We start from the raw sequence: 56924 nt of genomic DNA on the forward strand, positions 1-56924 counted from the left end.
CGAGAGGTTGTTCCGGCGGCTCAAGGGCTACCGCCGAATCTTCTCCCGGTTCGAAAAGCTTGATGCGATGTTTCTCGGCTTTCTCAGCTTCGTGCTCGTGGTCGATGGGCTTCGCAGTTTGTGTTAACAGGCCCTAATCCGCAAGGGGCCCGTCTGTGACGGGCCTTCTTGCTTTGGCGTGTGCATTTCTTTCATTTCGCTGCCGACAATCCCTTCAGGTCGACTTCGGAGGACCCCATGACCCCGACCCGCCTGACTCGTTGGCGCCGCCGTGTGCTGCGCCGTGGTGCCTTGGTGATCGCTGCGCTGGCGGGGCTGTCGCCCTGGTCGGTGATGGCCCAGGTCACGACACCTTCTGTGGCGGCCAGCCCAGCGCAAGCGGTGTACGCGGTGTCCGTGGTGCCCCAATTTCCGGCGGCCGACATCGCCCGGACCTGGGTGCCCATCCTGGAGCGGCTGGGCCAGCAGGTGGGCGCGCGCTTTGAGCTCAAGGTGCCGCGCGACATCCCCAGCTTCGAAGCGGATGTGAAGGCGGGTGCACCGGACTTCGCTTACATGAACCCCTTTCACCAGGTGCGCGCCAAGCGCGCGCAGGGCTACGTGCCACTGGTGCGGGACACCGAGTTGCTCACGGGCATCCTGGTGGTCAGGAAAGACGATCCGATCCGCGAGCTCAAGCAGCTGCAGGGTCAGACGCTGGCGTTCCCGGCGCCCAATGCCTTCGGTGCTTCCCTGCTGATCCGGGCGCAGCTCGACGAGGTCGAGCGGGTGCGCATCACGCCGTTTTACGCGCGCACCCACACCAATGCCTACCGACAGACGCTGGCGGGCAAAGCCGCCGCCACGGGTGGTTTGAGGGCCACGCTGGAGCGCGAGCCCCCCGAGGTGCAGGCGGGGTTGCGCATCCTGTTCGAAACGCCGGGTGCGGCGCCGCACCCGCTGAGCGCTCACCCGCGTGTGCCGACGGCGGTGCAGCAGGCCGTGCAGGCGGCCTGGCTCAAGCTGGCGCAAGACAGCAGCCTGCAAACGAGCTTCCAGGGCGTGCCCATGTCGCGCCCGGTGAAGGCCGATCATGCGCGTGATTACGCGCCGCTGGAGCGCCTCAAGCTCGACCGCTACGCGGAGTGAGGCCGCAGCCTGCCATGGCCGCGATGCCGATCCACTTGCTGCAATGTCTGTGGCCGCGTCGGCTGCACTTGCAGCTCATCGTCATGGTGTCGGCCTTGCTGGTGCTGGCTTTGTCGCTGCTGGGGGGCTACACCGTGCACGAGCAGGGTCGCCTGCAGCAGCGCGCGGCCGAGGGCCATGCGGCCACCCTGGCGCGCAACGTGGCGGTGGCCAGCACCAACCTGATCCTCACCGACAGCCTCGATGGGCTGGAGGAGCTGGCCACGCACTCGGCGGAAGTGGGTGACACCTTGTCCCTGTTGGTGCTGGGCAAGCAGTCCGAAGTGCTGGCCCATGTTCAGAGGCAGCCCGGCTCGGCACCTCGCGTGATCCACGATCACCGCCTGCCGACTGGGGTGCAAGCACCGGCTCAGGCGGGGGCAACGCCTTTTCCGGTGCTGGTCACCCACCCCGGGCGCATCGAGGCCTGGCACCCGGTGGTGGCGGCAGGGCTCATCGGTTGGGTGCGCGTCGAGCACGACACCCATGCCAGCGCACTGGACCGCACCCGCATCTGGCGCAACACCCTGGTGGTGGCGGTGGTGGCGGTGGTGGTGTGCGTGGCCTTGTTGAGCGCCTTCCTGCGCCGGCCGATGCGGTCGCTGGCCACGGCGCGTCGGTTTGCCCGTCAGATCGTCGATGCCAAGGGCGCCTTGTTGCCGCAGGAGTCGGGGCCGCTGGAGGTCACGGAGTTGCGGGAATCGCTCAACGAGGCATCGATGCTGATGTGCCAGCAGATGATCATGCTGGAGCACAACATGCGCGAGTTGCGGGCCCACGAGGCGCAGCTGGCGGAGCAGAACGACCAGCTGGGTGCGATCTCCCGCCTCAGCCAGGACGGCCTGGTGACCTTCGATCGAGAGGGCCGTGTGCGCTTTGTCAACAGCGCCTTCCTGCAGCAAACGGGGTTGAGCGAGCCGATGGTGCTGTCGTGTGACCTGGCTGGCCTGTCGGGTGCTTTGGCTGAGTTGACGCCGCCAAACAAGCCGTTTGCGGGCCTGGATGCCGTGTTCCAGGGCTCGGGGGGCGCCAGTGGCGAAGACGTGGTGCTGGAGCTGGCTGGCGAGCGACGCAAGCTGCTGTCGCTCAGCGGGCAGTGCAGCCAGCAAGGCAGCGTCAGTCGGGTGCTGTACGTGTGCGATGTGACGCGGCAGCACACCCTCGACGAGATGAAATCGGAGTTCCTCTCGATGGCGGCTCACGAGTTGCGCACGCCGATGGTCAGCATCTTCGGGTTCACCGAGCTCATGCTCAAGCGCGAGATGTCGGCCGAGCAGCGGCAGGACCTGTTGGGCCGCATCTACCGACAAAGCCAGGCCATGGTGGCCATCCTCAACGAGCTGCTGGACCTGGCTCGCATCGAAGCGCGGCGGGGTCAGGACTTCCTCATGGAAGAGTTGGACCTGGGCGAGGTGGTGCAGGCGGTGCTGGCCGATCACCGGCCGCCAGAAGGCAGGGCAGCGCCGGTGGTGGTGCCACTTGCGCAGCCCATGCCGGTGCGCGCCGATCGCAGCAAGCTGCGCCAGGCGGTGCTCAACATCCTGTCCAACGCTTACAAGTATTCGCCCGAGGGTGGGGAGGTGGTGGTGCGCTTCTTGGCCGAAGCCAGCCCGCACGAAACGGGCGCGCCTAGCTTTGGCGTGGCCGTCGAGGACCATGGCATCGGCTTGAGCCCGGACCACGTGGCCCGGCTGGGCGAGCGCTTTTTCCGCGCGGACAAGTCCGGCAACATCCCGGGCACGGGCCTGGGGGTGAGCATCGTCAAGGAGCTGATGGACCTGATGGGCGGCCGCATGCAGGTGGTCAGCAACTTGGGGCGTGGCACCACGGTCACGCTGTGGTGGTGAAAGCGTTCAGGCCAGGCTGAAGGTTGCGACCCCGTTGGCCAGGACCTGGGCCTGATCGCGCATGGCCGCGGCAGCAGCTGCTGTTTGCTCGACCAGCGCCGCGTTTTGCTGCGTCGACTCGTCCATGGCCTGCACGGCCTGAGTGGTCTGCTGAACGTCCTGGGCTTCGCTGCGGGCGCTCTCGGCGATGCGGGCCAGCAGCTCGTTGATGTGCAGCGTTTGTTTGACGATGTCGTCCACGGCAGAGCCGGCCTGGCCCACGACCTCGGTGCCGGACTCGATGCGCCGCACGCTGTCGGAGACCAGGTGATTGATCTCTCGGGCGGCGGTGGCCGCGCGTTGCGCCAGCCCGCGCACCTCGGCGGCGACCACCGCGAAGCCGCGACCTTGTTCGCCGGCCCTGGCGGCTTCCACCGCCGCGTTGAGGGCCAGCAGGTTGGTCTGAAAGGCGATGCCGTCGATGGTGGACGTGATGTCGCCGATGCGGCGCGAGGACTGTCTGATCTCGTCCATGGTCGCGATCATGGTGTGGATGACCTGGCCACCGTGGCGCGCCGCCTCGGCGTTGTGCGTGGCCAGTGACGAGGCCTCTGCGGCCACGTCGGCGGTGCTGCGCACGGTCTGCGAGATGTGCGCCATGGCAGAGGCCGATTGCTGCAGGCCGCTGGCCGAGGCCTCGGTGCGCCGAGCCAGGTCGTCGGAGCCGGCGGCGATCTCCTGGCTGGCGTGCACGATGTGGTCGGCCGAGTCGCGGATCTGGGTGACGATGCGCCGCAGCGACTGCTGCAGGTCGGCGATGGTGCGCATCAGGCCGGCGGCTTCGTCAGCGCCCCAGGCTCGGGGCTGGGTGGCGAGGTTGCCGTCGCGCATGGCGTCGATGTGGAAAACGACTTCGCGCAGGCCACCTTCGAGCACCTTCCTGAACGAGATGAACAGGTAGGACGACAAGAGCAAGCTGAGCACCAGCACCACCGCGGTCAGGTCGCGGGCATGGGTGAGGTGGGCTTCACGCTGCTCGAGCAGTTGGTCCAGCAGGGGCAGGTGGTGGTCGTACAGGCCGGACAGGGCCGCCAGCGTTTCGCGGCCTTGGCGGTAGAACTCGGCGGGTTGGGGGCCATGGGCATCGAACACCGCCAGGTGCCCCAGCTTGCGCAAGGCCAGGGCCTGGTCCAGGGCACTGGTGTCGATCTTGGCGGCGATGTCCGAGTTGGCGGTGGCCACGCGCTCGAAGTAGCGGCGCATGTCTTCGGCGCCGCTTTGTGTGCGGGCGGTCCAGATGGCCCAGTTGGCTTCCTGCTCCGAGCCGATGCTGCCGCGCGAGGCGGCGTAGGTGCCCCAGCCCCAGATCTGACCGGTGCTCTCGAGCATCTGCGGCAGCGTCAGCACCAGCGCATTCATCAGGTAGTAGCTGTCGAGGTCGGGGTCGAGCACCAGGTTGGAGTTGTCGCCCACGGCGTAGAGCAGGGCGACGACCGCAGCGGTGACCGGACCGAAGACGGTGCGCCCCTTGCCGTCGGTGCCGTCTTTGGAGCCAGCCGTGGCTTGCCAGCTTTCCTGCAGGCGCTGCACGTTGGCGCTGATCTTCAAGGGATCGCCTTGCTGCTTCACGTGTTGCGCGAACGCAGCCAGGGCTTGATCCGTGGCCTGGTGCGCGGCCTGGTAGTCGGCCTGAACCGCGTGCCCTCCCAGCATGGCGCGGGTGGCGTTGCGGGTGTCGATCACACCCTTCATCACGGGCAACAGGCGCTGCATGGTGCTCACGCCCACGCGCTCGGCGCGGGTGAACTCGATGGTCGCGGCCTTGTCCTTGAAGTACTGCCAGGACAGCAGCACGATGGGCACGAGGAAGACCGCCGTCAGGATGCTGGCCTTGGCCTGAAAGCCGATGCGCCGAAACAGCCGCACGCCGGGGGCCCAGGGTCCGTGGTAGCGGAAGAAGTCGCGCAGGCGCCGGCGCCTGGCTTCGGCGTCGTGGACTCGGCGCGAATGGGGCGAGTGCGGTGGCTGGGGCGTTGGGGCGGGAACCTGCACGGTGGGGGTGCGGGTGCCGGCGATGGGTGCTGTGTGCATGGTGGCCTCTGAGGTGTCTGGACACAAGGGCTCGCGACGCCTCGTCGGCAAGACGTCGCAAGAGACATTGTGGGAATCGGACACCGGCGTGAAGCGTCAAACAGCTTCGATTTTCCGGACAGATGCCTGCTGGTGGCGTCCGATCGCCCTGCGGTCCCCAAGTCGGTGCAAACTGCGGCCCATGAAGTCCTTGCCCGACACCCTGCAGGTCATCGAGCGCGGTTGGCTCTCGTCCAACCACGTGGTCTTTGCCGACGACGACGTGCCCACCGTGGTCGACACGGGTTACGTCACCGAGGGCGAGGGCACGCGGCGCCTGGTGGGGCAGGCGCTGCGAGGGCGGCGTTTGGGTCGCATCGTCAACACGCACCTGCATTCCGACCACGCGGGCGGCAACGCCTTGCTGCAGGCCGAGCACGGCTGCGAGATCTGGATCCCGCCTGGCGAAGCCGACCTGGTCGAGGCCTGGGACGAGGAGCGCCTGAGCTACCGGCGCACCAGCCAGCTTTGTCCACGATTTCGGCACGACCGGCTGCTGACGGTGGGTGAACTCATCGAGCTCGGCGGCGAAGGCTGGCGCGTGTTGCCCGCCGGCGGACACGACCACGCCATGGTGATGCTGTGGTGCGAGCGGCTGGGCATCCTGATGTCGGCCGATGCGCTGTGGCAAAAGGGCTTTGGCGTGATCTTTCCGGAGCTGGCGGGCATCCCCGGTTTCGCCGAGCAGGCTGCCACGCTGGAGCTGATCAGACAGTTGCAGCCGCGTGTGGTGATCCCCGGGCATGGGGCGCCGTTCAGCGAAGAAGACGGCGCCGTGAGCGCGGCCTTGCAGGCGGCGCGCTCGCGCATCCGTTGGTTGGCCGAAGAGCCCCGGCGCAACGCCGACAACGCGCTCAAGGTGCTGCTGGCCTTCAAGCTGCTCGAAGCCAAGCGCCTGAGCCTGGCCGAGTTGGCGCAGATGGTGGCGGTGACCTTCGAGGGCAACGAGGCCATGCGCGGGCTCTACCCGCTCGAGCCCGAGGCCATCGCGGCCTTCATGGCGCAGGAGCTGGAGCGGGTGGGGGCGGCCAGCCTGGTTGACGGGGTGCTGGTGGCTCGGGCCAGTGCCGGCGCCGACACCGGAGCCGACACCGGCACCAGCACCTGAGCCGCAGCCCCGCAGGCCCCTTGTGGCAACTCACCGCACGGTGAACTCCCGCGTCTGCCCGCTGAAGGCGCTGACCTGACCCAGCAGGTTCCGGGCGTTGCCCAGGTGAACGATGCGGTGACGACCCGGCGCCGCGCCGGCCGGGATGGCCCAGTCGATGTCGGCCACCGATTCCGCCCCCAGCGTGCGGCGCCAGCGGTAGCGCGTGGCCCAGTCGCTGTCGTCGGCGATGGTCTGCCAGGCCTGGCCGTCCCAGCGTTGCACCAGCAAGAAGCTGCCATTGCGGCGCAGGTGGTTTTTCGGGTGACCGGTCTGAAAGCGCACGCTGACCGTCTGGCCCGGCGTGTAGCTGGCTTGTGGTTCGGTGAGCACCTGACCGAAGCGCTTGCCCAGTGCCGGCAGGTCCAGCACCACGCCGGTCTGAAAGTTGAGCTGACTCTGGCTGAGGTCGCGCGGGGTCAGGGTGTTGGCGCTGGGGCGGCCTTGGGCCAAGTCCTGCGCCAGCTTGTCCAGCTCTTGTGTGTAGGCCGGTTGGGTGGCGGGGCCGAACAAGGTGCTGCCGCCCTCGTAGTCCTGCAGGCTGTATTCCTCCGGCGTGGTGACGTACTGCGTGTAGGCGTTGCTGTAGCCGACCACGATGACGCGGCTGGTGTCCATGCCAAGCGTGCGCGCGAGCTGTTTGCGGATGCGCCAGCCCGACATCATGGTGGGCTCGGCCGGCAGGCCCGCGAAGACGATGGAGCCGAGCTTGAGCACTTGCAGGGGCAGCACCTCGGGTGACCAGGGGTGGGGCTTCATGTCGCCCACGGGGATGACGACCTCCTTGACACCGTGGCACTCGCGCAGCGTGGCCGAGGGCCAGAACACCAGGCCGCCGACGGCGGTGAGAAAGGGGTTGGGCTGGCCTTCTTTCGCGATGCCCGGGCCGGGGCCGTCTTCGGTGCTGCCGGCGGCGAAGCTGCTGCCCAAAGCGGCGGGGCAGGTCTTCATCGGCTTGCCATCGGGGGTGTAGGCGCCGCTGACCAGCACGCGGCTCATGTCCACGTAGCGCATGCGCGAATCGATGTCGCCGCCCAGGGCTTCGCTGGCCTTCTGAGACAGCGCCACGGCCTTGTCCGCCTGGCGCAGGCCGATGATGCGCGTGTTCTCGAACTCGTCTTCGCTGGGGCCGCTGCCGGGTTTGGCGTTCAGGTTGGGCGTGAGGTCGCCGGGGTTGGTCTGCGCGAAGCCGGCCACGAAGGGCTGCGTGTCGTGAAGGTGCTGCACGCCGGCGATGTCGTGCTCCCAGTGCCAGGCCGCGTAGCCCTTGTTGTCACCGCTGATGAGGGTGTTGCGGTTGGTCATGCTGGTGCCGTGCGTCGGGAAAAAGCTCAGGGCACCGATGTCCTTGCCAGCCTGGCGAAAGCTCAGCACGGTCATCAAAGGGTCGATCTCTTGTGGGAAGTGGGCGCGGTCTTCGGCGGCGTTCAGGCGAAAGGCCAGCGGCGAGCGGTTGCGGCTGGCGTTGGTGAGCTCGCCCTGGTTGAGCTTGACCTCGCCCGGAGCGAGCCTTGCATGCGCGCGCTCGACGGCTTCGACGATGCCATCGACGATGGCTTGGAAGGTGCGCTGCTGAAAGCCCAGGATGGTGATGTTGTAGAGCGCGTAGTGCGAGTAGCCACCCGGGCCCGCGTGGGTGTGCGTGGCCGTGAGCATGACGTTGCGCTCGGTGTAGCGGTCGCCGAACCTGGCGGCCAGGCGCTTCATCACGGCCTGGTGAACGGCTTGTGTCACCAGGCCCGTGTCGGTGACCACGATGACGGCCGAGCGCTGCGTGCGCGGGTCTTCGGCGATGAAGGCGCGGGCGCGCAGGCGCTGGTGGATGCCGCTGGTCTTTTGCGTGAGCTCGGCGTAACCCATCATGCCGACCTCGGCGGCCTCGCCGGTGACGTCGCTCATGCCCACGCCCACGCGCCAGCTTTGCGCGTGAGCGGGTGTGGCGGTGAGCGCGCTCAGGCTGGCCAGGCCGAGCAAGGCGATCTGGCAAGCGCGGGACACGCGCCCCCTTGTCACGTCAGGCTTGAAGCGGTCTCGCAGTTTGGCGAGGCTGGTTGACGGGGGCAGCGTTGAGGTGGTTGAGGTGGGCATGAGGGGCTCCTGGCACTCAGAACTTGCGGGCCACGCTCAGCACGAGCGCGGGGCGGTCCATGCGGCGGATGCGTTCGCCGTTGTCGCTGACGGTCTGGCCGTAGAAGTCGTTGCGCATCACGCCGCCGACGACTTCGGCCGAGAAGTGGTAGCCCCAGCGCTGGTGGATCAGGCCCAGGCGATAGTCCCAGGTGTTGAGGAAGTCGAAGCCCTTGACGCGCGTGTAGCCGACGTGGATGAGCGCCTGGAGGTTGTCGGCGACAGGCAGCTTGGTTTCGACCTGCAGCAGTTGCGAGCCGCGGCTGTGGCGCTCGCCCCGGTCGTAGCACTTCATCGCTTCGCTGAAATCGCCACCGCTGACCTGGTCGATGAGCGCGGCGCTGCCGCACACCGTGGCGGTGTTGTTGCCACGGAAGTCGCGGCTGAGCACGTGCAGGTACCTCGCCTCGATGATCCCGTAACCGAATTCGAGCAGACCGAAGGTGGTGTCGAAGCGTGTCTTGACCTGGTCATCGGGGTCGACGAAGGGGTTGCGAGGTGCGCTCACCTGCGCGTTGGGAAACAGCTCCTGCGCGGCGCCCACGCCGAAGTGCCAGCCGTCGGAGCGCCCCCAGCGGTAGCCCGTGGCGGCCACGGCGGTCCAACGGTCGCCGTTGGGGAAGTTGTCGCGGGCCACGCTGCCCAGCTGCAGGTAGCCGATCCAGCCAGACTCGTGCGCAGCGCTGACGGTCAGCTCGGCACCCGGTCGGCGGTAGGTGTCCGACAGGCCGTTGGTGCGGCGGTCGGTGGTGAGCTTGGCCTCGATGTCGACGGCGTAGGACTGCAGCTGGGGCTCGGCGGCGCCGGCACTGGCACCACTGCCGCCATGGCCATCGGCGGCTTGCACGCGGGGGGCGCACACGAGCTGGGCCGCAGCGGCCAGCATGATCACGGACAGGTTGAGCTTGAGTTTTTTCATGGGGTCTCCTCTTTCGTGGGCTCGGGGTGGTTCAAGGTGGGGTGGGGCAGCCCGCCGGCAACGCGCTGGCCCGTTTCATCTCTTCGGTTTCACCCAGCAGCTCGGTGCCGATGAAGGCGCGCAGCTTCAGGGTGTCGCCCTGGGTGCGCAGCACGGCCTTGTAGGTCTTCTTGCTGCGCGGGTCGTGGGCCCAGCCGTCGCGCCAGGCGTCGTCCTCGAAGCGCTTGAGGCGGGCGATGACCACGCCACAGGTGTCGGCGGGCGTGCCGACGTCGGCGTCCCAGGCGATGGTTCCGCACAGGTGGGCCGGGTTGTCTCGGCAAGGCGCGAAGGCGATGACGGCGCGCTGATCGGCGCTGTGCCACAGGCCTTGCGCGTCCTGCGGTGTCGCGGCCCGTGCGGGGGCGATGGCGCCCAGGATGGCGAGCGCACCCGACAGCGCGGCGCATGTCGCTCGGTGCCTGCGCGGTGTTTCCGCGGGCATGGCTGTGGAAGGTGTTGGAGCAGAAGGTGGCGAAAGCAGGCGAAACAACACGGGCGAGACTCCGGTCGGTGGTTGGATGGCGGACAAGGTCGAACACGGGCGAGCAGGCGAGCGCCAGCCCGGTGGGGCCCAGGCCCACCGGAGCGCTTGATCGGCTCGGGAACACAGCGGGCGGCGTCAGCCGCGCGCGGGAAAGGCGGGCCACATCGCCACGACGCGGTCGCCTTCGACCACGGCGATGTCGCCGAATTGCTGGAGCACCGCCTCGCTCTGTGTCGGGCGGAAAAAGACGAGGTCGTCGGGTTGCAGGCCCTGTCGGCCCGAGCCGAGGAACAGCTGCTGATTCGACGAGGGCCCGATCAGGCCACTGGCCTGCAAACCTTCGGGCGATTCGGGCAGGGCCAGCCAGTGGCCGCCATGGATGAAGTGCGCCGTGCGCTGGTTCGGGTCCCAGCCCTGCGCGAGCCGGCCCAGCGCCTGTACGCCATCGGGCGCGCGAAAGCCTTGCACCTTGAGCACCGGCGTGGCGATCCAGGCGGCGGGCTGCAGGTCGGCCAGCAGGGGCGTGTCGAAGTCGGTGGGTTTGACCAGGGCCGAGCCCACCGCCACCTCGTTGGCGGGGCCGCTGGCGCGGTGCAGGCGGTAGGTGGGCGAGCCACCGGTGTTGAGCGTGAGGGCGCCGTCCACCGGGCTCAGGCCGCTGCCTTGCAGGGCTGTGAGCCGTGCGCGGTAGGTGCTCAGCACGTGCTCGTGGGCGCGCGCCCGTGAGCCGGCGAGGTCAGGGATCTTCTGCGTGTGGGCGTCGTAGCCCATCAAGCCCGACCAGTGCAGCAAGGGCTCTTCGCGCAGCAGGGTGATCACCTGTTGCAGCGTGGCTTCGTCTGGCACGCCACCTCGATGCAGCCCCACGTCGATCTCCAGGTTGATGCGCAACGCCACGCGCTGGCCGCGCGCCAGGTCGCGGTACTGCGCCAGCCGCGCGGGCGAGTCCACCAGCCATTGCACCTGCCTGGACACGTCGAAGCCGCTGCGAGGTGGCTCGGTCAGCAACTGGGCCGCGGCCGCCACGGGGAAGGGCTTGCCCAGCAACACATCGCTGTCGGGCCGGTGTTCGGCCAACAAACGCAGGTAAGGCAGGTTGAAGACCATCTGCCGGCGCGTGCCAGTCAGGCCCGCGACCTCGTCGAGCAAGGGCAGGCTGGGCAAGGACTTGTTGACCAGGCGCAGGCCCAGCCCGGGCTCGAGGTTGGCGCGCACCTGGCGGGCGTTGGCATGCAGGCGCTCGCGGTCGATGACGAGCGTGGGCTGGCTCAGGCCGGCATGGCGCAAGGCCTGGCTCAGCCTCGCGAAGAAGGCGCCGTGGGGCGCGCCGGTTTCGGCCGGCTTGAGCGCCAAAGCAGCGGCCCCACCCGCGAGCGCGGTGAGCCCCAGCCACTGGCGTCGGGTCAGGTGGGCCATGGCGTGCGTCCTCAGGCCTGGCCGAACACCTGGCGCAGGTGGGCGTTGAGCAGGCGGCCCTGCGGATCGAAGCGGCGGCGCAGGGCCTGGAAGTCAGCCCAACGCGGGTACACCTTCGACAGTTCGGCCTCGGTCAGCCGGTGCAGCTTGCCCCAGTGCGGACGCCCCTGGTGGGCGCGGAAGATCGGCGCGAAGTCGTCGATGAGGTACTGCCAGGCCTCGTCCGCCGCCGCGTGCACGGCGATCGAGCAGCAGTCGCGGTTGTGAAAGGGGCTGAGCCAGGCCTCGTCGCGGCGGATGAAGCGGAACTCCAGCGGGAAGAACACCTCATTGCGTGACTCCAGCTTGGCCACCACCTCGCGCAGGCAGGTCAGGGCGCGCTCGCGAGGCAGGTGCCACTCGGTTTCGTTGAAGCGCGTGGGGCGCACCGATGAAAGCAGCCTGAAGGAGCGGTGACGAGCCTCTTCCGTCATGTTGGGGTCGATGGCTTGTTGTGCGGCCCAGCGGCGCAGCTTCGGGAAGCGCCCCAGCCAGTCGCGCAGCATCTTCAGGTCGCCCAGCACGTCCTCGTCGCCGGGCTTGGGCAGCATCAGGTCCTGGCCGGTGTAGACGTCGTGGCGGATGCCGGCGGCGTAGCCGGTGTGCGGCAGCACGTAGAACTCGAAGTGCCGATGCTGGGACGCCAGCTTGGGCGCCTCGCTGATCAGGCTGTCCAGCGGCTGCAGCCAGACGTGGCGAGCGAGGTTGAACGCGGGCACCACGCGCAGCGTGACCTGCGTGATGAAACCCAGCGAGCCCAAGGACACGCGGGCCGCCGCCATCAGGTCGGGGTCCTGGTCGGCGTGGACCTCGACCACCTCGCCATCGACCTTGACCAGGCGCAGCGCGATGACGTCGTCGTGCAGTGCGGGCAACTGCGCGCCGGTGCCGTGCGTGCCGGTGGAGATGGCGCCGGCCAAGGTCTGCACATCGACATCGGGCTGGTTGCGCAGGGCCAGGCCCTGGGCGTCGAGGGCGCGCGCGAGGGCGCCGATGCGCATGCCGGCCTGGGCGGTCACCGTCATGGCGGCCTTGTCGATGCGGACCACGTTGGCCAGGCGGTCCAGCGAGACCAGCGTGGCGTTCGTGGGCACCAGGGCCGTGAACGAGTGGCCCGAGCCTGCCGGGCGCACCTCGCCCTGGGTGCGGCGCAGCAGTTGCTGCAACTCGGCCTCGTTGGCGGGGGTGGCCCAGTTCGCGGGCGTGGCCTGCTGCAGGCCCGACCAGTTCTGCCAGCGACGCGGGGCCGATGGCACCGAGGCCTGGGCCTGCGCCTGGGGCAGCATCAGCTGGGCCAGCGTGCCGCCGCGCAGGGCGTCGAACAAAGCGACGGCGGCGGTGCCCGTCAGCAGCTGACGGCGGCTGGTGGACGCACAAGCGGTGTGGGTGTCGCGGCTCATCTGGGCGTGCTCATGAAGGTGATCAGCTCGCTGAAATCCTGCTCGCTGCAGTCGGGACACAGGCCCATGGCCGGCATGCCGCGCAGGCCCTCGCGGGTGTGTTTCAGCAGGGTGTCCATGCCTTGCGCCAGGCGGGGGCGCCACGATTCGGCGTGACCCGTCAGGGGTGCGGCGCTGCGCACGCCATGGCAGGCCATGCAGCTGCGCTCGTAGGTGGCGGCCAGCTCGGGACGGGCGGGGCGCAGGGCCTCGGCGGCGAGCACGTCGGCGTCGGTGGGGGGCGTGGGGGCGCTGCCTTGGCAGGCGGCCAGCGCGCCCAGGGCGGCCACCAGGCTCACCCGGGCGATCAGGCGTGAAAGTCGAGACAAGGGCATTTACTGAAACACCGACATGAAAAATAACAGTGTTATTACGATACGCTCATCCCAAGCCCGTGCCGACCCTGGCAAACCCTGTCCCCGGAGACCCGGTCCGTGACCCTCACCCCCACCGAGCAACGCAAGGCCCGCGAGGCCGAGCAGCGTCGCAAGGCCATCATCAAGATCGTTCGCAAGCTCATCCGCAAGGGCGGCATGGGCGAGATCTCGCTGCGCAAGGTGGCCGAGCTGGCGGGCTACTCCACCACCGTCGTCTACACGCTGTTTGGCGACAAGGCCGCGCTCATCACGCAGGCCATGGACGAAGACCTGCTCGAGCTCACCCGCACCATCACCCACGCGGTGCAACAGGCCGAGCCCGGCTGGCCGCGCCTGCGCGCCATGGGCCGCGCCTACGTGAAGTTCGGCATCCAGCACCCCGACGAATACGCCTTCGTCTTCATGACGCGGCGCCCGCACGCGCCCAACGAAGCGGCACGGGTGCAGCATGGCAACCCGGCGCAAGACCCCTATGCCGCCGGGCGGCTGCTGGTCAGCGAGGCCGCTCAGATGGGCCTGATCTCCGACCGACCCGAGGACATCGAGCTGGTGGTGCAGATCCTGTGGGAGGGCATCCATGGCCTGACCGCCCGCCTGCTGGTCATGGGCGACGACGACAACTGGGTGCCCAGCATGCCGACCGAGCTGCACCTCGATGCCATGCTCGACGTGCTGTGCGCGGGCATCGCCCACCGCTTCCCGCCACGCCGCAAGTGAGCGGCGAGCGCCGCCTTTCACGCCCCGACAAGCCCCCACGCAGCCAGGGGTCGTGACCACGCCCCCCGGGCGCGGCACAATCGCGCCCATGCTCCGCACCCCTGAACTGCTTTTGCCCGCCGGCTCGCTCGAAAAGATGCGCGCCGCCTACGACTTCGGCGCCGACGCCGTCTACGCCGGCCAGCCGCGCTATTCCCTGCGCGCGCGCAACAACGAATTCAAGATCGAGCAACTGGCCCAGGGCATCGCCGAGGCCAAGCAGCGCGGCAAGAAGCTGTACGTGACCAGCAACCTGATCGCGCACAACGACAAGATCCGCACCTACCTGCGCGACATCGAGCCCATCATCGAGATGAAGCCCGACGGCATCATCATGGCCGACCCGGGCCTGATCATGATGGTGCGCGAGAAGTGGCCGGAGGTGCCGATTCACCTCTCGGTGCAGGCCAACACCACCAACTACGCCACCGTGAAGTTCTGGCAGAAGATGGGCGTGCAACGCATCATCCTCTCGCGCGAACTCAGCCTCGACGAGATCGAGCGCATCCGCCAGGAATGCCCCGACATGGAGCTCGAGGTCTTCGTGCACGGCGCGCTGTGCATCGCCTACTCGGGCCGCTGCCTGCTGTCGGGCTACTTCAACCGCCGCGACCCCAACCAGGGCACCTGCACCAACGCCTGCCGCTGGAACTACAAGACGCAAGGCGCCACCGAGCAGTCCGATAGCGGCGAGGCCATTCCCATCAGGCTCGAAGGCGTCTTCAACTTCGAGCAGGAGCAGGCCGACGCACAAGCTGCCTCGTTCGCCCCTTCTGCATGTGGCGATGGCAAACGCCACCCCGCCGCCGACAACGTCTACCTGATCGAAGAGGCCGAGCGCCCGGGCGAGCTCATGCCCATCATGGAAGACGAGCACGGCACCTACATCATGAATTCGAAGGACCTGCGTGCCGTCGAGCACGTCGAGCGCCTGGCCCAGATCGGTGTCGACTCGCTCAAGGTCGAAGGCCGCACCAAGTCGCTTTACTACGTGGCGCGCGTGGCCCAGGTCTACCGCCACGCCATCGACGACGCCGTGGCCGGTCGCCCCTTCAACCGCGACCTGCTGATCCAGCTCGAAGGCCTGGCCAGCCGCGGCTACACCGGTGGCTTCCTGGAGCGCCGCCCCGCGCAGGACTACCAGAACTACATCACCGGCCACTCCGAGTTCAACCGCAGCCAGTTCTGCGGCGAGGTCAAGGGCGTGGCCGACGGCTGGGCCGAGGTGGTGGTGAAAAACCGCTTCGACGTGGGCGACACCATCGAGGTCATCCACCCCTTCGGCAACCAGCTGATCAAGCTGGAGAACATGCGCAACCTCGACGGCGAGCCGATCACGGCCGCGCCCGGCAGCCCGCTGCACGTGCGCATCCCGCTGGAGGCTCGTTACGAAGGCGCGCTGCTGGCGCGCATGTTCTGAGGCCTGCGTCGAAGGTCAGGCCCGGCGCGCCGTCGCGCGAGAAGGGGCTTGCTGCGCGGTCCGCTCCTCGACCCAGTCGGGGTGCTTCCACAGGATGCGCAGGTCCTTGTGCGTCCAGACGTCGCGCCACATCGCGAACCACTCGTCGAGGTTCAGGCGCAGCGGGTTGAGCGTGGTCGGCTGGCGGTGGCTGATGCCGTAGACGATTTCCCCCGCGTCGCGCTCGTCGACGAAGGTGTCGAACAGTCGGTCCCAGATGATCAGCACACCACCGAAGTTGGTGTCGATCTGGGCCGGGTTGCGGCCGTGGTGCACGCGGTGGTGAGAGGGCGTGTTGAAGACGGCCTCGAACCACTTCGGCAGGCGGCCCACCACCTCGGTGTGCAGGAAGAACTGGTAGAACAGGTTGAGCTCGACGGCGACGATCACCGAGACCTTGTCGAAGCCGATCAGCGCCAGCGGCACCCACCACAGCAAGGCCAGGCCGCTGAGGTCGAACAGGAAGTTCTGGCGCAGCGCGGTCGACAGGTTGTAGCGCGTCGAGCTGTGGTGCGTGATGTGCGAGCACCAGCCGTAGCGCAGCTTGTGCATCACGAAGTGGGCCACGTAGAACAGGAAGTCCGTGGCCAGGAAAAGCACCAGCCAGCCGACCCAGGGCTGACTCGGGCTGAACTGCAAGCCCCAGGCGCGCACGTCGTCGAAGAACACGGCGATGACGCCGGCCACGAACAGGCCGTCGAACATCTTGTAGATGAAGCCGGTGCCGACGTTGGCGAGGGACTCGCGCAGGTCGTAGGCGTTGGGCCGGTTGCGGCGGATCCAGAAGGCGCGTTCGGCGGCGATCAGCGCCAGGAACACGGCGCCGGCCACCAGCACGAAGCCGAGGGCGTGGAGGATGTCTTGCATGGTCGAGCTCCTTGAAGGTGCATGCCAGGGTGGGATGGAGGGACTTTAGGCAGCACCGCCGCGATCGCATTGACAAACGGCGCCCATGTTTGAACAATCCATGCCACAACCGAAGGCGCGATGGGACCTTTGATGCGCGTCAACGGCGCCTGGCTGCGCCTGCTGTCCGACTGGCTCGACCGAGAAAACCTGCCGGCGCCAGCCCTGCGCGCCCGCGTGCTCGCCCACGCCCCCGACGACGCGGTACCCCTGCCGGTGTGGAATGGCCTGCTGGTCGACGCAGCGGCCCTGCGCCCGACGGACGCTGGCCTGGGCCTGGCGATCGGCTCAGGCGTGCAGCCCCGCCACGTCGGCGTGCTGGGCTACCTGGCCCTGGCCAGTGACAACCTCGGCGAGGCCCTGGCCACTTACCAGCGCTGCGAGCGCCTCTTCTATGGGCTGGACCTCGCTGAGGTGGCGCTGTGCGGCAACGAGGTGGAGATCCGCTGGCCACGTGGCACCGACTCCGCGCCCATGGCCGACGAGGTCGCCATCGCGGCGCTGGTGAGCTTCATGCGCCGCCAGATCGACGACCCGCCGCCGCCCAGCCACATCGGCTTCCTGCACGCCGAGCCGGCGGCGGGGCGGGCGCAGCACGAAGCCTTCTTCGGTTGCACCGTGGGCTTTGGCGACAGCCACACCCGGGTGCGCTTCCTGACCAGCCACCTGGCCATCCCCATGCCGCACCGCGACCCGGGTCTGCGCGCCTTGCTCGACCAGCAGGCGCGTGCACTGTTGGTGGCCCTGCCCCAGCCCGGTGACTTCGACCGCGCGGTGCAGCAGATGCTGGTGCGCCTGCTGCCCGATGGCGAGGTGTCGGTCGACAAGGTGGCGCAGGGCCTGCACCAGTCCACCCGCACCCTGCAGCGCCGCCTGGCCGAGCGCGGCCTGACCTGGCAGCAGCTGCTCGACCGCACCCGCGAGCAACTGGCGCGCGAGTACCTGCGCGACCCTGCCTTGTCGCTGGCCGAAATCGGCCTGCTGCTGGGCTACAGCGAGCAAAGCGCCTTCACGCGTTCCTTCCGGCGTTGGACGGGGCAGACGCCGATGGTGTGGCGGCGGGCGGCGCGCTGAGGGACGCGGGCCAGCGCCCAGGCCAGCACGCGAGCCCGAAGCGCGCGACAATGGCGGTTTCGACCTTTTTGCGCGCACCCATGTCTGCCACCCCCGAGAACCAGCCCGACGAACAACTGCCCGCCGCCGGCGACACGCCGCCTGCGGACGGTGAAACCGGGGCAAGCGGTGCAGCCGTGGCCTCCCAGGCTGACCAGGGCGCCCAGCCTGATCAGCCCACCGTGGCCGACACCAAGGCCCGCCTGGCCGAGCTGTTCCCGGCGCTGTTCCGCGGCGAGCCCAAGCCGCTGAAGCTGCGCATCCAGGCCGACATCCAGGAGCGCGCGCCCGGCGAATTCACCAAACAGGTGCTGTCGGCCTTCTTGCGCCGCCACACCGGCACGACTTCCTACCTGATCGCCGCCTCCAAAGCCAAGCAGCGCTTCGACCTCGACGGACAGCCCGCGGGCGAGTTCTCCGAAGAACACCGCCAGGTGGCTCTGGAAGAGCTGGCCCGCCGCCGTGGCAACCAGCAGGCCAAGCGCGAGCAGGAAGAGGCCGGTCGTCGCGAGCGCGCTGCGCTGCTGCGCGGCTTCGAGACCACCAAGCTGACGGTCGCCAACTTCTGCGCGCTCAAGGGCATCGCGCCCGAGCAGCTCGACGCTGTGTTGGCTCAGGCCCGCGCTGAAGCGGCAGAAGACGCGGCGCGCCCGCGCCCGACCGGTCGCCCGGATCACCGTGGCGGCCCGCGTGGCGAAGGTCGTGGTGACGGCCGCGGTGACGGCCGTGGCGAGCGCCGAGCCGACGGTGGCCGGCGTGACGACCGTGGTGGACGCGGCCAGGGCAAGGGTCCGCGTGGCCAGGGTGCCCCGGGAGGCCCGCGCCGCGATGGCGCGCAAGGCAAGCCGGGTGAGCGCCGTGGTGGCCCCCGCCGCGAGGGCGCTGCCCAAGCCTCAGCTGCCGCTTCGGCGCCGGCGCCTGAGCCCAAGCCCCAGGACGGTGGCGCCGACCAGGCCTGATGCATGGCTGACCCGGCCGACATCGCGGGTGCGAACGCACCTCACCTTGATCGCTTTGCCACGCTCACACGCGAAGCCCTGGCGCAAGGCACCTGCCAGCAACTGCTGTGGGTGGCTTACCAAGGCGGCGTGCCCGCCATCGAAGAACAAGGCCAGGGCCTGCAGCGCGTCATGGTGCGACCCATCGAGCTGCGCGGCCAGCCTCACCTGAGCTTCCTGCTGCGCTTTCCCACCAAGGACATCACCAAGAACCTGCCGACGCGAGAGGGTTTGGCCCTGATCGGCGATTGGTTGCAAGCGGGCGCCTTCCTCAACGCCCACCTGTTCACGGCCACCGAGGAGGTGCAGCTGGCGATCAGCAAGAAGGGCAAGGCGACGGTGCGCATTGGCAAGCTCGAGGGCGCGCCTGCGGCCAACCAGGCGACGGCGTCGGGGGCAGCTGCAGGCGACGGCGGCAAAACTGCGCCCACCCAGTCCCACAACCGAGAAAAGCACCGCTTGCTCGAACTCTCGCGCCCCTTCCTGCGCGAGCTCGGCGTCACCGATGCACACGGCCAGCTCATCCCGGCCATGTCGCGCAAGTGGAAGCAGATCAACAAGTTCCTGGAGGTGTTCTCCTCGGCCGTGGCCAAGTCTTCGCTGGCCGAGCGCGAAGCCTTGCACGTGGTGGACTTCGGCTCCGGCAAGGGCTACCTGACGTTTGCCGTGCACGACTGGTTGCGCCACACCATGGAGCGCGACGCCCGCGTCACCGGTGTCGAGCTGCGCGACGACCTGGTCCAGCTGTGCCAGCGCGTCATCGGCAAGCTCAGGCTGCAGGGCATGGACTATGAACAAGGCGATGTGCGCGACTACCACCCGAGCGACCTCGACGTCGTCATCGCGCTGCACGCCTGCGACATCGCCACCGACCACGCCATCCACCTGGGCATCCGCGCGGGCGCTGAAATCATCCTGTGCTCGCCCTGCTGCCACAAGGAGGTGCGCCCGCAGCTGCTCAGCCCGCACCCGCTGCGGCCCATCCTGCAGCACGGCATCCACCAAGCGCAAGAGGCCGAGATGCTCACCGACGGCCTGCGCGCCCTGCTGCTGGACGCGGCCGGCTACGACACCCAGGTCTTCGAGTTCATCTCGCTGGAGCACACCAACAAGAACAAGATGATCCTGGCCGTCAAGCGCCGCCAGCCGCAGGACAACGCCGAGGTCGTCGGTCAGATCCGCGACATCAAGGCCTTCTACGGCCTGCAGCGCCAGTGCCTGGAAGAGCTGCTCAAGGCCGACGGGCTGCTGCCGGCCTGAACCCCGGGCCTGCTTCACCACACCATGGCCACGCCCCTGCTCCTGCTCGAAGACGACCCGGCCATCGCCGAGACGGTGGTCTACGCGCTGGGGCGTGAAGGCTTCGAGGTCGAGCACGTGATGCTGGTGTGCGAAGCCGAGCGCCGTTTGCGTGACGCCACCTTGGCCCCACCGGCTGCGGCCATCCTGGACGTCGGCTTGCCCGATGGCAGCGGGCTGGACCTGTGCCGCAGCCTGCGCCAGGCTGGCGGAGCGCTCGCTGCCTTGCCGGTGCTGATGCTGACCGCGCGCGCCGAGGAAATCGACCGCGTGCTGGGCCTCGAGCTCGGCGCCGACGACTACCTCACCAAGCCCTTCAGCCCGCGCGAGTTGTGTGCCCGCGTGCGCGCGCTGATTCGCCGCTCTCAGGTGAGCCAGGCCGCGCCGGTGGCGGCTGCGGCCGACGCCCCACGCAAGCCGCTGCTCGTTTGCGATGAGTCCGGCCAGCGCATCCGCTGCGGCGAGCACTGGCTGCCCCTGACCCGCCGCGAGCTGGGCCTGCTGACGCTGCTGCTGCGCCACCCGGGGCGCATCTGGCCGCGCGAGGCCTTGCTCGATGCCGTCTGGGGCCAGGACGCCGACAGCACCGACCGCACGGTGGACACACACGTCAAGACGCTGCGCGGCAAGCTGCGCGACGCCGGCGCCCCGGCCGACCTGATCGTGACCCACCGCGGCCTGGGTTACGCCATCGACCCCAAACTGCTGTGAGGCGCGCATGAAGCTGGGCTTGCGACTGCTGCTGGGCTTCTTCCTGATCACCGGCATCGCGGCCTTCTTCGTGATGCGCGTGTTCGTGCAACAGGTCCAGCCCAGCGTGCGCGAGGTCATGGAAGACATGCTGGTGGACACGGCCAACATCCTGGCCGAGCTGGCACAGGACGACCTGGCCGCCATGCCGCCCCAAGCCGACCTGCGCGACAGCCGTTTCGCCCGCCGCGTGCTCGACTACGCCGCCCGCCCGGTCGACGCGCAGATCTGGGGCCTGAGCAAGCGCACGCTGGACTACCGCGTCTACGTCACCGACGCGACCGGCCGCGTGGTCTTCGACACCGGCCTGCCCGATGGGGGCAACGCGGTGGGCCAGGACTACTCGCGCTGGCGCGACGTCTCGCTCACCCTGTCGGGCCAGTACGGCGCGCGCGCCACCCGTTACGTGGTCGCCGACGACGACAGCTCGGTCATGCACGTGGCCGCCCCGGTCATGCAAGGCCAGCAGATCATCGGCGTGCTCACGGTGGCCAAGCCCATGCGCTCGGTGGCCAAGTTCGTCGAGCGGGCGCAGCAGGAGATCCTCGTCAAGGGCCTGTGGTTGCTCGGCCTGTCGCTGGTGGTGGGCGCGGCGGTGACGGCCTGGGTGATCTGGTCGGTGCGGCGGCTGCGGCATTACGCCCAGCGCGTGCAGTGGGGGCAGCGCGAGCCCCCACCCGAGCTGTCGGGCGAGCTGGGTGAGTTGGCCCACGCCATGGCCGCCATGCGCGACCGGCTCGATGGCCACGAGCACGTCGAGCAGCTGGTGCGCGCCATGACGCACGAGCTCAAGAGCCCGCTGGCGGCCATCGGGGGGGCGGCCGAGCTGCTGCAAGACGAGTTGCCGGCCGCCGACCGCGAGCGCTTCGCCCGCCAGATCAGCGAGCAGACCCAGCGCCTGCAAAGCCTGGTCGACCGCCTGCTGGAGCTCTCCAAGCTGGAGCAGCGCCACAGCCTGGACCACCAGCAACGCCTGGACCCGGCCGGCCTGGTCGAGCGACTGCTGCGCAGCCACGCGCCGCGCCTGCAGCAAGCCGGCTTGAGCGTGCGAACCGAGGTCACCGAAGGCCTGAGCGTGCAGGGCGAAGCCGAGCTGTTGGAGCTGGCCCTGAGCAACCTGCTGGACAACGCGATCGAGTTTTCACCGCCGGGTGCGGTGATCGAGCTGAGCGTGAAGGCCGACGCCGAAAACGTGTGCATCGCGGTGCGCGACCACGGCGTGGGGGTGCCCGATTACGCCTGGCCGCGCCTGGGTGAGCGCTTCTACTCCACGGCTCGCCCCGAGCGGGCCGGCCAGGTGCCGCGCAAGGGCTCGGGCCTGGGGCTGGCCATCGTGCGCCAGGTCATGGCCCTGCACGGGGGCGAATTGCGCCTGACGCCCGCGCAGCCGGGCCTGCGCGCGGCGCTGTGCCTGCCAGCGGCCTGAAGCAGACTTCACACCCGCTTCACACAGCTCATCGTCTGCTCACCATCGGTGCGCACCATCGCGCCTGTCATCACACCGACAGGACACGACATGAGATTCCCCTTGATCAGCAAGATGGGCGCCGTGGGCGCCGTCACCCTGGGCCTGCTGTGGTCCCTCTGGAGCGTGCAAGGCATCGTGCACGAGCGCCAGGGGCGTCAGCAGGAAGCCGAGCAGAGCGTGGCCAACAGCCTGGCCGGCAGCCAGACCTTGCTGGGACCGGTGCTCACGCGCACCTGCATCGAAACCTGGGTCACCTTGCAAGAAGACGACAAGGGCCACCGCCGCGCCACCTCCGAAACCGAAACGCACGTGCTGCGCCTGCCGGCCACGCAGGTGCAGGTCGATGCGGAGGTCGGGGTGAGCCCCCGCCATCGGGGCATGTTCAAGGTCAATGGCTACGGCGTGAAGGCCGGCGTGCAGGCCCGGTGGGCCGACCTGGGCGGGCTGAACGTGCTGCCGCGCCAGCCTGGCGGCGAAGTCCGCTGCGAGGCCCCGGTGCTGGCGGTCTCGGTCAGCGATGCGCGCGGCATCCGCGTGGCCGAGTTGCGCGTCAACGACCAGCGGGTGACGGTGCAGGCGGGCAGCGAGCAGGCGCACCATGCGCGCGGCTTTCACGCGCCACTGGAGGGCGTCCAACCGGCGGCGGGCACGGGCCTGTCGGTGCGCCTGAACCTGGAGCTGGCGGGCACGCGCGGCTTCTCGATGGCGCCGGTGGCCGACACCACGCTGGTGCGCCTGCGTGGCGACTGGCCTCACCCCTCGTTCGGCGGGCGCTTCCTGCCCAGCGAGCGCGTGGTGCGCGCCGATGGCTTTGACGCCACCTGGAAGGTCAGCTCCCTGGCGAGCACCGCTTCGCAGTCGTGGCGCGGTGGTGAGCGCCTGTGCGCCCCGTTCGGCGGGGCATGGGGTCCCGGCGCGCGCTTCAACCCCTACGCGACGGCCGAGGGCGCCGACGAGGCCGCATCGGCCGAAAGTGGCTGCATCGAGACCTTCGGGGTGTCCTTCATCGACCCGGTCAATGTGCATTCGCTCAGCGACCGCGCCACCAAGTACGGCCTGCTGTTCATCGTGCTGACCTTCGTGGGCGTGGGCCTGATGGAGGTGCTGCGTCGCCTGCGCGTGCACCCCATCCAGTACCTGCTGGTGGGCGCGGCGCTCAGCCTGTTCTTCCTGCTGCTGGTGAGCCTGTCCGAGCACCTGGCGTTCGGTTGGGCCTACCTGGCCGCCAGCGCGGCCTGCACGCTGCTGCTGACCTTCTACGGCAGCTTCGTGTTGCGCGGCTGGGGCGCGGGCCTGGGCTTCGGGGTGGCCATCGGTGGTTTGTACGGGGTGCTTTACGCCTTGTTGCAGATGGAGCAGAACGCGCTGGTGCTGGGCTCGCTCCTGCTGTTTGCCGTGCTGAGCGCCGTCATGGTCGCCACCCGCCAGCTGGATTGGTACGAGTTGTTCGGCCAGGGGGCTTCACGCCCGTGATTTGAGGCACGATGCTGCCCGGCGCACCCTGCGTGGCTCATCCGAGCCCGCAGGGTGCCTTCATCAAAACAACATCAAACCAGTGAGGCTGTGACCATGCTGTCGCGCATCAACCAGGGCATCGGCGCCTTTTTCGGCTCCGTGGGGCAACGTCTGAGCAGCGTGGGGCAACCGCTGCTGGCCATCTTCAGTGGGCTGCTCGGCCTTTTGCTGGGCAGCTGGCAAGCGCCTGGCTGGCTGCGCGGCCTGGGGCGCCTGGGCGCCTCGGCGCTGAACTGGTGCCGCTGGCACATGCTGCACGTCCTCGTGGTGGCGGCGGTGGCCGCGGCGGGCCTCTCGAACCTGCCGCTGCTCAAGCGCTGGTGGCAAGGCCTGATCCCCGATGCCGGCAGCCAGAGCGAGCTCACCTACCAGGTCGAGGCGCCCGGCCGCACCGTCATAGAAGACAAGCAGCCGCCCAACCCGCTGGTGGTGCAGTTCTCGGGCGTGGCCGTGCCCGTTGTGAAGGTGGGCAAGCCCGCCACCGAGATCACCATGGAGCCGACCGCCGCCGGCCAGTGGACCTGGGCCGCCGCCGACCAGCTCGTCTTCCAGCCCAAGGCCGATTGGCCCGTGGGGCAGCGCTACAAGGTCAGCATCGGGCGCAAGGCCCTGGCCCCCAACGTGACGCTGAAGTCGCGTGAGTTCGAGTTCCAGGCCCCGGCTTTCACCATCGACGTCGACAGCGCCGAGTTCTATCAAGATCCGGTGCAGGTCAACCTGCGCCGCGTGGTCTACCAGCTGCGCTTCAGCCACCCGGTCAACACCAAGTCGCTCGAAGGCGCCATCCGCCTGGACGAAGGCGACCCCGAAGAATCGCTGTTCGGCCTGAACGCGGGCGCCAGCCGCAAGTTCACCGTCACCTACGACGTGCACAAGCTGCTGGCCACGGTCATGTCCGAGCCGCTGCCCATCCCCGCGCAGACCCAGTCGATGCGCCTGAGCGTGGCCGCTGGCGTCACCGCCCAGCAAGGGGGTGAAGGCTCTGCGGACAAGCTGCAGCGCTCGGTCGAGGTACCCGGTCTCTACAGCCTGGCCATCAACGACATCAGCGCCTCGGTGGTGAGCAACCAAGCCGGTGACCCCGAGCACGTGTTGCACGTCGGCACCAGCATGCCCGTGCACGAGCGCGAGCTGGCCAAGGCCGTGCAGGCCTGGGTGCTGCCCGAGTCCGACAAGGAGGGTGGCGAGCCCACCGTCTGGAGCGACCCCACCGAGGTGACGCCGGCCGTGCTCAAGCGCGCCAAGCGCGTCAAGCTCGAGCCGATCAGCGGCGAGCGCGAGGTCAACGACGGGCTGTCGTTCCGCATGCCATCGGCCGAAGGCGGCCAGTTCATCTATGTGCAGGTGGCCAAGGGCCTGCGCACGCCGGGCGGTTACCTGCTGGCCGACGTGCGCACCGGTGTCATGCAGCTCAAGGCCTTCGCGCCCGAGCTGAGCATCGTCAGCCAGGGCTCGCTGCTGGCGCTCTCGGGCGACAAGAAGCTGCCCATCCTCGTGCGCGACCTGCCCGGTGTGAAGATCGAGATCGCGCGCATGCTGCCGCAGCAGCTGCACATGCTCATCAGCCAATCGTCGGGTGAGTTCGGCAAGCCGGGCTTCTACCGCGGCGTCACGCCAGATCACCTCTCCGAGCGTTTCGAGCGCGAAGTGCCGCTCAAGCTCAAGCCTGGCCGCAGCCACTACGAAACGGTCGACTTCGCCGAGTACCTCAAGGGCCCCAACGGCGAGCGACGCGGCATCTTCCTGCTCAGCGTCAAGGGATACGACCCCAAGCGCACGGCCAACGGCGCCAACGTGGATGCCACCGAGGCGCCCGACGAAAGCGGCTACGAAGGGGAAGAAGGCGGCTACGAAGGCGAGTATGGCGACCAGGGCGGCGACATCGACCCCGAGTCGATGGAAGACAAGCGCCTGGTGCTGGTCACCGACCTGGGCCTGGTCGCCAAGCGCACCATCGACGGCTCGCGCGATGTCTTCGTTCAGTCCATCGCCAACGGCCTGCCCGTGGGCGGTGCCACCGTCGAGGTCTGGGGCCGCAACGGCCTGGTCCTCGTCAGCCAGGTGACGGACGCCAGCGGCCACACCCGCTTGCCCAACCTCGCCGCTTTCCAGCGCGAGAAAACGCCGGTGCTGATGGTGGTGCGCAAGGACGGCGACCTCAGCTTCCTGCCCTTCAACCGCTACGACCGCAACCTCGACCTTTCGCGCTTCGACGTGGGCGGCCTGCGCAGCGCTGGCGTGCCCAACCAGATGACGGGCTACCTCTTCAGCGACCGCGGCATCTACCGCCCGGGTGACACCTTCAACCTGGGCGTGATCGTCAAGGCCGGCAACTGGGCCACCTCGCTCAAGGACCTGCCCGTCGAGCTGGAGGTGGTCGACGCCCGTGGCCTGACCGTGCGCCGTGAAGTCGTGCGCCTGGGCGCGGGTGGTGCGGCCGAGTTCAGCCACACCACGCAAGAGAGCTCGCCCACCGGCGTCTACACCGTCAACCTCAGCCTGCCTCGCCAGAGCAGCCCCGGCGCGCCCGACGTGCCGCCGCTGCAGCTGGGCAGCACCACGGTGAAGGTGCAGGAGTTCCTGCCCGATCGCACCAAGGTCACGGCGCGCTTGTCTCAAGAAGCGCTCGAAGGCTGGGTCAGCCCCGATGAACTCAAGGCGATGGTGTCGGTGCAGAACCTGTTTGGCACGCCGGCCCCCAACCGCCGCGTGACGGGCTCCCTGACCCTGCGCCCCGCTTACCCCGCGTTCCGCGCCTTCCCCGACCACCGCTTCCACGACCCCATGGTCGCGCGCAACGGCCTGACCGACGAGCTGGGCGAACAACAGACCGACGCCGAAGGCAAGGCCACGTTCGACCTGCGCCTCGATCGCTTCGAGGCCGCCACCTACCAGGCCCACGTGCTGCTCAAGGCCTTCGAGCCCGAAGGCGGTCGCAGTGTGGCCGCCGAGGCACGTGCCCTGGTCAGCGACCGCCCCTTCCTGGTCGGCGTCAAGGCCTCGGGCGACCTGGGGTATGTGAGCCGCAACGCCGCCCGTGAGGTCGACATCGTGGCGGTGGACCCGCAGGTCAAGCCCATCGCCGTCAAGGGCCTCAAGCTCGTGCGCGTCGAGCACCGCGTGCTCTCGGTGCTGGTCAAGCAGAACAGCGGCCTGTACCGCTACGAGTCGCGCGCCAAGGACGTCACGCTCGAAGAAGTGCCTTACGCCATCGCGGCCTCGGGCGCCAAGCTGCGCCTGAACACCGCCACGCCGGGCAACTTTGCCTACCAGCTGCGCGACGAAGACGGCCTGGTGCTGACCCAGGTCGACTACAGCGTGGCCGGTGCCGCCAACCTCAGCCGCTCGCTCGACCGCAACGCCGAGCTGCAGATCAAGCTGAGCAAGAAGGACTACCAGCCCGGCGAAGACATCGAGCTGAGCATCCAGGCGCCCTACATCGGCGCCGGCCTCATCACCATCGAGCGCGACAAGGTCTACACCCACACCTGGTTCAAGACGGACAAGACCGCCACGGTGCAGAAGATCACCCTGCCCAAGGACTTCGAGGGCAATGGCTACGTCAGCGTGCACTTCATCCGCGACCCGGCTTCTGACGAGGTCTACACCAGCCCGCTCAGCCACGGCGTGGTGCCCTTTGCCACCAGCCTGGCGCGGCGCACCGCCCGCATCAGCCTGAGCAGCAATGCGCTAGTTAAGCCTGGTGAAACCGTGAAGATGACGCTCAAGTCCGACGCGCCGACCAAGGCCTATGTGTTCGCGGTGGACGAGGGCATCCTGCAGGTGGCCCGCTATGTGAACCCCGACCCGCTCAAGCACTTCTTCAGCAAGCGCGCGCTCGAGGTCAGCACGCTGCAGACGCTCGACCTGATCCTGCCCGAGTTCCGCAAGCTCATGATGGGCGCGGCGCCTGGCGGCGACGGCGAGGGCGAGCTGGGCAAGCACCTCAACCCCTTCAAGCGCAAACGAGACAAGCCTGTGGCCTACTGGTCGGGCCTGGTCGACGTGAACGGCAGCCGCGAGTTCAGCTACACCGTGCCCGAGTCCTTCAACGGCTCGCTGCGGGTGATCGCCGTGGCCGTCAACGACGAGACCGTGGCCGCCGCCACCACCCAGACCACCGTGCGCGGCGACATCGTGCTGCTGCCCAACGTGCCGCTGGCCATGAGTCCTGGTGACGTGGTGGAGGTGGGCGTGGGCCTGGCCAACAACATCGTCGGCTCGGGCAAGGACGCGCCCATCCAGCTCAACCTGGCCGTGGGGCCAGGCCTGGAGGTGGTGGGGGAAGCCGCCCGCACGCTCAAGGTGAGCGCGCTCAGCGAAGCCAGCACCGTCTTCAAGGTGCGTGCCCGCAGCGACGCGCAGGCGCAGCTGGGCTCCAGCGCCGTGACCTTCACTGCCCAACGCGGCGCCAGCCGCGCGCGCCTGAGCACCGAGCTCAGCGTGCGCCCGGCCTCGGCCCGCGTGACCCTGGTGCAAAGCGGCACCCTGGTGGGTTCGGGCGAGCTCAAGTCGCAGGCCCAGGTCTATCCGCAACTCGCTCGCAGCGAGCTGGCCATCTCGGCCACGCCGTGGGCGTTTGCGTCGGGGCTGATGCAGTACCTGGATCAGTACCCCTTCGGTTGCACCGAGCAGATCACCAGCCGCACCCTGCCGGCCGTCATCCTGGCCAGCCGGCCCGAGCTGGCGCGCGAGGTGGCCCGTGGCCGCAGCGCCGCCGAGCAAAGCGCCTTCGACGCCAACAAGGTGTGGATCGGTTACCTCACGCAGTTGCGCTCGCGCCAGAACGGCGATGGCGGCCTGGCCTACTGGCCGGGCGGCCCGTCCGACCTGTACTCCACCACGCAGGCCTTGCAGCTGCTGCTCGAAGCCCGCGAACGCCAGCTCAAGGCCCCGGCCGACCTGATGGCCAAGTCCTCCGACTTCCTGCAAGCGCAGCTGGGTTCGGGCGGCAGCGGCCTGGGTGGCTGGCGTCAGCGCGCACAAGGCGCCTACCTGCTGACCCGCCAGGGCGTGTTGGTGCCGGCCGCGCTGGCCAACTTGCGCGAAACGCTGCGCAGCAAGGCCGGTCAGGACGCGCGCCTGTCTCGCCACCTGGGTGCCGCTTACCTGGCCGCCAGCTACCAGCTGCTCAAGCAGGACAGCGTGGCCAACGAGCTCATTGAGCCGGTGTGGCAGGACCTGCTGACCCGCATGAAGGCGCAGCCCGCCCAGTCGCGCGGCTGGGACGGCTACGACGACCCGATGACGCACGACACCGCGCTCATCTACCTCGTGGCACGTCACTTCCCCAAGCGCCTGGCTTCACTGCCCACGGCCACGTGGGAAAACCTCGCCAAGCAGATGCGCGACGGCTGGTACAGCACGGCCTCGTCGGCCAGCACCATCCTGGCGGTCGATGCCTACGCGACGGTGGCAGCGCAGTCCGCCAAGACCAGCGGCCCGCTCAAGGCCCAGGCCATCAACGCGCAAGGCCAGGCGCAGGCCCTCGCCCTGGGTGAGCTGCTGCCGATGGCGCGTGCCACCGTGCCCCAAGGCACCGCGCGCGTGAAGATCGGCCAGGGTGGCGAGCTGCCGCTGTTCTACAGCTGGTCCGAGTCCGGCTTCGAGCGCGGCCTGCCCGATAAGCCCCTGCAGCAAGGCATGGAGATCGTGCACGAGGTGCTCAACGCCTCGGGCCAGGTCATCACCGAAGCCAAGCTGGGCGACGAGGTCACGGTGCGGGTGCGCGTGCGCAGCCTGGACCGCGCGCAGATCCCCCAAGTGGCGCTGGTCGACATCCTGCCGGGTGGCCTGGAGCCGGTGCAGATGCCCGTGGACGCGTCGGAAGAAACCGATCAGCCGCTGTGGCAGCGTCGCCTGGGTGGCAGCGGCACCTGGTCGCTGGACTTTGCCGACGTGCGCGAAGACCGCGTGCTGTTCTTTGGCAACGTGGGACGCGACATGACGGAGGTCACCTACAAGGCCCGCGCCACCAACGTCGGCGAGTTCAGCATGCCCGCAGCCTACGGCGAGGCCATGTACGAGCGCCGCATCTTCGCGCGCTCGGCCGCTGGCCGCTTCACCGTCAAGCCGCTGGGGAAGTGAGTGAAGCCGGCGTGGCGCAAGGGCTTGAAGGCGGTCGCCATCACGGCGGCCTGCCTGCTCGCCTTGCGCTGGGCCCCGCATGAGCCGCTGAGCGAGCGCTTCGGTGGTTCGGTGGCCGTGCGCGCCCAGGGTGGCGAGCTGCTGCGCCTGACCCTCGCGCCTGATCAGCAGTACCGATTGTGGGTGCCGCTGTCGCGCATGTCTCCCGTGTTGGTCGACAGCGTGCGGCTCTATGAAGACCGCTGGTTCGACTGGCACCCGGGCGTCAATCCGGCCGCGCTGGTGCGCAGCGCCTGGTCCACTTTCACCGGTGGGCGCAGGCAGGGCGGCTCGACCCTGACCATGCAACTTGCGCGAAGGCTGCATGGCCTGGACACCCGCCACGTGCCCGGCAAGCTCGCGCAAATCGGTCTGGCTGTCTGGCTGGAGGCCCGCCACAGCAAAGAAGACATCCTCGAGGCCTACCTCAACACCGCGCCCTATGGCGCCAACATCGAAGGCGTCGAGGCCGCCAGCCTCATCTACTTCGGCAAGCCGGCGCTGGCGCTCACCATGCCCGAGGCGCTGACGCTGGCCGTCATCCCGCAGAACCCGGTCAAGCGCATCGCCAGCCGGGGCCAGAACGCCGAGCTGCAAGCCGCGCGCGACCGCCTGTGGGCGATCTGGCAGCAGCGCCACCCGCAAGACGCCCGCCCTCACGCGCCCGAAGCCTTGCTGACACCGCCCGCCAGGGGCCGCGCCAAGCTGCCCTTCCTGGCGCCCCACCTGACCGACGCCCTGCTGGCCCGCCCACGCGAATCGAATGCCAGCACCAGCATCGACACCACGCTGGACGTGCGCATGCAGCGCACGCTCGAGCGCGTGATCCACGGCTACGTGCGCACGCATGGCGAGCGCGGCATCCGCAACGCCAGCGCGCTCCTGCTCGACACGCAGAGCATGGAGGTGCGCGCCGTGGTCGGCTCGGCCGATTACCGCGACGCCGAGATCGAAGGCCAGGTCAACGGCACCCTGGCCAAGCGCTCACCGGGCTCCGCGCTCAAGCCCTTCATCTATGCGCTCGCGCTCGACCAGGGCCTGCTGCACCCGCGCACCATGCTCAAGGACGCGCCCACCACCTTCGGCGCCTTCTCGCCCGAGAACCACGATGGGCAGTTTGTCGGCCCCGTGAGCGCGCAGGACGCCCTCATCCGCAGCCGCAACATCCCGGCCGTGTCGGTGGCCGCGCGCCTGAGCCGGCCCAACTTGCACGGCTTCCTCCAGCTCAACCAGGTCAGCCGCTTGCAAAGCGAAGCGCACTACGGCCTGGCCCTGGTGCTCGGCGGCGGCGAGGTCACCATGGAAGAGCTCGCGCGCCTGTATGCGGTGCTGGCCAACGGGGGCCGCGTCAGGCAACTCGCCTACACCCGCGAAGACGCGCGCGCCCAGGCCGCCGAAGAAGCCGATCACCCGCCCCTGCAGGTGCTCAGCGAAGAAGCCGCTTTCATAACCCTCGACATGCTGCGCCAGACGCCTCGGCCCGACACCGCCGAGCCCGCGCGCCCGCCGGTGGCCTGGAAGACCGGCACCTCCTGGGGCTTTCGCGATGCCTGGACCGCAGGCGTCTTCGGCCGCCACGTGCTGGTCGTCTGGATCGGCCAGTTCGATGGCGCGGGCAACCCCGCTTTCGTCGGCATCCATGCGGCGGCGCCCCTGTTCGTGCGCATCGTCGATGCCCTGCGCGCCGAAGGCCTCGATCCCGGCGAGCCTGTGCGACCGCGCCTGCCGCAACTCAGGCAGGTCGAGGTCTGCGCCGACACCGGCGGCATGCCCGACGCCCTGTGCCCCGTCAAAGCCAAGACCTGGTTCATCGCCGGCAAGTCGCCCATCCGCGCCAGCACCCTGCACCGCACCATGTGGGTCGACGAGCGCACCGGCCAGCCCCTGTGCGCCGGCCCCGGCGAGCGCCCAGCCCACGCTCGCGAGGTCGTGGTCGAGCAGTGGGGCAGCGACATGCGGCGCCTGTTCAGGCAGGCCGGTCTGCCCCGCCGCCAGCTCGCATCGGCTTGTGACACCGACCAGGCGGGCGAAGGCCAGGCCCCGCAGATCCAGGAGCCCATGCGCGGCGTGAACTACGTGCTGCGCAGCGGCCACTCTCGAGCGCTGGCCTTGCGGGCAGACGGCGGGCCCGACGCACGCACCCTGCACTGGTTCGCTGACGACGCGATGATCGGGCAGGTCAAACCCGGCACGGCCTTGAGCTGGACCCCACCTCAAGCGGGTCGATACGTCTTGCGCGTGGTGGACGACCAGGGCCGGGCCGATGCCCGCGAGCTGCAGGTCGAAGAAGCGCCTTGAAGCGCCTTGAAGCGCCCTGACGCCCCTGACGCCCCCGGGTGGCCCAGGTCAGGCAAACTGCGTGGTGGAAACCCTTGGTGTGAGCCAGCTTCTTGCACGATGTGGCGCGGATGTGTCGCGTTGATCGCTGCCCAGTGTGTAAAGTGCGCAGAACGTTCCTGCACCCATGCATCAACCGTTCGCCATGCCGCCATCGGTCCGCGTGCCGACCGATTACCGCGGCGTCTGGATGCGGACCTGGCTGCAGTCGACCGCCCACCAGGCGGACGCCTCGCAGCCCCCCGCTTCCCCGACTTGGGCACGCTGGCTCCAGACCAGCCTCTGGCATGCCGATCTCCGTGTCCCCGACGAGGCCATGGCGGGACGCGTGTCGGCGCCGCTGTCTGCGCTCGGGCCGCAGCAACTGGCGGCCCTGACCCATCAAAGCGCCTTCGCTGGCTGCACCCGGGTCGACCTTCACCCGCAAGGCGAGCTGTGCTCCTGGCTGCGCCGCATCGACTACCAGCCCCCTGCGCTGACGCCCGACACCGCCTGGGTCGTTTTCGACGCGCCCGACCGCATGGTGCGCATCGACCAGCACAACGAGGTCACCGAAACCTGGCAGCGCCTGCCCGACTCGGTGGGTGTGTTTCGCGTGCTGTCGGGGGTCGATGAACAAGGCCAGCCCGACGGGCGCCTGCTGCTGCTGGCGGGCGTGCACCTGTGTCTGGTGCGCGACCGCCGCCGTCCCTGGCCGCGTGGGCTGAACCCCGGGCTTGGCCTGGTCGACGTGATGCTGGCCCAGCCCGAGCACGCGCTGGCCTGGCTCGACCTGGAGGTCAGCTTCGGGTGTTGGGACGGCGACACCTGGCGCATCGAACGCTCGAGCCTGCCGGCGCGCGAGGGGCTCGCACTGCCCTGCGCGATGCAGCGCTGGCGCACCAGCAACGAGGCCGATGTCACGATCGCCGGGGTCACCAGCCGTTGGCAGATCCTCGAATGGACGCATGATTGAGGGCCATGCCCTCTTTGCACGCCCGACCTGGCCGCCCGGCCACCCCCGCTTCATCCCCGGTCACGCCAGCCGAGCCGGCTGATGCCGCCGCCCTGCATTCGCCGCAGGCGCCCACGCCTGCGCCCCGCCAGCCTGCCAACCCGCAAAAGCACCGCGTCAACGTGGGCCCCAGTCGCATCGACGGCCTGGGTGCCTTCGCGGGCGAAGCCATCCCCGAGCGCGCCAAGATCGGCGAAATCCGCGGCGAGTTCATCGAGCTGGCCGAAGCCCGCCGCCGCGCCAGGCTGGCCGAGCGCACCACCGGGCGCATCTTCATGGTCGCCATCTCCGACAAGCGGGCCGTGGACGCCTCGGCCTCCAGCGACCCGCTGCGCCATGCCAACCACGCTTGCGAGCCCAACATGGTCCTGAAGGTCCAGCAGGGCCGGGTGGCCTTCTACGCCATCCGCGACATCGCCGAGGGCGAAGAACTCACGGCCCGCTACGGCCCGACCCACCATGCCGGGCGCCTGCGTTGCGCCTGCGGCTCACCGCGCTGCGTGGGCTGGATCTGAGTTTTTGTTACGTCTGGCCTTCAGATGCGGGTTGGGGTTTCCACCCGAGGGTGGTCCCTCAAGGCGCTCACCCCGCCTATGCTTGCCGCTTTCGCGGGTGACCCTGGATTCACCCGCAGCGCAACCCGAGCGGAGACCACCTTGCAACCAACCGTTTTTAACCCGAGCCGTGCCCTGAGCCTGTGCTCCCTGGCTGTCCTGACCGCCACCCTGGGCCTGGCTCCCGCCGCCCAGGCTGCCAAGCAAAAAGTCTGTGTGTTCGACATCCTCGGCACCGCGGGTGATGGCTTCAATGCCGCCAAAGACTACGCCCTCGAGATGCAGAAGGCCGGCGCCGACCTCGAGCTCAAGGCCTACATCGACGAGCGCGTGGCAGTGGAAGACTTTCGCACCGGCCAGTGCGACGCCGTGATGGCCACCGCCTTGCGCACCCGCCAGTTCAACCCGCTGACCGCCGCCCTCGACTCGGTCGGTGCCTCCACCATCGTGCGCAGCGGCAAGCTCGACATGGCCGGCAGCATCGAGGTCGTGCGCAAGACCGTGCAGACCTTCAGCAGCCCCAAGGCCGCCGCCCTGATGGTCAACGGCAACTTCGAAGTCGGTGGCATCGTCCCGCTGGGCGCTGCCTACGCCTTCGTCAACGACCGCGCCATCTCCAACCTCGAAGCCTCCAGCGGCAAGCGCGTGGCCGCCTTCGACCACGACAAGGCCCAGGCCCAGCTGATCTCGCGCGTCGGTGCTCGCCCGGTGGCGGCCGACGTGACCAACTTCGGCACCATGTTCAACAACGGCAACGTGGACGTGGTCATGGCGCCGTCCATCGCCTTCAAGCCGCTGGAGCTGCACAAGGGCATGGGCAGCAAGGGGGCGGTGCACCGCTTCCCCATGACCATCCTGACCTACCAGATGATCTTCAAGCGCGACAAGTTCCCCGATGGCTACGGGCAGAAGTCGCGTGACGCCTGGACCAGCCGCTTCGACACCGTGGTCGAGCTCATCAAGCGTGCCGACGCCACCATCCCTGCCAAGTTCTGGATGGACCCGTCTCCCGAGGACGCCGAGCGCTACGTCAACCTGATGCGCGACGGCCGCATCGACATGGCCGAGAAGGGCTTCTACGACAAGAAGGGCCTGAAGATCATCAAGCGCATCCGCTGCGACGTGGCGCCGGCCAGCTCCGACTGCGGTCAGCCCACCGAAAACTGGTGATCCGCTGACGGGGCGCCTGCTGCCCCGGGGTGCTGAGCCGAGCACCCAAAGAAAAAGCCTCCCGGGTCCTGAGACTCTCGGAGGCTTTTTTGTGACCGAAGGGAGCGCACCAGGCGCTCACCCATGCAGGGCGATCAGCCCAGGGTCTTGAGCTCTGCGTCAACCTTTTGCAGCAGGTCGTCGGTGATCAGGCCACCGGAGAACTTGGCCACCATCGACAGGGCGAAACCCTTGCCCATGCCGATTTGCGGGTGGGTGGAGATGCCGGGCAGGTGCTTTTCCAGGATGGCCTTGGTGGTTTCGTTGTCCAGCAGGTCGCCGAGTTTGGATTCGATCGAGAAGCTCATCTTTTGTCTCACTAGGGTGTTGGGTTGTGGATGGTGCTCCCGGGCACGTCAGCAGGCGACCCGCGCGGTGACACCCGCAAAGCATAACCCGAGAGTCAGCCTGTTGACGCGCATGACCCAGCACCGAGTCACCCCTTGCTCGCAGGGGCACAGGCGTGCACAGCAGGCGGCGGGACAGGTCGGTGCGTGATGCGCCCGCGAATTCACCATTTCGAATCACGAGCGAGCGAAAACCGTGCTTGGGCCCCAGCACTTATCCCCAAAACGCAGCATGCTGATTTGCTGAATTTCCCCATCGCGCCAAATGCCCTGCATGCCCTGTGTCAACGTGACAAGTGGTTGATTTGATTGATGAAAATCTCTTTGACGCAAGTCAGCGACAACCTGGGGAAAGCCTGGGGTGTGCGAAGCGGACACCGGTTCTCCCCGTTTTTGCTCACAAAGTTATCCACAGGCTGTGGATTCGACCGCCATGCCCATGAATCAAGCACTTACAGGCCACTCTTGGCGCGTCGCATCGGCTTTGCCCCCTAAGTGAGGTGGACCGTGGCCGGGGGGCAGGGCGTCGCAACTTGTTCCTTGACCGATGGCGGCCGTCGGGATTTCGCGTGGCGCGCCTGCTGTGACAAAGCTCACAGAGGGAGACAAAGCGTGTCAGATTTCGAGCAACTAGGGCATACCCTTGGTTTTGATCGCTCGCGACTCACTTATCCCCATCAGGCGCTTCGCGAGCGCACCGCACTGGGGCGGGCCCCCAAAAGCGCACAAAGGTCCGCAGGGCTGCGCTAAGTCTTTGATTCTTCAAGCCTGCTCGGCGATGCCTCATTCTGAGGCAAACTGACCCAAACGTCGGTGTGACAAGCACTTAGCGCGCGTCTGCAAAGCTTTCCCACAAAGTTATCCACAGTCCGCGTGGATAAGGGTGTCCCCCAGGAAAATCAAGCACTTGGCGGGTCGTCTTCATGCCTCTGTCAGAATCTGCCTGACACACATCCCCGCCATGCACGCACCTGTTCCGACCGCGCCCGAGGCGCCTTGCCGCGTCGGGGTCGTGGTCGAGGCGCCCCAGCACAGCGGCCTGTGGGGCGCGCTCGACTACTTGCACCCCCAAGCCCTGCCCGCAGGCGCCCTCGTGAGGGTGCCCCTGGGTCGGCGCGTGGTCACCGGGGTGGTGTGGGACCTGGCCGAAGGCGCCGATGAAGGCGCCGCTCAACTGGCCCCCGAGTCGCTCAAGGCCGTGCTCGAAACCTTTGACGCCTTGCCGCCCTTGCCCCAGGCCTGGCGCAAGCTGGTGGCTTTTGCGGCCAGCTACTACCAGCGCAGCCTGGGTGAGATGGCGCTGATGGTGCTGCCGCCCGAGCTGCGCCAGCTCGACCAGGTGCAGCTGGCGCGCCGGCTCAAGCGGCTGGACAAGGCCGTGGCGGCTGAGCTGGCCGAGGCGTCCAGGGTGGCGTGTCCACCTGCCGGTGAGGGCGGGGCCTCGGTGGCGAGTTCAAGCGCCGAGCCAGGACCAACCGCCACCGACCCCAGCGCCCTGCCCGAGCTCAGCGCCCAACAGGCCGATGCCCTGGCCCGCCTGGCTGCATCGCCCCCCCAGCCCAGCTTGCTGTGGGGCAGCACCGGCAGCGGCAAGACCGAGGTCTACCTGCGCGAGGCCCAACGCGTGCTCGACGCCGGCCGCCAGGTGCTGATGATGGTGCCCGAGATCAACCTCACCCCCCAGCTCGAAGCCCGCGTGGCCGCGCGTTTTGCAGGCCGGCGCATCGTCTCGCTGCACAGCGGCCTGACGCCCGCCCAGCGCCTGCGCAACTGGCTCATGGCGCTGCGCGGCCAGGCCGACGTGGTGTTGGGCACGCGCCTGTCGGTGTTCACGCCGCTGCCCCGCCCGGGGCTCATCGTGGTCGATGAGGAGCACGACCCCAGCTACAAGCAGCAAGACGGCGCCCGCTACTCCGCGCGCGACCTGGCCGTCTACCGCGGCCGGCTCGAAGGCGTGCCGGTGCTGCTGGGCTCGGCCACGCCCAGCCTGGAGACCTGGTTCAACGCCCTGCCCGCCAGCGAAGGCGGCACCGGCCGCTACCTGCGTCTGGCCATGCCCGAGCGCATCGGCGGCGGGGCGATGCCCAAGGTGCGGCTCATCGACATGTCACGCGCGCCCAAGCCGGGCCGGGGCGAGTCGGCCCCACCGCTGTCAGCGCCCTTGCTGGCCGCCATCACCGAGCGCGTCGAACGCGGCGAGCAAAGCCTGGTGCTGCTCAACCGGCGCGGCTACGCCCCGGTGCTGCAGTGTGGTGATTGCGGCTGGCAAAGCGGCTGCCCGCACTGCAGTGCCTGGCGCGTGTTCCACAAGGTCGACCGCACCCTGCGCTGCCACCACTGCGGCTTCACAGAGCGCGTGCCGCGCGCCTGCCCCGACTGTGGCAACCAGGACATCCAGCCTGTGGGCCGGGGCACCGAGCGCCTGGAAGAGCAGCTCGCCGAGGCCCTGCCCGGCGCGCGCGTGGGCCGCATCGACGCCGATGTGACCAAGCACAAGGGCGCGCTCGAAGAGCAACTCGCCAGCGTGCACGCGGGCGATGTGGACGTGCTGGTGGGCACGCAGATGGTGGCCAAGGGGCACGACTTCCGGCGCATCACGCTGGTGGCGGCCGTCAACCCCGATGCAGCCTTGTTCGCCAGCGACTTCCGCGCCGCCGAGCGCCAGTTCGCGCTGCTGCTGCAGGCCGCAGGCCGCGCCGGACGCGATGCCGACGTGGCCGGCCACAGCGAGATGTGGGTGCAGACCTGGCACCCGCTGCACCCGCTCTACCAGGCCCTGCGCGAGTACGACTACGAAGCCTTTGCCACGCGGCAGCTGCAAGAGCGCCAGTCGGCGGGCCTGCCGCCTTATGCCAGCCTGGCCCTGTTGCGCGCCGAGGCGAAAACGCAGGACGCCGCCAACGCATTCCTTCGCGCGGCAGCCGAAGCCGTGAGCGAGATCTCGGGTGGGGTGACCCTCTACCCGAGCGTGCCCACGCCGGTGCAGCGCGTGGCCGACATCGAACGCGCGCAGATGATGATGGAGTCGCCGCAGCGGCCCGCGCTGCAGCGTTTGCTCACCGAGGCGCAGTCCATCTGGCTGGCCCTGGCGCAACAACACCGCCGCAGCGGACTGGTCCGCTGGGCGGTGGACGTGGACCCGCTGTCGATCTGAGGACCGACGGCGGTGCCTGCGCAGCGATCAGCTCAGCAGCGCTTCCAGGCCTTCAGACAACTCCGACAGCGGCGGCATGTCGGTCAGCAGGGTGTCGGCGTTCAGGCCCAGCTTCTTGACCACGTCCTTGGGCAGGGTGGCTTCCATCTCGTCGGGCTTGAGGCCGTTGTGCTCGGCACGGGCGCGCCAGGCAGCCAGGTGGATCACGCCGGCAACCGGGTTGAAGGTGGGCGCGGCCAGCGGGTCCGGGAACTGCGAGATGGCGTCGGCAAAGCTCAGCGGGAAGCGCCATTGGCGCGACAGCTCGGCACCCACGGTGGCGAAGTTGTAGCCAAAGGACTGGTGTTCCATGTCCAGGCGGCGGCAGTCCTGCGGCGAAGCCTGCTTGTCCAGCGCCAGCATCTGCTCGGGCATGCCGGCGTGCATCACCAGCTGGCCGATGCCGTGCATCAGCGCCACGGTGAAGGCCTGGTCGCCGTTGACGCCGGTCTTCTTGGCCAGCCAGCCGGCCACCGCAGCGGTGTGCAGGCTGTAGCGCCAGAACTTGTTCAGGTCCATGCCGGGCATGGCCTTGTAGCCACCGGTCAGACCAGAGCTGATGACCAGGGTGCGCACGGTCACGAAGCCCAGCATCGACAGCGCCTCGTTGACGGTGCCGATGGTGCGCGAGACGTGGTAGTAGGCCGAGTTCGCCAGGCGCAACAAGCGGGCCGAGAGCACCGGGTCCGCCGCCAGTTTCTTGGCGATCTCGTCGATGGACACGTCCTGGTTGTTGAAGCTGTCGATCAGCTCGTGCACGATCTTGGGGATCGCGGGCAGGGCCTGGGGTTGTTTGAAAAGGGCTTCGAGTTGCATGTGACCCGCCTCCATCGCTCGGGGAACCATTGAATCACCACCCCAACCCATGCAGACAGCGGCTGACGTGGCAGATTGAACACTTTTCGGCACTTGAGGCCGTGACATGAGCATCTCGCATCCGAGAATTTGTTGACATGTGGAAATGAGCACGCTCGGCGGCTTTGTTGCGCGTTTCACATCTTGCGATCGCGTTCCTGCTCGTGATGTCATGACCCCACTGGAGACCTGACCATGCGCCCGTTTGAAGCCGTGCCCGCCCCTTTGTCCACCGCTTTGCCCGCCACGGGCATGCGCCGACGACGCCTGCTGGCCGCAACCGGCTTGCTGCTGTGCGCCGGCCTGCAGCCCGCCCTCGCCGGCCCCGGCGACCTGCCCGCGCGCAACCTGCTCGTGGAGTGGCGCATGGCCGGCCAGGGCAGCAGCCAATTGCGCCAGGGCGGCATCCAGACGGGCCGCGTCATCATCGACAGCCGCCGGGGTGTGATCGGCCAGGCCGGCGTCACCTATGGCACCACGCAGACCGAATCCAGCGGCAACTCGGTGCAGCAGGTGACGGTGCTCAATGGCGGACGAGCGCGACTGTTCTTTGGCAGCAGCCAGCCGGTGACGACCTGGCAGTGGGCCTGGGCGCCGGGTCAAGTCGGTGGCGGCAGCGGTGGCTGGACCTCGTACGGGCCGCTGGAAGGCTCGGGCAACAGCCCCGTGCAGGTCGTGCCGCAAACCACCTGGATCGACCTGGGCCAGGGCCTGATCGTGACCCCGCGCTGGCCGGGCGGCCGCGCGCCGGTGACGGTCGAGCTCGAAGCCCGCTCCAGCGAGCCGGCCCAGCCTGGCGGTGCCTACTCGGGCCGCGTGGACCCGGACGGCCAGGTCCGCCGCACCGAGGTCGGCAGCACCGTCAGCGTGCCCCTGGGCGAGTGGACGGTGGTGGCGCGCAACGGCGGGCAAAACGCTCGCGCGCAATCCGGTACGCTGTCCACCCGGAGCCTGGACGAAAGCCGCTCGGAGCAGCTGGAGATCCGGATCACGGCCCCCTGATCTGTTCCGAAGTGCCCCGATCGGGCCCCGCAGTCAAGAAAGACCAGAACCATGAGCGAGACACCCCGCAGCCCCTTCACCCCGGCCGTGCAGGCCTTGATGGACAACGTCAAGCGGGCGGGCTTTCCGCCCATCCACACCCAGCCCATCGAACAGGCCCGCCAGTCCTACAAGATCGGGGTGGGCGCCACCACCGCGCCACCGCTGCCCATGGCCCGGGTCGAAGACTTCACCATCCCGGGGCCGGCCGGCGAACTGCGTGCCCGCCTGTGGGCCCCCAGCACCGAGCCCGACCTGCCGGTGTTGCTGTACCTGCACGGTGGTGGCTTCGTCATCGGTGGCATCGAAACCTGCGAGTCCATGTGCACCGTGCTGGCGCAGCACTCTGGCGGTGCCGTGCTGGCCATCGACTACCGCCTGGCGCCCGAACACCGCTTCCCCGCCGGCCTGGACGACAGCTTCGCGGCGCTGCAATGGCTGGCCGAGCACGGCCGCAGCAAGGGCCTGGACACCAGCCGCATCGCCGTGGGCGGTGACAGCGCGGGTGGCACCCTGGCGGCGGTCACGGCCCTGCTGGCGCGCGACGCTGGCATCCCCCTGGTGTTGCAAGCCCTGTTCTACCCCTCGGTGCAGCTGGGCATGAAGACGAACTCGCTGCTGACCTACTCGGCCAACACCCTGCTGTCGTGGGACCTGATGCACTGGTTCGAGACGAACGCGCGTGGCGGCGTGCTGCGCGAACGCTGGCACCGCGAGCCCCTGCACGCCCCGGCGCACGCGGGCGTGGCCCCGGCCTGGATCGGCCTGGCCGAGTGCGACCCGCTGACCGACGAGGGCAAGCTCTACGCGCAAAAGCTGCAGGACGCGGGCGTGCCGGCCGAGCTCACCGTCTGGCCCGGCGTCATCCACGACTTCATCAACCTGGGCCGCTTCATCCCCGAAGCGGCCGACGCGCACCGCCAGCTGGCGGCGGCGCTGCAGCGCGCCTACCAACGCTGAGCCAGGTTTGACACGGGCCTGACAAAGGCCACGGGCAAACCCGGGTGGCTGGCGTCCTGGTCGTGGCACGCCCCTTGCAAACTGGGCGTGGACCATGTCCCACCCCGCATCGCTGCCCGCTGACGCCCTGCTCGCCGAGCCCGCCCCCCAGGCGGCCCGTGCCGCCGCCGTCTGGCGCGACCGGCTGAGCCTGCTGCTCGACGCCACCGGCGAAGGCATCTACGGCGTGGACACCGAGGGCCGTTGCAGCTTCATCAACCCGGCGGCCGCGCGCATGCTGGGCTACACCGCCGACGAGGTGCTGGGCCGCAACATGCACGAGCTCACGCACCACCACCACGCGGATGGCGCGCATTACCCGGTGGACGATTGCCCGATCTTTCGGGCCTTCCGCGCCGGGGTGCCCTGCCGCATCGACAGCGAGGTGCTGTGGCGCCGTGACGGCACGCCCATGGCGGTCGAGTACACCTCCTACCCCATCCTGGACGCGGGCGAGGTGCTGGGCGCGGTGGTCACGTTTGTCGACATTGGCGAGCGCAAGCAGCAAGAGCAACAGCTGCTGCAAGCCCGCGAACAACTCGAGCGCCGCGTGGCCGAACGCACCCAGGCCCTGAGCCAGGCCCTGGCCCAACTGCGCGACCTGCAGGCCCACCTCGAACACGTGCGCGAAGACGAGCGCACCCGCATCGCCCGCGAGATCCACGACGAGCTGGGCAGCCTGCTGGTGGGCCTGAAGATGGACGTGAGCTGGCTGGAAAAGCGCGTGGCCGACGAGCCCGCGCTGCGCTGCAAGTGCCACGGCATGCGCGGCCTGATCGACAACGCGGTGGAGAACGTGGGCCGCATCATCACCGACCTGCGCCCCTCCATCCTCGACCACCAGGGCCTGTGGGCCACGCTGGCCTGGCAGGTGCAGGACTTCATCGACAACGGCGAGTGGCAATGCCACTGGTCGATCGACATCGCGCCCAACCTGCCGGCGCCCGAGGGCGATCAGGCCACCGCCATCTTCCGCATCTTCCAGGAGATGCTGAGCAACGTGGCCCGCCACGCGCGCGCCAGCGAGGTCACCATCCGGGTGCGGGCCACGCCGGGCGACCTCACCTTGCTGGTCAAGGACAACGGCCGGGGCGCGCCGCCCAGCGCGTTCGAGCGCGCCGACGCCTTCGGGGTGATGGGCATGCGCGAGCGGGCCGGGCACCACGGCGGCTGGTTGCAGATCAGCAGCGAGCCGGGCCAGGGCACCCAGGTGATCTTGAGCATGCCGCTGGAGCGCACGCAGCTGCAGGAGCGCGCGGCATGAGCCGGCAGCAGCCGGGGCGCGTGCGCGTGATGATCGTGGACGACCACCGCATCGTGCGGGAAGGTTTGCGCCAGGTGCTGGCCGACTACGAAGGCATCACCGTGGTGGCCGAAGCCGCGCACGGGGCCGAGGCGATGCAGTGCTTGCGCACCTCACGCGATGGCGTGGACGCAGTGCTGCTGGACATCGCGTTGCCTGGCCGTGACGGGCTGGAGGTGCTCAAGCAGATCCAGTCGGAATGCCCGGGGCTGCCGGTGTTGATGCTGAGCACCTACCCGGACAACCAGTTCGCGGTGCGCTGCATCCGGGCCGGTGCGGCGGGTTACCTCAACAAAAGCGCCGACCCGGACGACATCGTGGCGGGGCTGCGCAAGGCGGCTTCGGGTGGGCGTTACCTGACGGCTGCGGTGGCGGACTTGCTGGCCAATGCGGTGAGCGAGGTGTCGCAGCAGGCGCCGCATGAGCTGCTGTCGCAGCGCGAGAACCAGGTGTTCAGGCTGCTGGCGCAGGGGCAGTCGGTGGGGCAGATTGCTTCGGCGTTGAACCTGTCGTCGAACACGGTGTCGACTTATCGGGCGCGGATCCTGGAGAAGACCGGGACGCGCAACGATGTGGAGTTGGCGTTGTATGCCGTGAGGCAGCAGGTGGTTTTGGCCTGACGCCAAAAAAAGCGCTTGGTCATTCCCAAGGCACCACAGAATACACGGCATGAAAACTCCAATACTCGTGGCATTCACTCTCGCCATTTCCGGGTGCGCATCGCCGTACAAGCCAACCGTTGACGAGCGCAGCGCTGCGCGGATCCGCTTTGTGACGGAACATCCTGCGTCGGTTCAAGGCATTGAGGCCACCCTCGTGAATTTCCACCCCAACAGGTGCAGCCCATCTGCTGCCAGCGGCACCATTGGCTCAGAGTCTCAGGCCATCGCGCTTCTGATTGGAAACGTCTCCTTGGGCACGCCCATATTCGCTGTGATGCAGCCCAAGGGAGCGCTGACAAACTTGGGGATGCCTGGCCAAGTGCCCAGCAAGCAAGATTTGTATACCGAGAAAAACATCCCCGCAAACACGCCATTCTCCTTTTCCATGCGGGCCACCTATCGTTCCGGCTACAACACTCAAACGACATGTGCTCTGGGATTGGAGTTTCTGCCGGTGCCGGGAGCCGACTATGAAGCGGCGTATGTGAAAGTCGGAGATGCTTGCTCGATCAGGTTGTCTCAATTGTCCAGCAACGGGCAAGTTACCCAGGCCGGTCCAGTCACAGCTCAGCGACTCAAAACCTGCGAATGACCTGAGCATGATCCTGCGTTGTGCGCTCGGTCGTGGTGGCGGCCGCTGCGTGCTTCGCGCCGGCGCCGCGTGGCCTTGACGTTGGGCATCTCACGCCATCCGGTGCAAAACTCTCTTCCTGAGAGACATACCGCTACGCACTGTCGTGTTGTTGCGTCCCATGTGCCGCAGCTCTTGTGCTTGCTGCTGAAACCGGCGACCGCTGACCGAGCTGCGCGCCGCCAGCGATTCGACTGGCCCAGATGACGACCAATGGCTGTGCCGCCTGACTGTCAGGACGCTGTCGCCCCACTGTCGTGCCCGTGTCGTGGCGCTTTCCGCCCCATTGCGCCAACCTCCCCCCCGTGATGACAAGGACTCCTTCCATGAACATTCAGAAACTGCGCCTGCAACGGGGTTGGTCGCAACAGCAACTCGCTGAACTGAGCGGGCTCAGCTCGCGCACGATCCAGCGCATTGAAAACGGGCAACCCGCCAGCGCCGAGTCCCTCAAATCACTGGCGTCGGTCTTCGAGATCGACTTCACCACCCTCACCAGTGAGCCAGACATGAGCGCAACAGCCACAGCCACCGCCACCGCAACAGCCGCCACCCAGGCCCAGCAAGCCGAACAACTCGCCCTCGCGAGGGTTCGCAAAATCCGCGGTTTCTACATCCACCTGGCGCAGTACCTGGTGGTCATCACCGTGCTGGCGGTCATCAACCTGGTGACGCACCCTTCCAAGCTGTGGTTCTTCTGGCCGGCCTTGGGCTGGGGCATTGGCGTTCTGGCGCACGCCGCCGCCACGTTCGAGTTCATCCCCTTCTTCGGCGCCGAGTGGGAGCGCAAGCAGGTTGAAAAGCAGCTCGGGCGACCGCTTTGAGCCTCCGCCACCCGCAAGGAAACGCCATGACGCATGCCTGCGCTCAGAAGCCCCTTGCCGGTTGGCCGACAAAGTTGCCTCCCCTTACCTGACGACATCGCCACGCTGGCCATCCCGCCCTGCTAGAGTGCCCCAAAACGCACAAATGCAGGAGTTCCAGAGTGAGCCGACCATTCATCGTGATGGGCGACAGGACCACCCATGGCGGCACGGTCATCAGCGCCGACTTGACCAGCACCATCCATGGCAAAGCCATGGCCCGAGTTGGCGACATGGTGGTCTGCCCCAAATGCAAGGGCGTCTTCCGCATCAACACCGGTGCGGACGACATGTTCGATGGCGGTGGCCTGGGCTACGCCCGCCACATGGACTCGACCGACTGCGGCGCGCGGCTGATCTCCAGCCAGATCACGGCGACCTGGTCGAACCAGTCATCTGTGGGTGACCCCGCTTCAAGCGCCCAGGCAGGCCCACCCGGCGCGGCCGCCCCAATCGCTGCATCGACCCAGTCGGGCATCTGCCTGGACTGCCTGCGCAAGGCGGCCCACCTCGGCAGCCCCACCGTGATCCGCGCATGACGGCCCTCGACGTGCAATCTCGGTGGGCCCAGCTGCACAACACCCTGCCCACGCTGCGCCTGTACGCCCTGGTCGATGGCGTGCAGTACCAGACCCATTTCTGCAAGCGCTTCCAGCCGGGCAACGGGCTGTTCCCGCTGTTCGCCGACACGCCAGACGCAGCCTTGGCTCATGCAGGCCCCTGGCTGGTGGACGCCGCTCTGGCCGGTGAGGCCCTGGTCGCCGAGTTGGCCTCGCTCGAACGCGATGCGCCGTCGCTCACCTGGCTGATTGCGCCGCAAGACCTGGAAGGCCTTGGGCAGCTGCTGCAACTGCGCCTTGACGCGAAGCTGCCAGATGGCCGCAGCGCCTTGCTTCGCTTCTGGGACCCGCGCGTCCTGGTCAACCTGGCGCGCACGCTCGACGGTGCGCAGCGTGAAGCGTTCTTCGGCCACATCCATGAGTGGCACCTTCTGCACGAAGGGCAGCGCGTTTGGATCGGGAGGCAAGATGCTGACGCTCACTGAGGCGCAATGGCAGGCCCTGCAACAAGGCGAAGCCCGCCAGTTCGTCGCCGCCGTTTGCGACGGGTTCCTGGCCAAGCGCCCCGAGGTGCGTGAGCAGCCTGGCCGCGAGGTGGTGCTGACAAGGATGCAGGACGCCTTCGACTACGCCGCTCGCGCGGGCTTCACCAGCACGCCGCACATCATCCGGCTGATGCACCTGTCCGCAGACGCTCCGCGCATCCACGATGACCCGCTGGTCGATCCGTACCTGCGCAAGCCAGGGGCCACGCCCGAACAACGGCTCGATGACCTCGATGCCGTCATGAAACACAAGCTCAAGGGAGATCGCTGATGGCGTCGCTGGCCGTACCGGTGATCGAGGGCGTGGTCGTCCGTGTCTTGGCTGCGCTGGGCGTGGGCGTTGCAGCCGGCGTGGCGGGTGAGGCCGCAAAGGAGCAGGCGCGCAAGCATCAGGAGGAAGCTGACCAGGCGAAGTCCGCGCCCATCGCGCGCACCGATGCGATCACGAAGGAGCGCAAGAAGTGCGAGGCGTGCCCGCCTGATGAGGGAACGATCAAGACACGCAGGTTCCCCGTGCGACAAGATTGGGTTGACTACCAAGCCCGCGTCGGTGGCATGGCCCATGGGCCGACCTTCATTGATGAATGGGTGTTCAACGCTCGAGAGTTCGACGGATTCGTTTCTGCCGAATGCCTGCTCAAAGAAGCAAAGGGCGGGTACGACAGATTTTTCGATGAGTGGGGGCGACCCAAGAAATGGTGGGCCCACAACGTAGACGAAATGATCGAACAAATGGGGGATCAAAGCTCGGCTGCCATGCCAAGGCCACCGATTCGTCTGGAGTGGTTCTGGCAAGAACCCATCAGCCACCGATACTTCTCGAAAATCCTCGTGCCCGTTGCGCCCGATGTGCCTCACCACCACTTGCCATGAAACAGACGCCACCTCTCAGCATCATGTTTCGGGCCCAGTACCAAATCGACTTGGCCCGCCCACCCACATTGGATGATGATCTTCGCAACTTCTTTGAATTGCGTCAGCACCTGCGCCAGCTGTCTCCAAAACTGACCGATTGGTTTTTGGGCGGCAACAGCAAAGAGGATGCCCTTCTGTATTCGGCGTTCGACGACATGGGCCCCACGAGTGCAATCTCAGCCGTCCTGAGAGAAAAGCAACGAAACAAGAGTTCGCAGTTTGTCTCCAGATCAATCGGCCTGTGGAATGGCGAGGAAGGTCAGGAAGGCGCAACGATGGGCGGCGTTTACAGGCAAGTGAAAGAACCCAGCCTTGTCCACTTTGAGACGGAAATCGCAGGCTTCCTCAATCACGCCAATGTCCTGAGCACGGTAAACAAGTTCATTGAAATCTGGCGTCCTCTGTTCGTTTCAGTCGAGCCAACTTTCTACGATTCTGTTTTCAAAGACCGGCCTGGCGTCGGCTGGATGCTCTACCTTCCCCGCGTGCTGTCCGTCCAGCAAGTCCCGGAAGCACGCGCGCTTGTGCCCGTCATGGGCCAAGGCGAGCAAGGCCAAGACAAGCAGGTCGGCACGATCCTGGTCAGCGTCACCGATGAGCCGTTCTCCGATGAGAACCCCGAACACGTGAAGGTGGCCAATGCCATCGAGATCCGTTTGGTTGATCAGGACTTGCTCCCGCGTTTTTCGGAGTTTTGAACAGGATCAGGTGTCCGCCATCAGCTTGAACTGCTCCTCAGAATCGCTGGCACATGAGGCGAACGTTTGTTCTGGCCCTTCTCAGCTCGCAAGGAAACGCCATGACGCAGGCCTGCGCTAAAAAGCCCGTCGCCTACTGGCTGGCCCTGACCGCGAGCGCCGCGCTGGGCGGCAGTTGGTTGAGCTACCTCGCCTACCTGAGTGGGGCCACCATCACCAAGCAGAGCGTGTACATGGGGGCCATCACGCTCTGCGCCGCTGTGCTGCTTGGCGTCTCGGTCATTTCGCTTGGCGTGCTTGCTGGCTCAGTCTGACAACTTGCGCGAACGCGTCATCCGCTTTCGAGGCGCGCGGCCGGGTGGGGGGCGTTTGCGATTTTTGTGGCGCTTTTGGTCTTTGTCATCACTCGCCCGCTCATCGACAGCGCAATTTGATGCGCGGTTCTGTGTGCTGAGGCGGAATCGGATGCGGTGGACCATGGAGGCGCAGTTCGGGCGCCGAACCTGCTGCTGGTCGCTCACCTTGGTGGTCAGACCGCCAGAGAAACAGCGCGCGTGGGGAAGGCTTTGAGCACCTTCTTGTCCATCGTCACGAGTTTCGTTCCCAGCCGGGCTGCCAGTGCGACGAACTCGCAGTCATAGGCTGAGCATTCGCTGTCACGCACCAACTCAAGCACGTCACGCGAATGCACGTCGAACTCGAATCCGTTCATCAGGGCTTCGGCCTCGGCCTGCAAGCCACATGCTTGCTCAAAGGTCAGCATGCCGCGTCGAACGTACCCGGCCAGGATGTTGCGGAACTCGCTTCGCCACAGGGGTGGGGCAGCCCATTCGGGCTCCCGCTCCAGCAGGGCTTCGGCAGCGTTGGTGAATTCCCCTGGCAAGTACAGGTACGCCAGGATGTTGCTGTCAACAACGATCACTTGCGTCCCTGCTTCTTGGCAGCGTCAATGTCCTTCGCCGTGAACTGCCCCGGCAGCAAGCTTGCGCGCAGTTCACGCGCCCGTGCCAGCCGTTCGCTCGGCGCGACGCGGCTGGGCAGCAGCACAGACTCCAGGCACACAATCGCTTCGCTGTTCAGGCTTCGCCGGTTCAGTTCTGCGGCGGCTTTCAGCCGCTCGTACACTGCGTCAGGGATGTTCTTCAACGTCAGGGAGGTGGGCATGTGTGCACCTTTGGTTGCAACCCAAACGGTTGCATTATGGTGTCCGTAAGCACCGTTGGCAACCGTTCTGGGGCTGTCGGCATCCCGGCGGGTGAACTGCACTGAAAAAGGGATCGGGCATCCATGACAACAACCAGACGCCACTCGCCACCTGTGACACGCGCTCAGGCGCTGGCGCGGGTGGAGTCCCGCCTCAGACGCCAGGGCTTCCCCCGGCTTCAGATGCTGTTCCTGGTCTCGTTGACCGGGGTGTTTGGCCTGCTGTCTTCGTACTGCTTGCTGAGCCTGGGACTGGACGCCATGGCCGTTCGTTACCCGCTGGCGCTGGCCTGCTCGTACCTGTTCTTTCTCCTTCTGATCTGGCTGTGGCTGCGCACGAACGCGCAGGACTACCAGGACATCCCTGACCTGACGGGCCTCGGGCCATCGGATTCGGGCTGTGCACCGCCCGCTGACTGCGCGAGCGGCGGCGGAGGTGATTTCGCGGGAGGCGGCGCGACGGGGTCGTTTGACTCCGCTTCGGTCACATCCAACGCCACACACGATGGTGCTGGCAAGGCCCTCGCCGAAGCCGCCGGCAGCATCGGTGAGGCGGAGGAGTTCGCCATCCCGTTGGCGGTCATCGCCATCGCCGTGGCCCTCGCCGCCGGGCTGGCTTTTGCGTCGCTGTACATCGTCTACATCGCGCCGGTGCTGTTCGCCGAGGTGCTGCTGGACGGCGTTCTGGCCTACGCGCTCTTCAGGCGCCTGAGGTCCGAAGACCGGCGCTACTGGCTCACCAGCGCCGTGCGGTCCACCCTTGCCCCCTTTGCCTTGACCGCCGTGTTCGTTTCCTTGTCGGGTTGGGCCATGTCCTGGTATGCCCCTGAGGCCACCTCCATCGGGCAGGTCTTCAAACACGCGAGCGAGAACCCATCAGCGAGGTGACGCGTGGTTTCACACTGCGCTGGCCACATGCGAGCGGGCGGGTTGAAAGGCTGCTCGGTCGCCCCTTGTGAGCCATCCTTGAGGCCGCCCTGAGCCCCAAAAGCTCGGCGCGTCGCGCGCGCGTCCCCTCGGGCAAATCCGCCCCTCGGTTCAACGTCCCGCTGTCACACAGCTGCCACCGCCGTGGGTGAGAATTTGGCGTGCATGGCCCAAAGTGCCATGCACAACCACCAACCATCAAACCACAGGGAACCCGCCATGGCCATCAAGCCTGCATTCGCCGTTGCCGCAGCGGCACTCGCTTCGCTAGCCATCTCCGCACCCGCCCAAGCCGATCTGCAAACCTGGCGTCTCACGGCCACGTCTTACCAGGTCGAGTCGGGCTTCGACGCCCCGGCCTTCGCGGAACTTTCCAAGACCTTCACCGTTGACTATGTGTTTGACACGCTGACGCCGTCGCTTGACACCTGGCCTGGCACGTTCGACGGTGCGGTCAAATCGTTCACCATCAACGGTGACAGGTCACAAGCTGGCGGATACATCGTCACCCTCGGTGGCGATGGCTTCAGCGTCATCAACGTCATGCCCAGCAAAAAACGCAGCGATGGCATCAACTTCATTTCCTTCAACCACCCCGATGGGGTCGCCAGCGCGGACGTGGCTTCGGCCCTGAAGGATTTTGCTGCGAAGACAGCGATGGGCCGCACCGAGCTGCGATTGGACTTTGGCGCTTACAGCATCTACGCCAGTCCGACCTCGTTTGTCATGACCTCCGTGCCTGAACCCTCGGCCGCCTGGCTGTTGCTGGCGGGCGTGCCGCTGCTGGCCATCCAGCAGCGCGGCCGCCGCAGCGCCGCCGCCTGATCCAGGGTCGCAACGAGTTCAGCGGGAACGTCTGGCCAGTCGCCCGGCGACCAGCGTTCCCACGCCCAGCAGCAGCATCGACAGCGCCGATGCTTCGGGCACCGCTGACACGTTGCGCGTGAAACCGCAGCCTGAATCTGCGAAACCTTCGCAGGGCGAGACCCCCCCCGTGGGGCCAATCGATGCGACCAGGCCCTCACCGCTCAGCGATGTGCCGTAGACGCGAAACGCCAGGGTGGGCACGACTGAAAACGTGATGTTGCCCGTCGCGTGCGAGCCGTCTGGCGTGTACGTGCCCAGCAGGAAGGTGCCCGGGCGCAAGGTGTCGCCGAGCCAGGACAGGTAGCCTTCGGGTTGGTTGAATGCCGCGGAGAAGGTGTACCCGGGCACGTCGCATGAGTTCGAGCAGCGGTAACCGCGGCTGATCTGCAAGCCGGTGTAGTCGGCAAACGCATCGATGGTGGGCGCACCGAACTCATCGGTCACCCAGGCGAAGGTGGGCAGCTCGTCCGGCTCGAAGCCAAACGGTGCCCCCAGGTCATCGCTGATCGCGCGGTCTGCGCTGACCTTCACCCACACCTCGATCGGCGTGTCGGCGTTGACGGTGCCGCTGGGTTGCAGGTAGTCGATGGAAATTTGTGTCGAAGCCTGAGCGGCCCCGGTGGCCAAGGTGAATGCGCAGAGCGCTTGCGTCAAGCGAATGTTCATGAGGCACCCCTGATGTCGGATTTGTGTTGGCAAGGCTGATGCACACAAGAGGCAGGCCGAGCCAAGCCAACCCGAACTTCTTGCGCTCGGGCAGCAGAGTAACAGCAGCTTGGGCGAGCTGGTTTTTCGAAACTGGCGTGCATTGCACAATGTCCCGCGCCACCCAAAAGGCTCGGCGCGTCGCGTGTGCTTCCCTTGGGGCATGTCCGCCCCTGATTGCGGTGCCCCGCTGTCATGCGCCCGCCTCTGCCGTGCGTGAGAATTTGCCGTGCAGCGCGCCAAGCGCCCTGCACCCACAACCACAACCCCAGAGGGAGCCCACCATGGCCATCAAGCCTTGCGCCGCCGTTGCCGCGGCAACACTCACCCTGCTCGCCTTCGCCGCACCCGCGCAAGCCGAGCTCCAGACCTGGAGCCTCACGGCCACGGCCTACGAGCTCACCGACGGCTTCACCGCCCCCGCGTTCGCGGAGCTCGGCAAGACCTTCCGGATCGACTACGTGATCGACATCCAGACGCCGTCTCTCGAAGGCTGGTCAGGCCTGTTTGACGGCGCGGTCAAGTCGTTCACGATCAATGGCCTCACGTCTCTGTCCGAGGGCTACGTCGTCAGCGTGGACGAAGGTGGCCTCAACGGCATCAACACCTGGCCCATCGACGCGCGCAGCGATGGCATCGACTTCGTTTCCTTCTTCAACCTCGACGCGACGTCTTACACGGACGTTGCTTCGACCCTGAAGGACCTTGCGACGTTTGCCCCCACCAGCTCAACCGTCTTGCGGGTGGACTTTGGCGAAAACAGCGTCTGGGCCGCGCCGACCTTGTTCGTGATGACCTCTGCCGTGCCCGAGCCCTCGGCCGCCTGGCTGCTGCTGATGGGCCTGCCCCTGCTCGTCCTCAAGCGCAACCGCCGCAACGCCGCAGCCTGACCCAAAGCGCGCCCACCCACGCACGAACTCACACATCGCACGCCACCAGCGAGGCGGAAAAAGGGCGGAGGCGCTGAGCGGGCGGGCGCCTGGGTGGCGCAGAGGAGCGCAGCGGCAAGGTGGGCGCGCGCCAGCGCGCTTCGTGATCTGACTGGCCCGAGTTGTTTGAACGCAGCGCCCGCAGGGCGCGGAGTGAGTTCGAGGGCCCCACCTTGCCGTGAGCACCGCATGGGAGTCCTGCCGCAGGCAGGACCGCCACCCTGAAGCCCGACCGCTCAGCGCCGCAGCCCCCGCCTCGCGTTCTCACGACAAAGCGCCCACAACCCAGCGCACGACAAAAAACAAACCTTGTAGTGCCACCCCTACAAGCAAATCACACCCACCCCGATCCCCAAACCCGCCGCCAATTCCTAAAGTGAGCTCCACCCGCCACACGCCGGCCAACCAGCCAGCCGCCCGCCCAGGAGCCCACGATGACCCGTCACTTCGACCCCTACGACGCCGATCGCCCCCTTCGCCTGAGCTGCGCCTGCGGCGGTGACCACGCCCCGCAAGATCACGACAGCGCTGCCCGCCAGGACGCCATCGACACCCTCAAGGCCCGCAGCGAAACCGAAGCCTTCGAGTCCTACTCGCGCGACTTCATCGAAGCCAGCCTGGTCAAGGCCCTCTTCCCGCAAGAAGCCACCCGCCGCCGCTTCCTGCGCGCCGTCGGCAAGGGCACCGCCATGTCGGCGATCGCCAGCGTGCTGCCCGTGGCCAGCCTGCAAGCCATGGCCCAGGAAGCCGCCCCGCTTGAGAAGAAAGAACTCAAGATCGGCTTCATCCCCATCACCTGCGCCACCCCGCTGATCATGGCCCACCCCCTGGGCTTCTACAAAAAGCAGGGCCTGGACGTCAGCGTGGTCAAGACCGCCGGCTGGGCGCTCATCCGCGACAAGATGCTCAACAAGGAGTACGACGCCACGCACTTCCTGTCGCCCATGCCGCTGTCGATGAGCATGGGCCTGGGCTCGAATGCGAAGCCCATGCACGTGGCCACCATCCAGAACACCAACGGGCAGGCCATCACCCTGGCCAACAAGCACAAGGACAAGCGCGACCCGAAGATGTGGAAGGGCTTCAAGTTCGCCGTGCCCTTCGAGTACTCGATGCACAACTTCCTGCTGCGCTACTACGTGGCCGAAGCAGGGCTGGACCCGGACAAGGACATCCAGATCCGCGTGGTGCCGCCGCCCGAGATGGTGGCCAACCTGCGCGCCGGCAACATCGACGGCTACCTGGGGCCCGACCCCTTCAACCAGCGCGCCGTGTTCGAAGAAATCGGCTTCATCCACATCCTCACCAAAGAGCTGTGGGACGGCCACCCCTGCTGCGCCTTCGGCACCAGCGCCGAGTTCATCCAGCAGAACCCCAACACCTTCGCCGCGCTGTACCGCGCCGTGCTGACCTCGGCCGCCATGGCCCGCCAGCCCAAGAACCGCGAGCTGATCGCCAAGGTCATCTCGCCGCGCGAGTACCTCAACCAGCCCGAAGCCGTGCTGACGCAGGTGCTCACCGGCAAGTACGCCGACGGCCTGGGCAACGTCAAGAACGTGCCCGACCGCGCCGACTTCAACCCCATCCCCTGGCAGTCGATGGCGGTGTGGATGCTCACGCAGATGAAGCGCTGGGGCTACGTCAAGGGCGAGGTCAACTACAAGCAGCTGGCCGAGCAGGTCTTCCTGCTGACCGACGCCAAGAAGCAGATGAAGGCCCTGGGCGAGACCCCGCCCGAAGGCGCCTACCCCGGCTTCAAGGTCATGGGCAAGGCGTTCGACCCGGCCAAGCCCGAGGCCTACATCAGCAGCTTCGCCATCAAGCGCACCTGAGGCCCACGCACCATGGCTGTTCAACTTCCCTGGTGGCGGGGCGAGGGCTTTCGGGCCGCGCTGCTGTCGCTGATCCTGCTGGGCGTGATCCTGGGCGTGTGGCACCTGGCCACGCTGCCCAAGGCTGCCACCGGCCCCGCGCTGAGCCCCGAGCAGATCGAGTACCTGAAGCTCATGGGCAAGGACCCGGGTGCTCAAAGCGACTCGGCGGGCAGCAACTTTCCCACCCTGGCGCAGATGGGCCGCGTGATGTGGGAGCACGTCACCGACCCCTTCTACGACAACGGCCCCAACGACAAAGGCATCGGCATCCAGCTGGCTTACTCGTTGGGCCGCGTTGGGTTGGGCTACCTGATCGCCATGCTGATCGCCATCCCGCTGGGCTTTGCCATCGGCATGTCGCCCCTGGTGCACCGCGCGCTCGACCCGTTCATCCAGGTGCTCAAGCCCATCTCGCCGCTGGCGTGGATGCCGCTGGCGCTCTACACGATCAAGGACTCGGCGGCTTCGGGCATCTTCGTGATCTTCATCTGCTCGATCTGGCCGATGCTGATCAACACGGCCTTCGGCGTGGCCAGCGTGCGGCGTGACTGGCTCAACGTGGCGCGCACGCTCGAGGTGTCCAAGTGGCGCACGGCGGTGGAAGTGATTTTGCCCGCAGCGGCGCCCACCATCCTCACCGGCATGCGCATCAGCATGGGCATCGCGTGGCTGGTCATCGTGGCCGCCGAGATGCTGGTGGGTGGCACAGGCGTGGGCTACTTCGTGTGGAACGAGTGGAACAACCTCTCGCTGCCCAACGTGATCTTCGCCATCCTGGTCATCGGCCTGGTGGGCATGGTGCTGGACGCGGCTTTTGCCCGTCTGCAAAAGGCGGTGACCTATGTCGACTGACTTCCTGAAAATCGAAGGCCTGGGCAAGGCCTACCCGGGTGCCAGCGAGCCGGTGTTCGACGGCGTGAACTTCACCATGCGCCGTGGCGAGTTCGTCTGCATCATCGGTCACTCGGGCTGCGGCAAGACCACCATCCTCAACACCCTGGCGGGGCTGGAGCACAGCAGCACGGGCCACGTCTTCATGGACGGCCGCGAGGTGACGGCCCCGGGCCTGGAGCGCGGCGTGGTCTTCCAGGGCCACGCGCTGATGCCGTGGCTGACGGTGCGCCAGAACATCGCCTTCGCGGTGCGCTCGAAGTGGCCGGACCAACGCAAGGCTGAGATCAATGCGCACGTCGAGAAGTACGTGCAGCTGGTGGGCCTGGGCCACGCCATCGACAAGCTGCCTTCGCAGTTGTCAGGCGGCATGAAGCAGCGCGTGGGCATCGCGCGGGCCTTCGCCATCGAGCCCAAGATGCTGCTGCTCGACGAGCCCTTCGGCGCACTCGACGCGCTCACGCGCGGCACCATCCAGGACGAGCTGCTGCGCATCTGCGCCGAGACGCAGCAGACCGTGTTCATGATCACGCACGACGTGGACGAGGCCCTCTTGCTGGCCGACCGCATCCTGCTGATGAGCAACGGGCCGCGCGCCCGCGTCGCCGAGATCGTGGTCAACACCCTGCCGCGCGACCGCACCCGCGCCGGCCTGCACCACGACCCGCAGTTCTACCCCTTGCGCAACCACCTGGTCGACTTCCTGGTGGCGCGCTCCAAAGACCTGAGCCACGGCCGCGCGCCCGAGCACCCGCCTGAAGTGAGGCCTGGCCTGGTGGCCGCCTGATCTGCCGCACGAACCGTTGCACGCGCTGCAGTTTGAGCCGACACGGACATCCGTTGAACACAAAACACCTGAGGAATCCACCATGAGCGCCCAACTCCACCCCGCCGCCGATGCACAGCCGGACGCCCCCGTGCTGCGCCCGCCCTTGCCGCCCTTCACCGAAGAGACCGCGCGCCTGAAGGTGCAGATGGCCGAAGACGCCTGGAACTCGAAGGACCCGGCGCGCTGCGCCGCCGCCTACACCGAGGACTCGTGGTGGCGCAACCGCAGCGAGTTCTTCACCGGCCGCGAAGCCATCAAGGCCTTCCTGACCCGCAAGTGGGCCAAGGAGCACCAGTACCACTTGAAGAAGCGCCTGTTCGCCTTCGAGGGCAACCGCATCTCGGTGTGCTTCGAGTACGAGTACCACGACGACGCCGGCCAATGGTGGCGCGCCTACGGCAACGAAAACTGGACCTTCGACGAGCGCGGCCTGATGGCCCGCCGCGAGGCCTCGATCAACGACGTTGCGATCAACGAAGCCGATCGCCAATTCAAGTGAACCGCTGAACCCTCACCGACCCCTCACAGAAAGGACCACACCATGAACCGCGAAGACGTGACCGACCTCATCATCCAAGCCAAGGTCAGCAAGGGCATCAAGTGGGCCGACGTGGCCACCAAGGTGGGCCTGAGCAAGGAGTGGGTGACCGCTGCCTGCCTGGGCCAGATGACCCTGACCGCCGAGCAGGCCGCCACCATCGGCGACATCTTCGATCTGCCCGAAGAAGCCCGCCTGTGGCTGCAAGAAGTGCCCTACAAGGGCTCGCTGCCCACCAGCGTGCCCACCGATCCGCTGATCTACCGCTTCTACGAACTCATCAGCGTCTACGGCACCACCTTCAAGGCCCTGATCCACGAAGAGTTCGGCGACGGCATCATGAGCGCCATCGACTTCAAGATGGACCTGCAGCGCGAGGCCAACCCGATGGGCGACCGCGTCAACATCGTCATGTCGGGCAAGTTCCTGCCGTACAAGACCTATTGATGGCCCATTGCAGGGCCGGTGCTGCAGCGGCATGCGGCAGGTGGGCTGAGCGACAATGCGCGTCCCCTTTTCGTTCGGAGCCCCTCGCATGTCCCGCCGGTCCTTTGCCCTCCTGCCTGGCCTGTTGAGCCTGAGCGCGGCCCTGCATGCGCAGCAGGTGCCAGCAGAGATGCCAGCCGCCCCCGCGGCCACCGAGGCCACCCAGCCTGCGGCAGCGCCACAGCCCGATCCCCTGGCCTGGGTCGGCCGCATGACCGCCTCGCTGTCCGCCACCTCGGGCAACAGCCGCTCGCGCGCCGCCCAGGCGGACGTCGACGTCTCGCGCAAGAAGGACGGCGGCAAAACCACCCTGACCGCCCTGGTCAGCGAAAGCCAGAGTGGCAAGAAGCAAGACCGTGAGACCACCTCTGGCAAATGGGCGGGCACCGCCCAGCACGACCGAGACATCGACCCCGAGCACTTTGCCTTCGCGCGCATGGGCGTCGAACACGACCGCGTCATCGAG

General features: G+C 67.6%; 51 protein-coding genes and 1 pseudogene (1 of these 52 running past the window's edge). 39 read left to right on the forward strand and 13 right to left on the reverse strand.

Features of this window, described 5'->3' with window-relative positions:
• The 3 genes and pseudogenes from ABG80_RS07760 to ABG80_RS07770 form a co-directional block, all read left to right on the forward strand.
• A pseudogene (locus tag ABG80_RS07760) lies at positions 1–127 on the forward strand (IS5-like element ISCARN85 family transposase); the annotation flags it as partial.
• A gap of 110 nt (positions 128–237) precedes the next feature.
• Positions 238–1128 (forward strand): phosphate/phosphite/phosphonate ABC transporter substrate-binding protein, encoded by an 891-nt coding sequence (locus tag ABG80_RS07765; protein ID WP_058087164.1) that lies wholly within the window; start codon positions 238–240, stop codon positions 1126–1128.
• Between the two features lie 14 nt (positions 1129–1142).
• Positions 1143–3014 carry a sensor histidine kinase gene (locus tag ABG80_RS07770; protein ID WP_058087165.1) on the forward strand — a complete coding sequence of 624 codons (1872 nt, stop codon included), beginning with the start codon at positions 1143–1145 and terminating at the stop codon, positions 3012–3014.
• A gap of 6 nt (positions 3015–3020) precedes the next feature.
• Here ABG80_RS07770 and ABG80_RS07775 read toward each other — a convergent pair whose 3' ends face one another.
• Complete coding sequence (locus ABG80_RS07775) at positions 3021–5084, reverse strand: methyl-accepting chemotaxis protein (protein WP_058087166.1); 2064 nt, start codon at positions 5082–5084, stop codon at positions 3021–3023.
• A 181-nt stretch (positions 5085–5265) separates the two neighbouring features.
• Between ABG80_RS07775 and ABG80_RS07780 the strand changes: the two genes are divergently transcribed.
• The gene (locus ABG80_RS07780; protein ID WP_058087167.1) at positions 5266–6231 is read left to right on the forward strand and encodes an MBL fold metallo-hydrolase; all 966 of its coding nucleotides are present in this window, start codon (positions 5266–5268) and stop codon (positions 6229–6231) included.
• Between the two features lie 30 nt (positions 6232–6261).
• Here the strand turns inward: ABG80_RS07780 and ABG80_RS07785 are convergent, their stop codons facing one another.
• The 6 genes from ABG80_RS07785 to ABG80_RS07810 form a co-directional block, all read right to left on the reverse strand.
• A complete protein-coding gene (locus ABG80_RS07785; protein ID WP_083505920.1) occupies positions 6262–8358 on the reverse strand; it encodes a neutral/alkaline ceramidase in 2097 nt (698 codons plus the stop codon).
• Positions 8359–8374: 16 nt separating this feature from the next.
• A complete protein-coding gene (locus ABG80_RS07790; protein ID WP_058087168.1) occupies positions 8375–9316 on the reverse strand; it encodes a hypothetical protein in 942 nt (313 codons plus the stop codon).
• Between the two features lie 31 nt (positions 9317–9347).
• Positions 9348–9800, reverse strand: a complete 453-nt coding sequence (locus ABG80_RS07795; protein WP_058087169.1) for a DUF2147 domain-containing protein — start codon at positions 9798–9800, stop codon at positions 9348–9350.
• Between the two features lie 177 nt (positions 9801–9977).
• Positions 9978–11258: an alanine racemase gene (locus ABG80_RS07800; RefSeq protein WP_058087170.1), complete on the reverse strand. Its 1281-nt coding sequence runs from the start codon at positions 11256–11258 to the stop codon at positions 9978–9980.
• Between the two features lie 11 nt (positions 11259–11269).
• Positions 11270–12697 (reverse strand): D-arabinono-1,4-lactone oxidase, encoded by a 1428-nt coding sequence (locus ABG80_RS07805; RefSeq protein WP_058087171.1) that lies wholly within the window; start codon positions 12695–12697, stop codon positions 11270–11272.
• The gene (locus ABG80_RS07810; protein WP_058087172.1) at positions 12694–13071 is read right to left on the reverse strand and encodes a c-type cytochrome; all 378 of its coding nucleotides are present in this window, start codon (positions 13069–13071) and stop codon (positions 12694–12696) included. Before ABG80_RS07810 ends, ABG80_RS07805 begins: the two co-directional genes overlap by 4 nt.
• 99 nt (positions 13072–13170) lie before the next feature.
• Between ABG80_RS07810 and ABG80_RS07815 the strand changes: the two genes are divergently transcribed.
• Together ABG80_RS07815 and trhP are read left to right on the forward strand one after the other, a co-directional pair.
• On the forward strand, positions 13171–13830 hold the full coding sequence (locus tag ABG80_RS07815) for a TetR/AcrR family transcriptional regulator (protein ID WP_235513783.1): 660 nt from the start codon (positions 13171–13173) through the stop codon (positions 13828–13830).
• A gap of 88 nt (positions 13831–13918) precedes the next feature.
• Positions 13919–15289: a prephenate-dependent tRNA uridine(34) hydroxylase TrhP gene (gene trhP / locus ABG80_RS07820; RefSeq protein ID WP_058087173.1), complete on the forward strand. Its 1371-nt coding sequence runs from the start codon at positions 13919–13921 to the stop codon at positions 15287–15289.
• Positions 15290–15304: 15 nt separating this feature from the next.
• On the opposite strand, the gene ABG80_RS07825 is transcribed toward trhP, so the two are convergent.
• Complete coding sequence (locus tag ABG80_RS07825; RefSeq protein ID WP_058087174.1) at positions 15305–16195, reverse strand: sterol desaturase family protein; 891 nt, start codon at positions 16193–16195, stop codon at positions 15305–15307.
• A 120-nt stretch (positions 16196–16315) separates the two neighbouring features.
• Here ABG80_RS07825 and ABG80_RS07830 point away from each other — a divergent pair, with 120 nt between their 5' ends.
• From ABG80_RS07830 to ABG80_RS07880, 11 genes are all read left to right on the forward strand, one after another.
• Entirely contained in the window at positions 16316–17308 is a 993-nt protein-coding gene (locus tag ABG80_RS07830; protein WP_058087175.1) for an AraC family transcriptional regulator, read from the forward strand.
• A gap of 80 nt (positions 17309–17388) precedes the next feature.
• Positions 17389–18306, forward strand: a complete 918-nt coding sequence (locus tag ABG80_RS07835) for a ProQ/FINO family protein (RefSeq protein WP_083505927.1) — start codon at positions 17389–17391, stop codon at positions 18304–18306.
• A 3-nt stretch (positions 18307–18309) separates the two neighbouring features.
• Complete coding sequence (locus ABG80_RS07840) at positions 18310–19605, forward strand: class I SAM-dependent methyltransferase (RefSeq protein WP_058087176.1); 1296 nt, start codon at positions 18310–18312, stop codon at positions 19603–19605.
• Between the two features lie 24 nt (positions 19606–19629).
• Positions 19630–20355 carry a two-component system response regulator CreB gene (gene creB, locus ABG80_RS07845; RefSeq protein WP_058087177.1) on the forward strand — a complete coding sequence of 242 codons (726 nt, stop codon included), beginning with the start codon at positions 19630–19632 and terminating at the stop codon, positions 20353–20355.
• 7 nt (positions 20356–20362) lie between these two features.
• Entirely contained in the window at positions 20363–21820 is a 1458-nt protein-coding gene (gene creC / locus ABG80_RS07850; RefSeq protein ID WP_058087178.1) for a two-component system sensor histidine kinase CreC, read from the forward strand.
• Between the two features lie 90 nt (positions 21821–21910).
• Positions 21911–23335, forward strand: a complete 1425-nt coding sequence (gene creD / locus ABG80_RS07855) for a cell envelope integrity protein CreD (RefSeq protein WP_058087179.1) — start codon at positions 21911–21913, stop codon at positions 23333–23335.
• A gap of 96 nt (positions 23336–23431) precedes the next feature.
• Complete coding sequence (locus ABG80_RS07860; RefSeq protein WP_058087180.1) at positions 23432–29464, forward strand: alpha-2-macroglobulin family protein; 6033 nt, start codon at positions 23432–23434, stop codon at positions 29462–29464.
• Positions 29465–31801 (forward strand): penicillin-binding protein 1C, encoded by a 2337-nt coding sequence (gene pbpC, locus ABG80_RS07865; RefSeq protein WP_058087181.1) that lies wholly within the window; start codon positions 29465–29467, stop codon positions 31799–31801. It abuts the gene before it with no gap.
• 166 nt (positions 31802–31967) lie between these two features.
• Positions 31968–32795: a hypothetical protein gene (locus tag ABG80_RS07870; RefSeq protein ID WP_152987521.1), complete on the forward strand. Its 828-nt coding sequence runs from the start codon at positions 31968–31970 to the stop codon at positions 32793–32795.
• 5 nt (positions 32796–32800) lie between these two features.
• Entirely contained in the window at positions 32801–33349 is a 549-nt protein-coding gene (locus ABG80_RS07875) for an SET domain-containing protein (RefSeq protein WP_200964284.1), read from the forward strand.
• A 141-nt stretch (positions 33350–33490) separates the two neighbouring features.
• On the forward strand, positions 33491–34558 hold the full coding sequence (locus ABG80_RS07880) for a putative solute-binding protein (RefSeq protein WP_235513784.1): 1068 nt from the start codon (positions 33491–33493) through the stop codon (positions 34556–34558).
• A 134-nt stretch (positions 34559–34692) separates the two neighbouring features.
• Here the strand turns inward: ABG80_RS07880 and ABG80_RS07885 are convergent, their stop codons facing one another.
• The gene (locus ABG80_RS07885) at positions 34693–34905 is read right to left on the reverse strand and encodes a hypothetical protein (protein WP_058087183.1); all 213 of its coding nucleotides are present in this window, start codon (positions 34903–34905) and stop codon (positions 34693–34695) included.
• Positions 34906–35905: 1000 nt separating this feature from the next.
• Here ABG80_RS07885 and priA point away from each other — a divergent pair.
• Positions 35906–38098: a replication restart helicase PriA gene (gene priA, locus ABG80_RS07890; RefSeq protein WP_058087184.1), complete on the forward strand. Its 2193-nt coding sequence runs from the start codon at positions 35906–35908 to the stop codon at positions 38096–38098.
• A gap of 27 nt (positions 38099–38125) precedes the next feature.
• On the opposite strand, the gene ABG80_RS07895 is transcribed toward priA, so the two are convergent.
• Complete coding sequence (locus ABG80_RS07895) at positions 38126–38953, reverse strand: HDOD domain-containing protein (RefSeq protein ID WP_058087220.1); 828 nt, start codon at positions 38951–38953, stop codon at positions 38126–38128.
• Positions 38954–39187: 234 nt separating this feature from the next.
• Here ABG80_RS07895 and ABG80_RS07900 point away from each other — a divergent pair, with 234 nt between their 5' ends.
• The 12 genes from ABG80_RS07900 (at position 39188) to ABG80_RS07950 (ending at position 47523) form a co-directional block, all read left to right on the forward strand.
• Positions 39188–39994 carry a hypothetical protein gene (locus tag ABG80_RS07900; protein ID WP_058087185.1) on the forward strand — a complete coding sequence of 269 codons (807 nt, stop codon included), beginning with the start codon at positions 39188–39190 and terminating at the stop codon, positions 39992–39994.
• 51 nt (positions 39995–40045) lie between these two features.
• A complete protein-coding gene (locus ABG80_RS07905) occupies positions 40046–40993 on the forward strand; it encodes an alpha/beta hydrolase (RefSeq protein WP_058087186.1) in 948 nt (315 codons plus the stop codon).
• Between the two features lie 94 nt (positions 40994–41087).
• Positions 41088–42296 carry a sensor histidine kinase gene (locus tag ABG80_RS07910; RefSeq protein ID WP_058087187.1) on the forward strand — a complete coding sequence of 403 codons (1209 nt, stop codon included), beginning with the start codon at positions 41088–41090 and terminating at the stop codon, positions 42294–42296.
• Positions 42293–42955: a response regulator gene (locus ABG80_RS07915; RefSeq protein ID WP_058087188.1), complete on the forward strand. Its 663-nt coding sequence runs from the start codon at positions 42293–42295 to the stop codon at positions 42953–42955. Before ABG80_RS07910 ends, ABG80_RS07915 begins: the two co-directional genes overlap by 4 nt.
• 49 nt (positions 42956–43004) lie before the next feature.
• Positions 43005–43589 carry a hypothetical protein gene (locus ABG80_RS21905; protein ID WP_152987522.1) on the forward strand — a complete coding sequence of 195 codons (585 nt, stop codon included), beginning with the start codon at positions 43005–43007 and terminating at the stop codon, positions 43587–43589.
• A 365-nt stretch (positions 43590–43954) separates the two neighbouring features.
• Positions 43955–44452: a helix-turn-helix domain-containing protein gene (locus tag ABG80_RS07920; RefSeq protein WP_058087189.1), complete on the forward strand. Its 498-nt coding sequence runs from the start codon at positions 43955–43957 to the stop codon at positions 44450–44452.
• A gap of 161 nt (positions 44453–44613) precedes the next feature.
• Entirely contained in the window at positions 44614–45030 is a 417-nt protein-coding gene (locus ABG80_RS07925) for a PAAR domain-containing protein (RefSeq protein WP_200964285.1), read from the forward strand.
• Positions 45027–45536, forward strand: a complete 510-nt coding sequence (locus ABG80_RS07930; protein WP_058087191.1) for a DUF4123 domain-containing protein — start codon at positions 45027–45029, stop codon at positions 45534–45536. The genes ABG80_RS07925 and ABG80_RS07930 overlap by 4 nt, the downstream gene beginning before the upstream one ends.
• Entirely contained in the window at positions 45520–45867 is a 348-nt protein-coding gene (locus tag ABG80_RS07935; protein WP_058087192.1) for a hypothetical protein, read from the forward strand. Before ABG80_RS07930 ends, ABG80_RS07935 begins: the two co-directional genes overlap by 17 nt.
• Positions 45867–46469, forward strand: a complete 603-nt coding sequence (locus tag ABG80_RS07940) for a Tox-REase-5 domain-containing protein (RefSeq protein WP_058087193.1) — start codon at positions 45867–45869, stop codon at positions 46467–46469. The genes ABG80_RS07935 and ABG80_RS07940 overlap by 1 nt, the downstream gene beginning before the upstream one ends.
• Positions 46466–47209 carry an immunity 52 family protein gene (locus ABG80_RS07945; RefSeq protein ID WP_083505921.1) on the forward strand — a complete coding sequence of 248 codons (744 nt, stop codon included), beginning with the start codon at positions 46466–46468 and terminating at the stop codon, positions 47207–47209. Before ABG80_RS07940 ends, ABG80_RS07945 begins: the two co-directional genes overlap by 4 nt.
• Before the next feature lie 101 nt (positions 47210–47310).
• The gene (locus ABG80_RS07950) at positions 47311–47523 is read left to right on the forward strand and encodes a hypothetical protein (RefSeq protein WP_152987523.1); all 213 of its coding nucleotides are present in this window, start codon (positions 47311–47313) and stop codon (positions 47521–47523) included.
• Positions 47524–47738: 215 nt separating this feature from the next.
• Here the strand turns inward: ABG80_RS07950 and ABG80_RS07955 are convergent, their stop codons facing one another.
• Together ABG80_RS07955 and ABG80_RS07960 are read right to left on the reverse strand one after the other, a co-directional pair.
• A complete protein-coding gene (locus ABG80_RS07955; protein ID WP_058087196.1) occupies positions 47739–48131 on the reverse strand; it encodes a type II toxin-antitoxin system VapC family toxin in 393 nt (130 codons plus the stop codon).
• Positions 48128–48373 carry a FitA-like ribbon-helix-helix domain-containing protein gene (locus ABG80_RS07960; protein ID WP_058087197.1) on the reverse strand — a complete coding sequence of 82 codons (246 nt, stop codon included), beginning with the start codon at positions 48371–48373 and terminating at the stop codon, positions 48128–48130. Before ABG80_RS07960 ends, ABG80_RS07955 begins: the two co-directional genes overlap by 4 nt.
• A 123-nt stretch (positions 48374–48496) precedes the next feature.
• Here ABG80_RS07960 and ABG80_RS07965 point away from each other — a divergent pair, with 123 nt between their 5' ends.
• The gene (locus ABG80_RS07965; protein WP_235513785.1) at positions 48497–49300 is read left to right on the forward strand and encodes a hypothetical protein; all 804 of its coding nucleotides are present in this window, start codon (positions 48497–48499) and stop codon (positions 49298–49300) included.
• A 258-nt stretch (positions 49301–49558) separates the two neighbouring features.
• On the forward strand, positions 49559–50164 hold the full coding sequence (locus ABG80_RS07970; RefSeq protein ID WP_058087199.1) for a hypothetical protein: 606 nt from the start codon (positions 49559–49561) through the stop codon (positions 50162–50164).
• Between the two features lie 18 nt (positions 50165–50182).
• On the opposite strand, the gene ABG80_RS07975 is transcribed toward ABG80_RS07970, so the two are convergent.
• Complete coding sequence (locus ABG80_RS07975) at positions 50183–50872, reverse strand: PEP-CTERM sorting domain-containing protein (protein ID WP_058087200.1); 690 nt, start codon at positions 50870–50872, stop codon at positions 50183–50185.
• A gap of 323 nt (positions 50873–51195) precedes the next feature.
• Here ABG80_RS07975 and ABG80_RS07980 point away from each other — a divergent pair, with 323 nt between their 5' ends.
• The 7 genes from ABG80_RS07980 to ABG80_RS08010 form a co-directional block, all read left to right on the forward strand.
• Positions 51196–51801 (forward strand): PEP-CTERM sorting domain-containing protein, encoded by a 606-nt coding sequence (locus tag ABG80_RS07980; protein ID WP_058087201.1) that lies wholly within the window; start codon positions 51196–51198, stop codon positions 51799–51801.
• Positions 51802–52274: 473 nt separating this feature from the next.
• Complete coding sequence (locus ABG80_RS07985; protein ID WP_058087202.1) at positions 52275–53672, forward strand: CmpA/NrtA family ABC transporter substrate-binding protein; 1398 nt, start codon at positions 52275–52277, stop codon at positions 53670–53672.
• A 12-nt stretch (positions 53673–53684) separates the two neighbouring features.
• The gene (gene ntrB / locus ABG80_RS07990; protein WP_058087203.1) at positions 53685–54566 is read left to right on the forward strand and encodes a nitrate ABC transporter permease; all 882 of its coding nucleotides are present in this window, start codon (positions 53685–53687) and stop codon (positions 54564–54566) included.
• Positions 54556–55392 carry an ABC transporter ATP-binding protein gene (locus tag ABG80_RS07995; RefSeq protein ID WP_058087204.1) on the forward strand — a complete coding sequence of 279 codons (837 nt, stop codon included), beginning with the start codon at positions 54556–54558 and terminating at the stop codon, positions 55390–55392. Before ntrB ends, ABG80_RS07995 begins: the two co-directional genes overlap by 11 nt.
• An 82-nt stretch (positions 55393–55474) precedes the next feature.
• Positions 55475–55933 (forward strand): nuclear transport factor 2 family protein, encoded by a 459-nt coding sequence (locus tag ABG80_RS08000; protein WP_152987525.1) that lies wholly within the window; start codon positions 55475–55477, stop codon positions 55931–55933.
• Between the two features lie 42 nt (positions 55934–55975).
• On the forward strand, positions 55976–56419 hold the full coding sequence (cynS, locus tag ABG80_RS08005; protein WP_058087205.1) for a cyanase: 444 nt from the start codon (positions 55976–55978) through the stop codon (positions 56417–56419).
• A gap of 88 nt (positions 56420–56507) precedes the next feature.
• A protein-coding gene (locus ABG80_RS08010) for a DUF481 domain-containing protein (protein WP_058087206.1) crosses the window boundary here: on the forward strand, positions 56508–56924 show its 5' end (the start). The gene runs 417 nt beyond the window's last position; 417 of the gene's 834 nt are visible here — the first part of the coding sequence; the start codon lies at positions 56508–56510; the stop codon falls past the right edge of the window.

This window comes from Aquabacterium parvum (assembly GCF_001447195.1).
GTDB lineage: Bacteria > Pseudomonadota > Gammaproteobacteria > Burkholderiales > Burkholderiaceae_C > Aquabacterium > Aquabacterium parvum.

Coding starts and splice junctions, on each gene's coding strand:
- ABG80_RS07950 (WP_152987523.1), top strand. CDS start 47,311: ATGACGCAGGCCTGCGCTAAAAAGCCCGTCGCCTACTGGCTGGCCCTG.
- ABG80_RS07800 (WP_058087170.1), bottom strand. CDS start 11,258: ATGGCCCACCTGACCCGACGCCAGTGGCTGGGGCTCACCGCGCTCGCG.
- ABG80_RS07840 (WP_058087176.1), top strand. CDS start 18,310: ATGGCTGACCCGGCCGACATCGCGGGTGCGAACGCACCTCACCTTGAT.
- cynS (WP_058087205.1), top strand. CDS start 55,976: ATGAACCGCGAAGACGTGACCGACCTCATCATCCAAGCCAAGGTCAGC.
- ABG80_RS07960 (WP_058087197.1), bottom strand. CDS start 48,373: ATGCCCACCTCCCTGACGTTGAAGAACATCCCTGACGCAGTGTACGAG.
- ABG80_RS07775 (WP_058087166.1), bottom strand. CDS start 5,084: ATGCACACAGCACCCATCGCCGGCACCCGCACCCCCACCGTGCAGGTT.
- ABG80_RS07970 (WP_058087199.1), top strand. CDS start 49,559: ATGGCCATCAAGCCTGCATTCGCCGTTGCCGCAGCGGCACTCGCTTCG.
- ABG80_RS07910 (WP_058087187.1), top strand. CDS start 41,088: ATGTCCCACCCCGCATCGCTGCCCGCTGACGCCCTGCTCGCCGAGCCC.
- ABG80_RS07930 (WP_058087191.1), top strand. CDS start 45,027: ATGACGGCCCTCGACGTGCAATCTCGGTGGGCCCAGCTGCACAACACC.
- ABG80_RS07835 (WP_083505927.1), top strand. CDS start 17,389: ATGTCTGCCACCCCCGAGAACCAGCCCGACGAACAACTGCCCGCCGCC.
- creC (WP_058087178.1), top strand. CDS start 20,363: ATGAAGCTGGGCTTGCGACTGCTGCTGGGCTTCTTCCTGATCACCGGC.
- ABG80_RS07825 (WP_058087174.1), bottom strand. CDS start 16,195: ATGCAAGACATCCTCCACGCCCTCGGCTTCGTGCTGGTGGCCGGCGCC.
- ABG80_RS07940 (WP_058087193.1), top strand. CDS start 45,867: ATGGCGTCGCTGGCCGTACCGGTGATCGAGGGCGTGGTCGTCCGTGTC.
- ABG80_RS07870 (WP_152987521.1), top strand. CDS start 31,968: ATGCATCAACCGTTCGCCATGCCGCCATCGGTCCGCGTGCCGACCGAT.
- ABG80_RS07895 (WP_058087220.1), bottom strand. CDS start 38,953: ATGCAACTCGAAGCCCTTTTCAAACAACCCCAGGCCCTGCCCGCGATC.
- ABG80_RS07900 (WP_058087185.1), top strand. CDS start 39,188: ATGCGCCCGTTTGAAGCCGTGCCCGCCCCTTTGTCCACCGCTTTGCCC.
- ABG80_RS07885 (WP_058087183.1), bottom strand. CDS start 34,905: ATGAGCTTCTCGATCGAATCCAAACTCGGCGACCTGCTGGACAACGAA.
- ABG80_RS07975 (WP_058087200.1), bottom strand. CDS start 50,872: ATGAACATTCGCTTGACGCAAGCGCTCTGCGCATTCACCTTGGCCACC.
- creD (WP_058087179.1), top strand. CDS start 21,911: ATGAGATTCCCCTTGATCAGCAAGATGGGCGCCGTGGGCGCCGTCACC.
- ABG80_RS07875 (WP_200964284.1), top strand. CDS start 32,801: ATGCCCTCTTTGCACGCCCGACCTGGCCGCCCGGCCACCCCCGCTTCA.
- ABG80_RS07830 (WP_058087175.1), top strand. CDS start 16,316: ATGGGACCTTTGATGCGCGTCAACGGCGCCTGGCTGCGCCTGCTGTCC.
- ABG80_RS07905 (WP_058087186.1), top strand. CDS start 40,046: ATGAGCGAGACACCCCGCAGCCCCTTCACCCCGGCCGTGCAGGCCTTG.
- ABG80_RS07780 (WP_058087167.1), top strand. CDS start 5,266: ATGAAGTCCTTGCCCGACACCCTGCAGGTCATCGAGCGCGGTTGGCTC.
- ABG80_RS07995 (WP_058087204.1), top strand. CDS start 54,556: ATGTCGACTGACTTCCTGAAAATCGAAGGCCTGGGCAAGGCCTACCCG.
- ABG80_RS07765 (WP_058087164.1), top strand. CDS start 238: ATGACCCCGACCCGCCTGACTCGTTGGCGCCGCCGTGTGCTGCGCCGT.
- ABG80_RS07935 (WP_058087192.1), top strand. CDS start 45,520: ATGCTGACGCTCACTGAGGCGCAATGGCAGGCCCTGCAACAAGGCGAA.
- creB (WP_058087177.1), top strand. CDS start 19,630: ATGGCCACGCCCCTGCTCCTGCTCGAAGACGACCCGGCCATCGCCGAG.
- ABG80_RS07915 (WP_058087188.1), top strand. CDS start 42,293: ATGAGCCGGCAGCAGCCGGGGCGCGTGCGCGTGATGATCGTGGACGAC.
- ABG80_RS07795 (WP_058087169.1), bottom strand. CDS start 9,800: ATGCCCGCGGAAACACCGCGCAGGCACCGAGCGACATGCGCCGCGCTG.
- trhP (WP_058087173.1), top strand. CDS start 13,919: ATGCTCCGCACCCCTGAACTGCTTTTGCCCGCCGGCTCGCTCGAAAAG.
- priA (WP_058087184.1), top strand. CDS start 35,906: ATGCACGCACCTGTTCCGACCGCGCCCGAGGCGCCTTGCCGCGTCGGG.
- ABG80_RS07965 (WP_235513785.1), top strand. CDS start 48,497: ATGACAACAACCAGACGCCACTCGCCACCTGTGACACGCGCTCAGGCG.
- ABG80_RS07805 (WP_058087171.1), bottom strand. CDS start 12,697: ATGAGCCGCGACACCCACACCGCTTGTGCGTCCACCAGCCGCCGTCAG.
- ABG80_RS07785 (WP_083505920.1), bottom strand. CDS start 8,358: ATGCCCACCTCAACCACCTCAACGCTGCCCCCGTCAACCAGCCTCGCC.
- ABG80_RS07790 (WP_058087168.1), bottom strand. CDS start 9,316: ATGAAAAAACTCAAGCTCAACCTGTCCGTGATCATGCTGGCCGCTGCG.
- ABG80_RS07945 (WP_083505921.1), top strand. CDS start 46,466: ATGAAACAGACGCCACCTCTCAGCATCATGTTTCGGGCCCAGTACCAA.
- ntrB (WP_058087203.1), top strand. CDS start 53,685: ATGGCTGTTCAACTTCCCTGGTGGCGGGGCGAGGGCTTTCGGGCCGCG.
- ABG80_RS08000 (WP_152987525.1), top strand. CDS start 55,475: ATGAGCGCCCAACTCCACCCCGCCGCCGATGCACAGCCGGACGCCCCC.
- ABG80_RS07810 (WP_058087172.1), bottom strand. CDS start 13,071: ATGCCCTTGTCTCGACTTTCACGCCTGATCGCCCGGGTGAGCCTGGTG.
- ABG80_RS07770 (WP_058087165.1), top strand. CDS start 1,143: ATGGCCGCGATGCCGATCCACTTGCTGCAATGTCTGTGGCCGCGTCGG.
- ABG80_RS07985 (WP_058087202.1), top strand. CDS start 52,275: ATGACCCGTCACTTCGACCCCTACGACGCCGATCGCCCCCTTCGCCTG.
- ABG80_RS21905 (WP_152987522.1), top strand. CDS start 43,005: ATGAAAACTCCAATACTCGTGGCATTCACTCTCGCCATTTCCGGGTGC.
- ABG80_RS07860 (WP_058087180.1), top strand. CDS start 23,432: ATGCTGTCGCGCATCAACCAGGGCATCGGCGCCTTTTTCGGCTCCGTG.
- ABG80_RS07920 (WP_058087189.1), top strand. CDS start 43,955: ATGAACATTCAGAAACTGCGCCTGCAACGGGGTTGGTCGCAACAGCAA.
- ABG80_RS07980 (WP_058087201.1), top strand. CDS start 51,196: ATGGCCATCAAGCCTTGCGCCGCCGTTGCCGCGGCAACACTCACCCTG.